The organism is Kitasatospora sp. NPDC058492 (assembly GCF_042720685.1).
Taxonomy (GTDB): Bacteria; Actinomycetota; Actinomycetes; order Streptomycetales; family Streptomycetaceae; genus Kitasatospora.
The window spans coordinates 1-55,390 of record NZ_JBHXMU010000003.1 but is presented as its reverse complement, the minus strand read 5'-3'; the positions used below and the strand labels follow the sequence as shown (position 1 = coordinate 55,390).

50 protein-coding genes and 1 tRNA gene (1 of these 51 cut by a window edge) are annotated in these 55,390 nt (G+C 72.6%); 25 read left to right on the top strand and 26 right to left on the bottom strand.

Features of this window, described 5'->3' with window-relative positions:
- The 6 genes from ACFWPI_RS02965 to ACFWPI_RS02940 form a co-directional block, all read left to right on the top strand.
- A protein-coding gene (locus ACFWPI_RS02965) for a GPP34 family phosphoprotein (protein WP_380374973.1) crosses the window boundary here: on the top strand, positions 1 to 215 show its end. The gene continues 430 nt to the left of window position 1, outside the view; only the last 215 of its 645 coding nucleotides appear in the window; its start codon lies off the left edge, out of view; the stop codon is at positions 213 to 215.
- A gap of 233 nt (positions 216 to 448) precedes the next feature.
- On the top strand, positions 449 to 1,351 hold the full coding sequence (locus ACFWPI_RS02960; RefSeq protein WP_380374971.1) for an ABC transporter ATP-binding protein: 903 nt from the start codon (positions 449 to 451) through the stop codon (positions 1,349 to 1,351).
- 45 nt (positions 1,352 to 1,396) lie between these two features.
- Complete coding sequence (locus ACFWPI_RS02955; RefSeq protein ID WP_063347468.1) at positions 1,397 to 2,146, top strand: ABC transporter permease; 750 nt, start codon at positions 1,397 to 1,399, stop codon at positions 2,144 to 2,146.
- On the top strand, positions 2,143 to 3,426 hold the full coding sequence (locus ACFWPI_RS02950) for a sensor histidine kinase (RefSeq protein ID WP_380374982.1): 1,284 nt from the start codon (positions 2,143 to 2,145) through the stop codon (positions 3,424 to 3,426). The genes ACFWPI_RS02955 and ACFWPI_RS02950 overlap by 4 nt, the downstream gene beginning before the upstream one ends.
- Before the next feature lie 4 nt (positions 3,427 to 3,430).
- The gene (locus ACFWPI_RS02945; protein ID WP_208869068.1) at positions 3,431 to 4,081 is read left to right on the top strand and encodes a response regulator transcription factor; all 651 of its coding nucleotides are present in this window, start codon (positions 3,431 to 3,433) and stop codon (positions 4,079 to 4,081) included.
- Positions 4,082 to 4,105: 24 nt separating this feature from the next.
- Entirely contained in the window at positions 4,106 to 5,014 is a 909-nt protein-coding gene (locus ACFWPI_RS02940) for a 1-aminocyclopropane-1-carboxylate deaminase/D-cysteine desulfhydrase (RefSeq protein ID WP_380374969.1), read from the top strand.
- Between the two features lie 22 nt (positions 5,015 to 5,036).
- Here the strand turns inward: ACFWPI_RS02940 and ACFWPI_RS02935 are convergent, their stop codons facing one another.
- The gene (locus ACFWPI_RS02935; RefSeq protein WP_363370020.1) at positions 5,037 to 6,578 is read right to left on the bottom strand and encodes an LCP family protein; all 1,542 of its coding nucleotides are present in this window, start codon (positions 6,576 to 6,578) and stop codon (positions 5,037 to 5,039) included.
- Between the two features lie 138 nt (positions 6,579 to 6,716).
- On the bottom strand, positions 6,717 to 7,181 hold the full coding sequence (locus ACFWPI_RS02930; RefSeq protein WP_380374967.1) for a MarR family winged helix-turn-helix transcriptional regulator: 465 nt from the start codon (positions 7,179 to 7,181) through the stop codon (positions 6,717 to 6,719).
- A gap of 105 nt (positions 7,182 to 7,286) precedes the next feature.
- Here ACFWPI_RS02930 and ACFWPI_RS02925 point away from each other — a divergent pair, with 105 nt between their 5' ends.
- Both ACFWPI_RS02925 and ACFWPI_RS02920 read left to right on the top strand, forming a co-directional pair.
- Positions 7,287 to 8,312, top strand: coding sequence for an NADP-dependent oxidoreductase (locus ACFWPI_RS02925; RefSeq protein WP_380374965.1), 1,026 nt, complete (start codon positions 7,287 to 7,289; stop codon positions 8,310 to 8,312).
- Positions 8,313 to 8,663: 351 nt separating this feature from the next.
- A complete protein-coding gene (locus tag ACFWPI_RS02920) occupies positions 8,664 to 9,158 on the top strand; it encodes a DUF3145 domain-containing protein (protein ID WP_063347462.1) in 495 nt (164 codons plus the stop codon).
- Positions 9,159 to 9,264: 106 nt separating this feature from the next.
- Here ACFWPI_RS02920 and fabF read toward each other — a convergent pair whose 3' ends face one another.
- From fabF to ACFWPI_RS02895, 5 genes are all read right to left on the bottom strand, one after another.
- A complete protein-coding gene (fabF, locus tag ACFWPI_RS02915; RefSeq protein ID WP_063347461.1) occupies positions 9,265 to 10,530 on the bottom strand; it encodes a beta-ketoacyl-ACP synthase II in 1,266 nt (421 codons plus the stop codon).
- A gap of 180 nt (positions 10,531 to 10,710) precedes the next feature.
- Entirely contained in the window at positions 10,711 to 10,959 is a 249-nt protein-coding gene (locus ACFWPI_RS02910) for an acyl carrier protein (RefSeq protein WP_063347460.1), read from the bottom strand.
- An 82-nt stretch (positions 10,960 to 11,041) separates the two neighbouring features.
- Positions 11,042 to 12,073, bottom strand: a complete 1,032-nt coding sequence (locus ACFWPI_RS02905) for a beta-ketoacyl-ACP synthase III (protein WP_350878134.1) — start codon at positions 12,071 to 12,073, stop codon at positions 11,042 to 11,044.
- Positions 12,070 to 13,020, bottom strand: a complete 951-nt coding sequence (locus ACFWPI_RS02900; protein ID WP_063347458.1) for an ACP S-malonyltransferase — start codon at positions 13,018 to 13,020, stop codon at positions 12,070 to 12,072. The genes ACFWPI_RS02905 and ACFWPI_RS02900 overlap by 4 nt, the downstream gene beginning before the upstream one ends.
- 90 nt (positions 13,021 to 13,110) lie before the next feature.
- A complete protein-coding gene (locus ACFWPI_RS02895; RefSeq protein ID WP_063347457.1) occupies positions 13,111 to 14,286 on the bottom strand; it encodes a CdaR family transcriptional regulator in 1,176 nt (391 codons plus the stop codon).
- 228 nt (positions 14,287 to 14,514) lie between these two features.
- Between ACFWPI_RS02895 and ACFWPI_RS02890 the strand changes: the two genes are divergently transcribed.
- A complete protein-coding gene (locus tag ACFWPI_RS02890; protein WP_380374961.1) occupies positions 14,515 to 15,291 on the top strand; it encodes a pirin family protein in 777 nt (258 codons plus the stop codon).
- 27 nt (positions 15,292 to 15,318) lie between these two features.
- On the opposite strand, the gene ACFWPI_RS02885 is transcribed toward ACFWPI_RS02890, so the two are convergent.
- Positions 15,319 to 16,152, bottom strand: a complete 834-nt coding sequence (locus tag ACFWPI_RS02885) for a serine hydrolase domain-containing protein (RefSeq protein ID WP_363370030.1) — start codon at positions 16,150 to 16,152, stop codon at positions 15,319 to 15,321.
- Between the two features lie 122 nt (positions 16,153 to 16,274).
- On the opposite strand from ACFWPI_RS02885, the gene ACFWPI_RS02880 reads away from it, so the two are divergent.
- Both ACFWPI_RS02880 and ACFWPI_RS02875 read left to right on the top strand, forming a co-directional pair.
- Complete coding sequence (locus ACFWPI_RS02880; protein ID WP_380374958.1) at positions 16,275 to 16,751, top strand: MerR family transcriptional regulator; 477 nt, start codon at positions 16,275 to 16,277, stop codon at positions 16,749 to 16,751.
- A gap of 100 nt (positions 16,752 to 16,851) precedes the next feature.
- The gene (locus ACFWPI_RS02875; protein ID WP_380374956.1) at positions 16,852 to 17,865 is read left to right on the top strand and encodes an aldo/keto reductase; all 1,014 of its coding nucleotides are present in this window, start codon (positions 16,852 to 16,854) and stop codon (positions 17,863 to 17,865) included.
- A gap of 52 nt (positions 17,866 to 17,917) precedes the next feature.
- Here the strand turns inward: ACFWPI_RS02875 and ACFWPI_RS02870 are convergent, their stop codons facing one another.
- A complete protein-coding gene (locus ACFWPI_RS02870) occupies positions 17,918 to 18,496 on the bottom strand; it encodes a TIGR03086 family metal-binding protein (RefSeq protein WP_363370036.1) in 579 nt (192 codons plus the stop codon).
- A 101-nt stretch (positions 18,497 to 18,597) separates the two neighbouring features.
- On the opposite strand from ACFWPI_RS02870, the gene ACFWPI_RS02865 reads away from it, so the two are divergent.
- Positions 18,598 to 19,581 (top strand): helix-turn-helix transcriptional regulator, encoded by a 984-nt coding sequence (locus tag ACFWPI_RS02865; RefSeq protein WP_380374953.1) that lies wholly within the window; start codon positions 18,598 to 18,600, stop codon positions 19,579 to 19,581.
- Between the two features lie 20 nt (positions 19,582 to 19,601).
- Here ACFWPI_RS02865 and ACFWPI_RS02860 read toward each other — a convergent pair whose 3' ends face one another.
- The 9 genes from ACFWPI_RS02860 to ACFWPI_RS02820 all read right to left on the bottom strand — a co-directional run bounded on the left by ACFWPI_RS02860 (position 19,602) and on the right by ACFWPI_RS02820 (position 31,440).
- Positions 19,602 to 20,810 carry an alpha/beta hydrolase gene (locus tag ACFWPI_RS02860; protein ID WP_380374951.1) on the bottom strand — a complete coding sequence of 403 codons (1,209 nt, stop codon included), beginning with the start codon at positions 20,808 to 20,810 and terminating at the stop codon, positions 19,602 to 19,604.
- A gap of 159 nt (positions 20,811 to 20,969) precedes the next feature.
- Complete coding sequence (locus tag ACFWPI_RS02855) at positions 20,970 to 21,317, bottom strand: MmcQ/YjbR family DNA-binding protein (RefSeq protein ID WP_063347451.1); 348 nt, start codon at positions 21,315 to 21,317, stop codon at positions 20,970 to 20,972.
- A 96-nt stretch (positions 21,318 to 21,413) separates the two neighbouring features.
- The gene (locus tag ACFWPI_RS02850) at positions 21,414 to 23,771 is read right to left on the bottom strand and encodes a Dyp-type peroxidase (protein WP_380374949.1); all 2,358 of its coding nucleotides are present in this window, start codon (positions 23,769 to 23,771) and stop codon (positions 21,414 to 21,416) included.
- Positions 23,772 to 23,808: 37 nt separating this feature from the next.
- Entirely contained in the window at positions 23,809 to 25,740 is a 1,932-nt protein-coding gene (locus ACFWPI_RS02845; protein ID WP_380374947.1) for a galactose oxidase-like domain-containing protein, read from the bottom strand.
- A gap of 253 nt (positions 25,741 to 25,993) precedes the next feature.
- Entirely contained in the window at positions 25,994 to 27,223 is a 1,230-nt protein-coding gene (locus ACFWPI_RS02840; RefSeq protein ID WP_063347448.1) for an acyltransferase, read from the bottom strand.
- 25 nt (positions 27,224 to 27,248) lie between these two features.
- On the bottom strand, positions 27,249 to 28,376 hold the full coding sequence (locus ACFWPI_RS02835; RefSeq protein WP_380374945.1) for an alpha/beta hydrolase: 1,128 nt from the start codon (positions 28,374 to 28,376) through the stop codon (positions 27,249 to 27,251).
- A gap of 195 nt (positions 28,377 to 28,571) precedes the next feature.
- Positions 28,572 to 29,246 (bottom strand): response regulator transcription factor, encoded by a 675-nt coding sequence (locus ACFWPI_RS02830; RefSeq protein WP_063347446.1) that lies wholly within the window; start codon positions 29,244 to 29,246, stop codon positions 28,572 to 28,574.
- On the bottom strand, positions 29,243 to 30,547 hold the full coding sequence (locus ACFWPI_RS02825) for a sensor histidine kinase (RefSeq protein ID WP_380374943.1): 1,305 nt from the start codon (positions 30,545 to 30,547) through the stop codon (positions 29,243 to 29,245). The genes ACFWPI_RS02830 and ACFWPI_RS02825 overlap by 4 nt, the downstream gene beginning before the upstream one ends.
- Before the next feature lie 203 nt (positions 30,548 to 30,750).
- Positions 30,751 to 31,440 carry a TetR family transcriptional regulator gene (locus tag ACFWPI_RS02820; RefSeq protein ID WP_063347444.1) on the bottom strand — a complete coding sequence of 230 codons (690 nt, stop codon included), beginning with the start codon at positions 31,438 to 31,440 and terminating at the stop codon, positions 30,751 to 30,753.
- 215 nt (positions 31,441 to 31,655) lie between these two features.
- Here ACFWPI_RS02820 and ACFWPI_RS02815 point away from each other — a divergent pair, with 215 nt between their 5' ends.
- Positions 31,656 to 33,260: an MFS transporter gene (locus tag ACFWPI_RS02815; protein WP_063347443.1), complete on the top strand. Its 1,605-nt coding sequence runs from the start codon at positions 31,656 to 31,658 to the stop codon at positions 33,258 to 33,260.
- 208 nt (positions 33,261 to 33,468) lie between these two features.
- Here ACFWPI_RS02815 and aceE read toward each other — a convergent pair whose 3' ends face one another.
- Positions 33,469 to 36,219, bottom strand: a complete 2,751-nt coding sequence (aceE, locus tag ACFWPI_RS02810; RefSeq protein WP_380374941.1) for a pyruvate dehydrogenase (acetyl-transferring), homodimeric type — start codon at positions 36,217 to 36,219, stop codon at positions 33,469 to 33,471.
- Between the two features lie 517 nt (positions 36,220 to 36,736).
- On the opposite strand from aceE, the gene ACFWPI_RS02805 reads away from it, so the two are divergent.
- The 5 genes from ACFWPI_RS02805 to ACFWPI_RS02785 all read left to right on the top strand — a co-directional run bounded on the left by ACFWPI_RS02805 (position 36,737) and on the right by ACFWPI_RS02785 (position 40,828).
- Complete coding sequence (locus ACFWPI_RS02805) at positions 36,737 to 37,177, top strand: DUF3052 domain-containing protein (protein ID WP_063347441.1); 441 nt, start codon at positions 36,737 to 36,739, stop codon at positions 37,175 to 37,177.
- 291 nt (positions 37,178 to 37,468) lie between these two features.
- The gene (locus tag ACFWPI_RS02800) at positions 37,469 to 37,927 is read left to right on the top strand and encodes a peroxiredoxin (protein WP_063351080.1); all 459 of its coding nucleotides are present in this window, start codon (positions 37,469 to 37,471) and stop codon (positions 37,925 to 37,927) included.
- A 208-nt stretch (positions 37,928 to 38,135) separates the two neighbouring features.
- Positions 38,136 to 38,711, top strand: a complete 576-nt coding sequence (locus tag ACFWPI_RS02795; RefSeq protein ID WP_380374940.1) for a TerD family protein — start codon at positions 38,136 to 38,138, stop codon at positions 38,709 to 38,711.
- Positions 38,712 to 38,988: 277 nt separating this feature from the next.
- Positions 38,989 to 39,567 (top strand): TerD family protein, encoded by a 579-nt coding sequence (locus tag ACFWPI_RS02790; RefSeq protein ID WP_063347439.1) that lies wholly within the window; start codon positions 38,989 to 38,991, stop codon positions 39,565 to 39,567.
- A gap of 157 nt (positions 39,568 to 39,724) precedes the next feature.
- Entirely contained in the window at positions 39,725 to 40,828 is a 1,104-nt protein-coding gene (locus ACFWPI_RS02785; RefSeq protein WP_380374939.1) for a DUF475 domain-containing protein, read from the top strand.
- Between the two features lie 70 nt (positions 40,829 to 40,898).
- Here the strand turns inward: ACFWPI_RS02785 and ACFWPI_RS02780 are convergent, their stop codons facing one another.
- Positions 40,899 to 42,068 carry a DUF2637 domain-containing protein gene (locus ACFWPI_RS02780; protein ID WP_380374937.1) on the bottom strand — a complete coding sequence of 390 codons (1,170 nt, stop codon included), beginning with the start codon at positions 42,066 to 42,068 and terminating at the stop codon, positions 40,899 to 40,901.
- A gap of 373 nt (positions 42,069 to 42,441) precedes the next feature.
- Between ACFWPI_RS02780 and ACFWPI_RS02775 the strand changes: the two genes are divergently transcribed.
- The gene (locus tag ACFWPI_RS02775) at positions 42,442 to 43,188 is read left to right on the top strand and encodes a hypothetical protein (RefSeq protein WP_063347436.1); all 747 of its coding nucleotides are present in this window, start codon (positions 42,442 to 42,444) and stop codon (positions 43,186 to 43,188) included.
- A 99-nt stretch (positions 43,189 to 43,287) separates the two neighbouring features.
- Here the strand turns inward: ACFWPI_RS02775 and ACFWPI_RS02770 are convergent, their stop codons facing one another.
- Entirely contained in the window at positions 43,288 to 44,481 is a 1,194-nt protein-coding gene (locus tag ACFWPI_RS02770; RefSeq protein WP_380374936.1) for a TerD family protein, read from the bottom strand.
- A 373-nt stretch (positions 44,482 to 44,854) separates the two neighbouring features.
- On the opposite strand from ACFWPI_RS02770, the gene ACFWPI_RS02765 reads away from it, so the two are divergent.
- The 3 genes from ACFWPI_RS02765 (at position 44,855) to ACFWPI_RS02755 (ending at position 49,526) form a co-directional block, all read left to right on the top strand.
- Positions 44,855 to 46,051 carry an HpcH/HpaI aldolase/citrate lyase family protein gene (locus ACFWPI_RS02765; protein WP_380374934.1) on the top strand — a complete coding sequence of 399 codons (1,197 nt, stop codon included), beginning with the start codon at positions 44,855 to 44,857 and terminating at the stop codon, positions 46,049 to 46,051.
- Positions 46,052 to 46,182: 131 nt separating this feature from the next.
- Positions 46,183 to 48,633, top strand: coding sequence for a phosphoribosyltransferase (locus ACFWPI_RS02760; RefSeq protein ID WP_380374932.1), 2,451 nt, complete (start codon positions 46,183 to 46,185; stop codon positions 48,631 to 48,633).
- Positions 48,633 to 49,526 carry an HAD family hydrolase gene (locus tag ACFWPI_RS02755; RefSeq protein WP_380374930.1) on the top strand — a complete coding sequence of 298 codons (894 nt, stop codon included), beginning with the start codon at positions 48,633 to 48,635 and terminating at the stop codon, positions 49,524 to 49,526. Before ACFWPI_RS02760 ends, ACFWPI_RS02755 begins: the two co-directional genes overlap by 1 nt.
- A 16-nt stretch (positions 49,527 to 49,542) precedes the next feature.
- Here the strand turns inward: ACFWPI_RS02755 and ACFWPI_RS02750 are convergent, their stop codons facing one another.
- Positions 49,543 to 49,773: a zinc ribbon domain-containing protein gene (locus ACFWPI_RS02750; protein ID WP_063347431.1), complete on the bottom strand. Its 231-nt coding sequence runs from the start codon at positions 49,771 to 49,773 to the stop codon at positions 49,543 to 49,545.
- Between the two features lie 120 nt (positions 49,774 to 49,893).
- The gene (locus tag ACFWPI_RS02745) at positions 49,894 to 51,255 is read right to left on the bottom strand and encodes a hypothetical protein (protein WP_380374981.1); all 1,362 of its coding nucleotides are present in this window, start codon (positions 51,253 to 51,255) and stop codon (positions 49,894 to 49,896) included.
- Between the two features lie 168 nt (positions 51,256 to 51,423).
- On the opposite strand from ACFWPI_RS02745, the gene ACFWPI_RS02740 reads away from it, so the two are divergent.
- Positions 51,424 to 51,495: transfer RNA gene (locus ACFWPI_RS02740), tRNA-Val, on the top strand.
- A gap of 79 nt (positions 51,496 to 51,574) precedes the next feature.
- Here ACFWPI_RS02740 and ACFWPI_RS02735 read toward each other — a convergent pair.
- The 3 genes from ACFWPI_RS02735 to ACFWPI_RS02725 all read right to left on the bottom strand — a co-directional run bounded on the left by ACFWPI_RS02735 (position 51,575) and on the right by ACFWPI_RS02725 (position 54,295).
- Positions 51,575 to 52,690, bottom strand: a complete 1,116-nt coding sequence (locus tag ACFWPI_RS02735) for a tyrosine-type recombinase/integrase (RefSeq protein ID WP_380374928.1) — start codon at positions 52,688 to 52,690, stop codon at positions 51,575 to 51,577.
- Positions 52,691 to 53,011: 321 nt separating this feature from the next.
- Entirely contained in the window at positions 53,012 to 53,164 is a 153-nt protein-coding gene (locus tag ACFWPI_RS02730) for a hypothetical protein (protein WP_380374927.1), read from the bottom strand.
- Positions 53,165 to 53,677: 513 nt separating this feature from the next.
- Positions 53,678 to 54,295, bottom strand: coding sequence for a helix-turn-helix domain-containing protein (locus ACFWPI_RS02725; protein ID WP_380374925.1), 618 nt, complete (start codon positions 54,293 to 54,295; stop codon positions 53,678 to 53,680).
- Positions 54,296 to 54,562: 267 nt separating this feature from the next.
- On the opposite strand from ACFWPI_RS02725, the gene ACFWPI_RS02720 reads away from it, so the two are divergent.
- Together ACFWPI_RS02720 and ACFWPI_RS02715 are read left to right on the top strand one after the other, a co-directional pair.
- Positions 54,563 to 54,757: a helix-turn-helix transcriptional regulator gene (locus ACFWPI_RS02720; RefSeq protein ID WP_380374923.1), complete on the top strand. Its 195-nt coding sequence runs from the start codon at positions 54,563 to 54,565 to the stop codon at positions 54,755 to 54,757.
- A gap of 369 nt (positions 54,758 to 55,126) precedes the next feature.
- Positions 55,127 to 55,348 (top strand): hypothetical protein, encoded by a 222-nt coding sequence (locus ACFWPI_RS02715; protein ID WP_380374922.1) that lies wholly within the window; start codon positions 55,127 to 55,129, stop codon positions 55,346 to 55,348.
- Positions 55,349 to 55,390: the final 42 nt, after the last annotated feature.

The following is a 55,390-nucleotide window of genomic DNA, read 5'->3' as shown; positions in this document are numbered from 1 at the left end:
GTTCGGCGCTGAAGGCGCCGCTCAGCCGGGTCGACCCGGCGGACGCCGCGCTGGTCGCGCTGGTCGACGCTGCCCGGCTCGGAGCCGTCCTGACGTGGCGCCAGAGCCGCGAGTTCCGCACCCGGATCGACAAGCTGGCCCCCGCCGCGGGCCCCGTCCCGCGCGCCCTGCGCCGGGCCATCAGCACCCGCAACTCCGATGTCGCGTTGGTCTGACCCACCCGGTGTGATCCGCAAGACAGGCCCGGTCGCCGACACGGCGGCCGGGCTTCCCGCGTTCCGGGCCCGCGCCCGTGCCCCATCCACCGATCGGTTGATCCGCCGTCCACCGCGCCCGCCCGCAGCTCTGACCGTCCGGTCGATCCGCGGCCGGGGCCCCGCGCGGGAAGCTCGTTGCAGGCCGGAGGAACCGGCCGGACCAGCGGGGACGAGCGGGAGGGAGCGGCGCGATGGCCGTGATCGAGGTGGCGGGGCTGCGCAAGGCCTACGGGCGGCGCCAGGTGCTGGAGGAGGTCTCCTTCGGCGTGGAGCGCGGCGAGGTGTTCGGCCTGCTGGGGCCGAACGGCGCGGGCAAGACGACCGCCGTGGAGTGCTGCGAGGGCCTGCGCCGGGCCGACGCGGGGACGGTCCGCGTCCTCGGCCTGGACCCGGTGAAGGACGCCCACCGGCTGCGGCCGAGGATCGGCATCCAGCTCCAGCAGGCCCAGTTGCAGGGCGCACTGCGGGTCGGCGAGGCGCTGGAACTGTACGCCGCGCTCTACCCGAACCCCCGGGACTGGCGCGAGCTGCTGGACGAGTGGGGGCTCGCCGACCAGCGCCGGACCCCGTTCGACAAGCTCTCCGGCGGCCAGCGCCAGCGGCTGTTCATCGCCCTCGCCCTGATCGGCAACCCCGAGGTGGCCTTCCTGGACGAGCTGACCACCGCGCTCGACCCGCAGGGCCGCCGCGACACCTGGGAGCTGATCCGGCGGATCCGCGACGAGGGCGTGACGGTGGTCCTGGTCTCGCACTTCATGGACGAGGTCGAGGCGCTCTGCGACCGGGCCGCCGTCCTCGACGGCGGACGGATCGTCGCCACCGGCACCCCCGCGGAGCTGATCGCCCGCTCCGGCACCGGCGGCACGCTCGGCTTCCGCCCCACCGGGCCGCTGGACACCGCCCGGCTGGCGGCCCTGCCGGGGGTCACCGGGGTCGAGGAGCGGGAGGGCCGGGTCGAGGTATCCGGCGTCGGGGACTTCGCCGACGAGGTCACCGGCCTGCTCGCCCGCGAGGGGATCGTCGTCACCGGGCTGCGGATCCGCGAGCACAGCCTGGACGACGCCTACCTCGCCCTGACCCGCCACGACGCCTGACCCGCCATCACCGCGCCCATCACCACGCCCGAGGGGACCACCACCGTGAACCACACCGCCCACGCCGTCCGCCGCCTGGCCGTCGCCGAGGCCCGCCTGTTCCTCCGCGATCCGCTGACCGCCTTCTTCGGCCTCGCCTTCCCCGTCGTGCTGTTCCTCGTCCTCGGCTCCGTCCCGGCCCTGCGCAAGACCTCGCCCGACATGCACGGCATGAGCACCATCCAGCTGTACGCGCCGATCCTGGCCGTCTTCACCCTGCTGCTGCTCGGCCTCAACGGCCTGCCCTCGCTGCTCGCCGCCTACCGCGAACGCGGCGTGCTGCGCCGGATGTCGGCCAGCCCCGTCCGCCCGGCGCTGCTGTTCGGCGCGCTGCTGCCGCTGTACCTGGGCGTCGCCGTCGTCTCGGTGCTGCTGGTGGTGGCGGCCGGGCCCCTGCTCGGGGTGTCGCTGCCGCGCCGGCCGCTGGGGTTCCTGCTGGCCTTCCTGCTGGCTGCCGCCGCGCTGCTGTCGATCGGCCTGCTGCTCGCCGCGGTCGTCCCGTCCGCCAAGGCCGGCAACGCGGTCGGCGCGCTGGCCTTCTTCCCGATGATGTTCTTCTCCGGGATCTGGCTGCCGCGCGAGTTCTCGCCGGCCCTGCTCAACCGGATCGGGGACTTCACCCCCAGCGGCGCCGCCGTCCAGACCTTGCAGGACGCCTGGTCCGGGCACTTCCCGCACGCCGTGGGCCTGCTCACACTCGCGGCGTACGCGGTGCTCGCGGGGGCCGCGGCTGCCAGGCTGTTCCGGTGGGAATGATCATGCGGCCGTCGGCCGACGAGAACGCGCTCGGCGACTGGCAGGACCGGCTGGACCGGCTGATCGGCCCGCTCTGCTACGTCGCCCTGCTGATCGCCACCGCCCTGGCCCTGCTGATCCCCGTCCCGAACGCGCGTCCCGCCGCCGCCGTCCTCCCGGCGGCGGCCGCCGCGTTCCTGTGGCTGGTCCTGCGCTCGGTGCTCGACCGCAGGCCGGGCCCGGACGGCCGCGCCCGGTACGCCGGCGCCCACTTCGCCGTCCTGCTGGCGCTGATCACCGTCCTGGTGCTGGACAACCCGATCTTCGGCTTCTTCGCCTTCACCGGCTACCTGCACGCCGCCCAGTACCTGCGGGGCCGGGCCCGGATGGCGGGTGCGGCCGTGGGCACCGTCCCCACCTCGCTCTCCCAGGTCGGCGGAGTCCTGCCCGACAGCCCGGCGAAGGTCGGCGGACTGCTGGCCGTCGTCGCCTTCAACCTGATGGTGGTCGGGCTGATGTTCGCGCTCAGCGAGGCGGCCGACCGGCTGAGCGCCCGCCGCAAGGCCGCCAACGCCGAACTCGCCGAGGCCAACCGGCTGCTCACCGAGACGCTCGCCGAGAACGCCGGACTGCACGCCCAACTCCTCGTCCAGGCCCGGGAGGCCGGGGCCGCGGACGAGCGCCGCCGGCTCGCCCGGGAGATCCACGACACCGTCGCCCAGGGCCTGGCCGGGATCGTCACCCAGCTCCAGGCCGCCGACCAGACCCGCGCCCAGGACGCCGCGGCCGCCGAGCGGCACCAGGCGAACGCGGCGGCCCTCGCCCGGGAGAGCCTGACCCAGGCCCGCCGGGCCGTCCACGCGCTGCGCCCGATCGAACTGGAGCGGGCCGCGCTGCCGGAGGCGCTGGCGGAGCTGGTCGAGCAGTGGCGGGAGCGCAACGACGCGGCCGCCGGGCTGACCGTCACCGGCGAGGCCCGCCCGCTGCACCCCGAGGTCGAGGTGACCCTGCTGCGGATCGCCCAGGAGTCGCTGGCCAACGCCGCCAAGTACGCGCGGGCCTCCCGGGTCGGCGTCACCCTCTCGTACATGCCCGGCCTGGTCACCCTGGACGTCCGGGACGACGGCGTCGGCTTCGACCCGGCCGCCGAGCCCGCCTCCCGGGCCGCCGGCGGCGGCTACGGTCTGGACGTGATGCGCCGCCGCGTGCAGCGCCTGGCCGGGCGGCTCGACCTGGAGACCGCACCGGGCGCCGGCACGACCGTGTCCGCGACCCTGCCGGCGATCAGCATGGAGGAGTAGCACCGTGAGCGACGCGACGACGATCAGACTGCTGTTGGTGGACGACCACCCGGTGGTGCGGGACGGGCTGCGCGGGATGTTCACCGCCGCCCCCGGATTCGAGGTGGTCGGCGAGGCCGGGGACGGCGCCGAGGCGCTGGTCCTGGTCGCCGCGCTGCGCCCGGACGTGGTGCTGATGGACCTGCGGATGCCGCGGATGGACGGCGTCACCGCGATCCGCGAGATGGCCGAACGAGGCCTGCCCGGGCGGGTCCTGGTGCTCACCACCTACGACACCGACGCCGACGTGCTGCCCGCCGTCCGGGCCGGCGCCACCGGCTACCTGCTCAAGGACGCCGCCCGGGAGGAGCTGTTCCACGCCGTCCGGGAGGCCGCCCGCGGCGCCTCGGTGATCGCGCCGACCGTCGCCGCCAAGCTGCTCGGCCAGGTCCGCGCGCCCGTGCGGGAGCCGCTCAGCCCGCGCGAGCTGGAGGTGCTGGAACTGGTCGCGTCCGGGGCCACCAACCGGGAGGCCGCCGCCCGGCTGTTCATCAGCGAGGCCACCGTGAAGACCCATCTGATCCACGTCTACGCCAAGCTCGACGTCAAGGACCGCGCCTCCGCCGTCGCCGCCGCCTACAACCTGGGGCTGCTCACCCCGACCGGCCGGCCGTAAGACCGACCGGTCTAAGCTGGCCGGATGCTCGAACCCGCCCTGCTGCCGACCCCGCTGGTGGACTGCACCGACGAGGTGTTCGCGCGGGCCGGGGTGGAGCTGCGGCTCAAACGGGACGACCTGCTGCACCCGAGCGTCCCGGGCAACAAGTGGCGCAAGCTCGCGCCCAACCTGGCGGCCGCCGTCGCCCAGGGCCACACCCGGCTGCTGACCTTCGGCGGGGCGTACTCCACCCACCTGCGGGCGGTCGCGGCGGCCGCCGCGGCGCTCGGCCTGGAGAGCGTCGGGCTGGTCCGCGGCGAGGAACTGGCCGACCGGCCGCGCAACTGGTCGCTGCGGGCGGCCGAACGGGCCGGGATGCGGCTGGAGTTCCTGACCCGCGCCGAGTACCGGGAGGCCACCGGCCGCGCCGCCGCCGGCACCACGGCCGGTCCGCAGGGGCGCTGGGGCCCCTGCCTGGTGCTCCCGGAGGGCGGCTCCAACGCGCTGGCCGTGACCGGCGCGGCGGCGATCCCGGCCGAACTGCCCGACCTGGGCGGGCACGACGTGGTCTGCTGCCCGGTCGGCACCGGCGGCACCCTGGCGGGCATCGCGGCCGGCCTGCCGCCGGGCGCGCGGGCGCTTGGCGTGGCCGTGCTGCGCGGCGGCGAGGGCTACCTGGAGGGCGAGGTCACCCGGCTCCACCGGGCCGCCTACGGCCGGGAGTTCGACAACTGGCGGATCGACCACGCGCACCACGGCGGCGGCTACGGCAAGGTCCCGGCCGAACTGGCCGCCTTCGCCGAGCGGTTCGAAGCCCGCCACGGCATCCCGCTGGAACGCCGCTACGTGGCCAAGCTGCTGGCCGCGCTGACCGGCCTGGCCGCCGCCGGAGCCTTCCCCCGCGGCACCCGGCTCACCGCCGTCGTCACCGGCCTGCCCGACCCGGAGTAGACCCGGATCGGGCCGGAACGGCTCATCCGAAGGTCAGGTCGGCGCACGGGTCGGTGTCGGCGCCGCGGGTGTTCTCCGCTATGCCGGTGGGCACCCCGCTGGGCACGCCGCTCGGGTCGGCGGTGGCGGGGGCGGAGGACTTGGCGCCGGGGCCGCTGCCGACCGCGTCCAGCTTGGTGGCGGGGCTGGGCCGGTAGTCGCGGCCCAGGGTGACGGTGATGCCCTCGGAGCCCGGCTCCTCGACCGCGCGCGCCCCCGGGAAGAGCGCGGCCACCTGGTCGGCGGCGGCCTTCAGGGCCGGGTCGTAGCTGATCTCGGTCTGCATCCGTCCGCCGGCGGGCTTGCCGAGCGTGACGTTCTGGAAGCCCCGGGCCCGCAGCGCCTCCCCGCCGGAGGTGGACAGGCCGGGGGTGCCGACGCCGTTGACCACGAGTACGGGGGCCGCGGCCTGTTCGGGCGTGAGCGGTGCGGACGGGCCGGCCGAGGCTCCCGGGGTCGCGCCGTCGGGGCCGGGGGCGGTGGGGGAGGGCGCCGGGGTGTCGGTGCCGGAGGTGCTCTGGCCGTCCAGGGTGCGGTCCTCGCGCAGCAGCCGCCACAGCGTGTTGGCGTCCGGCTGGACGAGCTGGACGCGCTCGCCGGCGAAGCGCCAGGGCGCGGTCACGAAGGTGATGTCGGACAGCTTGATGTCCTGGAGCGAGCGGGCGAAGTCCACCAGCTTCATCGCGGTGCCCAGCCCCTCGTCCACGGTGAGCGAGCGGGTGGCCGCGTCGGCGAGCGGGAGCAGCGTGGGCAGGGAGAAGCCCTGGCCCTGCACCTTCTTGATCATCGAGGAGACGAAGGCCTGCTGGCGCTTCATCCGCCCGATGTCGGAGTTGTCGCCGAAGCCGTAGCGGGCCCGCAGGTAGTCCACGGCGGGCTGGCCGGAGAGCTTCTGCATGCCCTTGCGGAGGTGTATGCCGTGCGAGTCGACGTTGTTGGGGACGCAGACGTCCACGCCGTTGATGGCGTCGGCCATCGCGGCGGCGCCCTTGAAGTCGACCACGATGGTGTGGTCGATCCGCAGGCCGGTGAGCGTCTCGACGGTGTTCTGCGTGCAGGCCGGGTTGCCCTTGGGGAACTCGCCGATGGTGAAGGCCGAGTTGAACATCTGGTTGTTCCGGGGCGTGGTCCAGGTGCCGCTCGGCAGCTTGCAGGACGGGATGGTGACCAGGGTGTCCCGGGGTATGGAGACGCCGACGGCGTGCTTGTGGTCGGCGTAGACGTGCACCAGCATCGCGGTGTCGGAGTGGCCGACGCCCTCGTCGCCGCCGCCGATCGCGCTGTTGCCGTCGTCGCGGGTGTCCGAGCCGAGCACCAGGATGTTCACCGGCAGTTGGGCGCCGGGGGTGACCGGGGCGGGCGCGGGCGGGCGCTCGGTGGCGACGCCGCCCGGGTCGAAGGTGGTGATGTTGTTGTCCAGCCGGTGGTAGAACCAGGCCCCGGCGCCCACGACGGACAGCACCAGGACGGCGGCCAGGCCGATGGCTGTCCGCAGGTAGCGGCGCCTGCGCGTGCTGCTGCCCATCCTCCGTGTCCCCCCGTCTTTCCGTCTCTCGTGTTCGATGTTCGAACATTAGACGTTTCGACGGGCTGTTCGGTTACCTCTGCCGGCGGCCCGGATTTCGCTCCGGGGCTGTGATGCTGATCACGCCCCGGATGCCGGTCACGCTCCGGGGCCGGCGGCGCCGGTGAGCATCCGGCGGAGCAGGTCGCGCAGGACGGCCCGCTCGTCGTGGCCGAGGGCGGCCAGCGGCTCGCGGGCGAAGTTCAGCGATTCGCGCAGTTCCTCGGAGGCGGTGGCGCCGGTGCCGGTGGCGGCGACCAGCTTGACCCGGCGGTCCTGCCGGTCGGCCTCCCGGGTGACGAAGCCGCGGGCTTCGAGCCGGTCGACGATGCCGGTGATGTTGGACGGCTCGCAGCTGAGCGTCTGGGCGATCTGGCGCATCGGCATGGGGCCGCGGCGCAGCAGGGCGAGCACCTTGGCCTGGGCGCCGGTGAGCGAGCGGGCGGCGGCGGCCTCCTCGTACTCGCGATGGAACAGCGCGACCAGGTTGGCCATCAGATCGACGACCTCGCGGGTGATCTCGTCGGACTGCGGCGTGGCGGCCCGGGTCGACTGGGTGTCCATGTCCGAGAGTCTACCTGAAAAGTTGACAACATGAACCTTTCATGCCCATCGTTACTTCAGTAGCTCAACCTTTCATGCATCGGAACCACCTAAGGAGCGCCTCCCATGGCAGAGCAGGCCGCACCCGCGACCGCCCGTGAATGGCACCTCGCCGCCCGACCCCAGGGCTGGCCGGTGCCGACCGACTTCGCCCTGGTCGAGGCCCCGGTCCGGACCCCGGGCCTGGGCGAGATCCTGGTCCGCAACGCCTTCCTCTCGGTGGACCCGTACATGCGGGGCCGGATGAACGACGTGAAGTCCTACGCCCCGCCGTTCCGGCTCGGCGAGGCCATGGAGGGCGGCGCGGTCGGCTACGTGGTCGCCTCCGGGGCCGAGGGCTTCGCCCCGGGTGACGCCGTGCTGCACGGCCTCGGCTGGCGCGAGTACGCCACCCTGGACGCCCGCCACGCAGTCAAGGTCGACCCGGCCGCCGCCCCGCTCTCCGCCTACCTCGGCGTGCTCGGCATGCCCGGCCTGACCGCCTACGCCGGGCTGCTCGCCGTCGGCGGCCTCAAGAAGGGCGACAAGGTCTTCGTCTCCGGCGCGGCCGGCGCGGTCGGCAGCATGGTCGGCCAGATCGCCAAGCTCAAGGGCGCCTCGCTGGTGGTCGGTTCGGCCGGCTCGGCGGAGAAGGTCGCCAAGCTGGTGGACGTCTACGGCTACGACGCCGCCTTCAACTACAAGGACGCCCCGGTCCACGAGCAGCTGGCGCAGGCCGCCCCCGACGGCATCGACCTCTACTTCGACAACGTCGGCGGGGACCACCTGGAGGCCGCGATCGGCGCGCTCACCGTGCACGGCCGCGCCGTGCTCTGCGGCGCGATCGCCCAGTACAACGACACCACCGCCCCCGCCGCCCCGCGCAACCTGGCGCTCGCGATCGGCAAGCGGCTGCGCCTGGAGGGCATGCTGGTCAGCGACCACGCGGCGCTGCAGTCGCAGTTCGTCGCCGACGTGGCCGGCTGGCTGACGTCCGGCGAACTGCGCCACGAGGAGACCGTGGTGGACGGCTTCGAGCGCACCGCGGACGCCTTCCTCGACCTGCTGCGCGGCGTCAACACCGGCAAGATGGTGGTCCGCCTGGACGGCTGACCCTCAGTCAGCTCGCTGACCGCCCCGCCGCCCCCACCGGGCGCGCGGGGCGGTTTGCGTACGGGCGCAGGGGAATCGGTCGCACTACCGCATTCCGGCCGGATCCGAAAGTGCGTCATCCACGGTGCGGGGCGGCGCGGTACGGTGGGTCCCGCCTGGCGATGGGGCCGTTCGGGGGAGAGATCCGGCCGAGGGGTAGACCTCGTTGAGGATTCGACTAGCATTGAGCGAAAGCCTGTCCGTTTTGCTCAATTTAGTAGCTTAATGTCGGCTAGCGTGGGTAACTGTGGATCAACTGCAGGCACGAGGCAGCTGGGGAAGGCGACCCTCGTCCACAGCCTGGAGGTCCCGGTGACGACACGTGGAGTTCTCTACATCCACTCCGCGCCCCGCGCGCTGTGCCCGCATGTCGAGTGGGCCGTCGCGGGGGTGCTGGGTGTACGGGTGAGCCTGGACTGGATCCGCCAGCCGGCCTCGCCCGGACACTGGCGTGCCGAGCTTTCCTGGCAAGGGGAGCCCGGTACGGCCTCGAAGGTCGCCTCCGCACTGCGCGGTTGGCAGCTGATGCGGTACGAGGTCACCAGTGAGCCCTGCGCCACGGCGGAGGGGGAGCGGTACAGCAGCACGCCCTCGCTCGGCATCTTCCACGCCGTCACGGGCATCCACGGCGACATCCTGATCCCCGAGGACCGGCTGCGCGCCGTCCTGCTGCGGGCCCGCAGCGAGGGGGCCGACCTGGAGGCCGAGATCTCCCGGCTGCTGGGCAAGCCCTGGGACGACGAACTGGAGCCGTTCCGCTACGCGGGCGAGGGGGCACCGGTGCGCTGGCTGCACCAGGTGGTCTGAGCCGGCGGGCGCACGACGCACGAGAGGGGCCGGCGAGCGCCGGCCCCTCTCGGTGCGTTCGGACCAGGTGCGTACCGAGTCGGTGCGTACCGGGTCGGTGTGCGGACTAGCGGGAGCGGAAGGCCAGCACCACGTTGTGGCCGCCGAAGCCGAACGAGTTGTTCAGCGCCGCGATCCGGCCCTCGGGCAGCGGGCGGGCCTCGCCGCGCACGATGTCCGCGTCCACGTCGTCGTCCAGCTCGTCGACGTTGATGGTCGGCGGGGCGATCCGGTGGTACAGGGCCAGCACGGTGGCGACGGTCTCGATGCCGCCGGCGCCGCCCAGCAGGTGGCCGGTCATCGACTTGGTGGCCGAGATGGCGATGTGGTCGAGGTCGTCGCCGAGCTCCTTGCGCAGCGCCTTCAGCTCGGCGGTGTCACCCTGCGGGGTCGAGGTGGCGTGCGCGTTGACGTGCACGATCTCGGCCTTGTCCAGGGTGTTGCGGTCGAACAGGTCGGCCAGCGCGCGGGCCACGCCGGCGCCGGTCGGCTCGGGCTGGGCGATGTGGTGGGCGTCCGAGGACAGGCCCTGGCCCACGGCCTCGCAGTAGATCCGGGCGCCGCGCGCCTCGGCGTGCTCGACCGACTCCAGCACGACCACGCCGGCGCCCTCGCCCAGCACGAAGCCGTCCCGGCCCTTGTCGTACGGGCGGGAGGCGCCCTCGGGGTCGTCGTTGTTCTTGGACATCGCCATCATGTTGGCGAACGCGGCGATCGGCAGCGGGTGGATCGCCGCCTCGGTGCCGCCGGCCACCACGACGTCGGCGCGGCCGGTGCGGATCATCTCGATCGCGTAGCCGATCGCCTCGGCGCCGGAGGCGCAGGCGGAGACGGGGGTGTGCACACCCGCGCGGGCGCCGACCTCCAGACCGACGTTGGCCGCCGGGGAGTTGGGCATCAGCATCGGGACGGTGTGCGGGGAGACCTTGCGGGCGCCCTTCTCCTTCAGCACGTCGTACTGGTCGAGCAGGGTGGTCACGCCGCCGATGCCGGAGGCGATGACGGTGCCGAGGCGCTCGGGGGCGAGCTTGGAGGAGTCGTCGGTGGCCGGCGTCTCGTAGCCGGCGTCGGCCCAGGCCTCACGGGCGGCGATCAGCGCGAACTGGGCCGAGCGGTCCAGCTTGCGGGCCAGCGGCCGGGGGAGGATCTCGCCCGGCTCGACGGCCGTGCGGGCGGCGATCTTGACGGGCAGCTCGGCGGCCCACTCCTCGGTCAGGGCCGCCACTCCGGAGCGTCCTGCGACCAGGTTCTCCCAGGTGGTGGCGGCGTCGCCGCCCAGCGGCGTGAAGGCGCCGATACCCGTGACGACCACGGTACGGTTTTCAGCGGTCACTGGTTCTTCTTCTCTCACGATCGTGGGGTCGGCGGCGAGCCGAGGAAGGGCCCGGCCGGGCGCCCGGTGGGGCGTCCCGGCCGGCGGGTCGGCCAGGCTCGGGGGAGCCGGGCCGACGAGTCAGCCGTCCGAGGCGTCGAGAACGCCGGACGTGCTGGAGGGATCGAACGGGTCGATCGCTCAGGCGGCGGCGTTGGTGAGGATGTAGTTCACCGCGTCGCCGACGGTCTTCAGGTTCTTGACCTCGTCGTCCGGGATCTTGACGTCGAAGCGCTCCTCGGCGGCCACGACGACCTCGACCATGGACAGCGAGTCGACGTCCAGGTCGTCCGTGAAGGACTTCTCGAGCTCGACGTCCTCGGTCGGGATACCGGCGATCTCGTTGACGATCTCGGCGAGACCTTCCAGAACCTCGTCCTTGGTAGCCATACTGGCTGCTCCTCTTCGGTGTTGAACGCGTCCGACCGGCGGCCGGACACAGGCTTTGCGGAATGAGTGGGGCGAAACGCGCCTAGGGGAGCGTAACGACTGCCGCGGCGTACACGAGACCCGCCCCGAAGCCGATGATCAGTGCGAGGTCGCCGCTGCGGGCCTCGCCGCTCTCCAGCATGCGCTCCATCGCCAGCGGGATGGAGGCCGCCGAAGTGTTGCCGGTCTCGGCGATGTCGCGGGCGACCGGCACCGAGTCGGGCAGCTTGAGCGCCTTGATCATGGCGTCGGTGATGCGCATGTTGGCCTGGTGCGGGATGAACGCGCCGAGCTGGTCGGCGGTGACCCCGGCGGCGTCCAGCGCCTGCTGGGCCACCTTGGCCATCTCCCACACCGCCCAGCGGAAGACCGGCTGGCCGTCCATCCGCAGGGCCGGCCACTTGGCCTCCTCGCCCACGCCGTTGACGGCGTCGGGCTTGGCGAAGGCGGTGTCCCAGGCCTGGGTCTGCGAGATGACGTCGGACTGCGAACCGTCCGAGCCCCAGATCAGCTTGCCGATACCGGGCGTGTCGGACGGGCCGACGATCGCGGCGCCGGCGCCGTCGCCGAAGATGAACGCGGTCGAGCGGTCCGACTGGTCGGTCAGGTCGCTCAGCCGCTCGACGCCGATCACCAGCACGTACTCGGCGCTGCCGCCGCGGATCATGCCGTCGGCCAGGCCCAGGCCGTAGCCGAAGCCCGCGCAGGCGGCCGAGATGTCGAAGGCCGGGGCGGTGCCGCAGCCGAGCCGCTCGGCGATCTCGGTGGCGATCGCCGGGGTCTGCTTGAGGTGCGAGACGGTCGCGACGATCACGCCGCCGATCTGGTCCGGGGTGATCCCGGCCTGGGCGATGGCCTTGCCGGAGGCCTGCACCGACATCTCGGCGACGCTCTCCTCCGGGCCGGCCCAGCGGCGCTCGGCGATCCCGCTGCGGGTGCGGATCCACTCGTCCGAGGAGTCGATCCACTCCAGCACCTCGGCGTTGGGGATCACCCGGACCGGGCGGTAGCCGCCCACGCCGAGGATGCGCGCGTACTGCGCGCCCTCGGACGGGCGGATCTGCGGCTTCGTCATGCCTGGGTCTCCTGATCCTGACCGCCGTGCTCCGCGACGAGTGCGCGGGCCTTGTCCAGGTCGGCGGGGGTCTTGAGGGCAAGCGTCGCCACACCCTTGAGGTTGCGCTTGACCAGTCCGGTGAGAGTGCCCGCGGGGGACAGCTCGATGACGGCGGTCGCACCCAGCTGCCCGAGGGTCTCCATGCAGAGGTCCCAGCGGACCGGGTTGGAGACCTGCGACACCAGGCGGGTGAGCACCTCGGCGCCGGAGGCCACGACCTCGCCGTCCTTGTTGGAGACGTAGCGGACCTGCGGGTCGGCCACGGTCAGCGTCGGGGCCAGCGCGGCCAGCCGCTCGACACCCGGGGCCATGTGCTCGGTGTGGAAGGCGCCGGCCACCTTCAGGGCGACCAGCTTGGCACCGGCCGGCGGGTCCGCCTTCAGCGTCTCCAGCTGGGCCAGCGTGCCGGCGGCGACGATCTGGCCGCCGCCGTTGTTGTTGGCCGCGGTCAGGCCGTGCTCGGCCAGCTTCGCCGCGACGACCTCCGGGTCGCCGCCGAGCACGGCGATCATGCCGGTCTCGGTGACGGCGGCGGCCGCGGCCATCGCCCGGCCGCGCTCACGGACGAAGGTCAGCGCGTCGTGCGCGCTCAGCACCCCGGCGCCGGCGGCGGCGGTGATCTCGCCGACGCTGTGGCCGGCCACGGCGCCGACCAGCTTGCGGGCGACGTCCTCGTCCGGGAACAGCTCACGGGCGGTCATCAGACCGGCCGCGACCAGCAGCGGCTGGGCGACGGCGGTGTCCTTGATCTCCTCTGCGGAGGCCTCGGTCCCGGCGTGCACCAGGTCGAGCCCGGCGACCTCCGACCAGCCGCGGAGGCGGTCGGCGACACCGTCCAGCTCCAGCCAGGGGCTGAGGAAACCGGGGGACTGGGCACCCTGTCCAGGGGCGACGATTACGAGCACGGTTCAACCCTCTCTCGCCAGGCGCCCAGGGGCGGGTAGGCGACGGTAACGAAGAAAACCATCCGGGATTGTAAGGTCCCTACAGGCGGTTCAGCTCGGCTCCCCGGCCGCGGTGAGTCGGCCGAGGGCGAGTGCGATCCGCAGCGTGAACGCCGAACGCACGTCGGACGGGGCGTACCCCGTGACGTCGGTCACACGTCGTAGCCGGTAGCGCACCGTATTGGGGTGGACGAAGAGCATCCGGGCGGCGCCCTCCAGCGAAGAGGCCTGCTCCAGGTAGACGCTCAGCGTTTCCAGCAGCGCCGAGCCGGCTTCGTCCAGCGGTGTGTAGATCTCCTCCACCAGCTGGCGGCGGGCGGCCTGGTCGCCGGCCAGCGCGCGCTCGGGCAGCAGGTCGTCGGCCAGCACCGGGCGGGGCGCGTCCGGCCAGGCGGCGCAGGCACGCAGGCCGGCCGCGGCGGCGTGCGCCGAGCGGGTCGCCGAGAGCAGGTCCGGCACGGTCGGGCCGACCACCACCGGGCCCGGCGCGAACTGGCCGATCAGCGCCCGGGCCGCGTGCACCGGCTCCTTGTCGCCGCCGACCACGACCACCAGGCGCTTGCCCAGCACCCCGGTCAGCACGTGCAGCTTGGCGTACCGGGCGGCCCGGCGGATCGCCTCGACCACCAGCTCGCTGTCGCCGTCCGGGGCGCTGCCCATCACCACCCGGACCTGGCTGGGCTGGCCCCAGCCGAGCGCCGCGGCCCGCGACAGCACGCCCTCGTCCGCGTCGCCGGACAGCAGCGAGTTGACCACCAGCGCCTCCAGCCGGGCGTCCCAGGCGCCGCGCGCCTCGGCCGCCTGGGCGTACACCTGGGCGGTCGCGAAGGCGATCTCCCGGGCGTAGACCAGCACCGACTCGCGCATGTCCGCCTCGTCGCCGGGGGCGGCCACCTCCTCGATGGCCTCCTCCATCACCTCGATCGTGGTGCGGATCAGCTCGACGGTCTGGCGCAGGGTGATCGCCCTGGTCAGCTCGCGCGGGGCGGTGCCGAAGACGTCCGTGGAGATCGCCTGGGCGGCGTCCGGGTGGCGGTACCACTCGGTGAAGGCGGCGATGCCGGCCTGGGCGACCAGGCCGATCCAGGAACGGTGCTCCGGCGGCATCCGCCGGTACCAGCCGAGCTGGTCGTCCATCCGGGAGATCGCGGCGGTGGCCAGCTTGCCCGAGGACTTCTCCAGCCGCTTGAGCGTCGCGGCCCGGCGCTCGGCCCGCTCGGCGGCCATTCTGCGCTCCTGCGCGGTCAGGCGGGGCGCCGCCCGGCCGGGGCGGTCGCGGCCGGCCCTGGGGGCCGGGCTCTTCCCGGTCGGCTCGGCCGTGGGACTGGGTTCGCTCTTGGAGTTCGCGGAAGCGGCTGGCACAAGGACAAGACTGCCTCACGTGGGTGACTGCTCGTGCACACCCCCCGGTGCAGCGGCACGGTGGTGCCGGTCACACCCACTACCGTGGGGCCCGTGACAGACGACGCCGCCCGCCCCCGCGCCGACCTGCGCCGCACCGCCGAGCGCTACCTCTCCACCCCGGCCGAGGGCGTCGAGACCCGACACGCGTTCTCCTTCTCCGGCCACTACGACCCGAAGAACACGCACTTCGGCGCGCTGCTCGCGTGCAACGAGGAACTCCTCGCCCCCGGCGCCGGGTACGAGGAGCACAAGCACCGGGACACCGAGATCCTCACCTGGGTGCTGGAGGGCGCGCTGGCGCACCGGGACTCCCAGGGGCACGGCGGGGTGGTCCGCCCGGGGATGGTCCAGCACCTCGGCGCGGGCTCCGGCGTCACCCACACCGAGCGCAACGTCGGCGGGGCCGCCGGCCCGGTCCGCTTCGTCCAGATGTGGCTCCAGCCGGACGTGTTCGACGCGCCCCCGGCGTACGGGCTGCGCAAGGTGGAACCGGCCGACGGCGGGTTGACGCTGCTCGCCTCCGGGCTGGAGCGCGACGCCGGGACGGACACCCTGCGGCTGCGCCGCGGCGACGCCGCGCTCTGGCTGGCGACGGCGGGGCCGTGGCAGCCGCTGCCCGCACTGCCCGAGGCCGCCTGGCGGTACGCGCACCTGACCGCCGGCTCGCTCGGCTACCGGACGATCCCGGGGCCCAAGGGCGGCGGCCGCTCGATGGCCCCGGGCGACAGCGTGCGGATCACCGGCGACGCCTTCGCCGACCCGACGGCCGGCGAGACCGGCGCCGAACTCCTGCTCTGGGAGATGCACTCGCCGGTCTCGTACGGCTAGGTCCTGGCCTTTCAGCCTTTCAGTCGTTCAGCTGTTCAGTTCGGCCAGGACCGCGTCCGAGCAGGCCGGCCAGACCTCGGCGGCCCACGGGCCGAAGTCCCGGTCGGTGAGCGCGACGCAGGCCACGCCGGCCTCCGGGTCGACCCACAAGAAGGTGCCGGACTGGCCGAAGTGGCCGAAGGTGGCGGGCGAGTTGGCGGTGCCCGTCCAGTGCGGGGCCTTGCCGTCGCGGATCTCGAAGCCGAGACCCCAGTCGTTCGGCCGGCGGTGGCCGTAGCCGGGCAGCACGCCGCTGGTGCCCGGGAAGGCGACCTCGCGGGTGGCCTGCCGGACGGTGGACGGGTCCAGCAGCTTCGGGGACTGGAGCTCTGCGGCGAACCGGACCAGGTCCGCGACGGTGGACAGGCCGCCGGCGCCGGCCGGGGACTTGTGCGCGGTGTTCAGCAGGGTGTCGTGCATGCCCAGCGGCTCGAACACCGCCTCGGCGGCGTACCGGGAGAACTCGATCCCGGCGGCGTCGGACAGCGCCCGCGCCAGCGCGTCGAAGCCCGCGTTGGAGTACAGCCGGCGGTTGCCGGGCTCGGCGAACACCCGGTTCTCGTCGAAGCCGAGGCCGGAGGTGTGCGCGAGCAGGTGGCGGACGGTCGAGCCGGCCGGCCCGGCCGGGTCGTCCAGCTCGAAGACGCCCTCCTCGACCGCGACCAGCACCGCGTACGAGGTGAGCAGCTTGGTCACCGACGCCAGCGGGAACAGGTGCTGCTGCGGCCCGTACGTGCCCAGCACCGCGCCGTCCGCCCCCCGGACCACCGCCGCCGCGGCGTGGGGCACCGGCCAGTTCTCGATCATCCGCAAGCTCTCCATGCGCCCGACTCTAACGAAGGCCCGAAAACGGGTGGCGGGAGCACCCGGGTGCGAGGCTTGCTTGGAGTGCACTCCAACTCGATAGCGTCGTCGTCACCGCTCACCACAGGGGGTAACCGATCATGGCCACGCTCGCACCCGGCCAGCTCGACCTGCGGACCTGCGCCGACGTGTACCAGCGCCCGGTCGGCGATCCGGACCGGACCCCGCGGCACACCATCAGCGAGGTCGCCGTGGCCAGCGGGCTCACCGCGCACACCCTGCGCTGGTACGAGCGGATCGGTCTGCTCGACCCGGTCGACCGCTCCGCCAGCGGCCAGCGCCGCTACTGCGACGCCGACCTGCACCGGCTGGCCTTCCTGGGCCGGCTGCGGCTGACCGGCATGCCGATCGCCGACATGCTCCGCTACGTGGAGCTGGCCCGCGAGGGTGAGCGGACCTACGAGGCGCGGCGCCAACTGCTGGTCGACCAGCGCGAGGAGGTCCGCCAACGGGTCGCCGACCTCCAGGCCACCCTCGCCGTCCTCGACTACAAGATCGACCTGTACTCCGGCCGGATCGCCGCGTCCGACGAACCGGCCGTCCGCCGCCACGAGTAGCCGCCATCAGCACGCCGCACGTGGAGTACGCCGCACGTGGAGTACGCCGCAGCGGAGTACGCCGCACGCATGCGCCGCACGCAGAGGAAGAAGCAGAGCGATGACCGTTCCCGTCCTCCCCACCGCCCGACTCGGCACCGACGGCCCGTTCGTGGGCGTCCAGGGCCTCGGCTGCATGGGCATGAGCGACTTCTACGGCCCGACCGACCGGCCCGAGGCGCTCGCCACCCTGGACGCCGCCCTGGAAGCCGGCGTCACCCTGTTCGACACCGCCGACGCCTACGGCTTCGGCCGCAACGAGGAGCTGATCGGCCCCTTCGTCCGCGCCAACCGCGACCGGGTGGTGCTCGCCACCAAGTTCGCCGTGGAGCGCAAGGAGGACGACCCGAGTCACCGCGGCATCCGCAACGACCCGGCGTACATCCGGGCCGCCGTCGACGCCTCGCTGCGCCGCCTCGGCGTGGACGAGATCGACCTCTACTACATGCACCGCCGCGACCCGGCCGTGCCGCTGGCCGACTCGGTCGGCACCATGGCCGAGCTGGTCCGGGCCGGCAAGGTGCGCCGACTGGGGCTGTCCGAGGTGACGGGCGCCGAACTGCGCGAGGCGTACGCGATCCACCCGATCGCCGCGCTGCAGTCCGAGTGGTCGGTGTTCGCCCGGGACGTCGAGCGCACGGCGGTGCCGGCCGCGGCCGAACTGGGCGTCGCCTTCGTGCCGTACTCACCGCTCGGCCGGGGCTTCCTGACCGGGGCGTTCCAGGCCGCCGAGCAGCTCGCGGCGGACGACGTCCGGCGCACCCAGCCGCGCTTCACCGGCGCCAACGCGGCGGCCAACGCCGAACTCCTGGCGCCGCTGCGGGAGATCGCGACGGCCCGCGGGGTGACCCTCGCGCAGGTCGCGCTGGCCTGGGTGCACCAGCGGGCCGAGGTGCACGGGCTGACCGTCGTGCCGATCCCCGGCACCCGCAAGCGCAGCCGGCTCGCCGAGAACACCGCGGCCGCCACGCTGCGGCTCACCGCCGAGGAACTGGCCCGGCTGGAGCCGGTGGCGGGCGAGGTGGCCGGGGACCGCTACCCGGACATGCGCTTCACCCAGGTCGGCCGGGAGTAGCGGCGGTGGGGGAGCGGCCGCCCGGGCCGCTCCCCCCGTCCCGGGCGCCTGCTCAGACCTCCCGGCCGAGCCAGGCGGCCAGCCGGGTGTGCACGTCGGCGTCCGGGGCGACCGGCCGCACCTCGCCGAACGGGACCGCCCCGCCGCGGTGCTCGGCCGACAGGACGGCCTGGGCGACGGCCAGCGCGGCGTGCGCCAGGGCGTCGTCCAGCGGCTGCCGGGAGCCGAGCGCCCGGGAGATGTCCCAGGTGTGCGCGACCGTCTCCATCAGGTAGCCGCCGACCGCGATCCGGCCGGGCACCACGCCCCAGGGCGCGTGGGCCGGGCGGTCCAGCGCGGCGTCGTCCGCCCAGGCCGCGACGGCCCGGGCGCGGGCCCGGTCCAGCGCGCCCGGCCAGGCGTCGTCCGCCAGGTCCCCGGTGGCGGCGACGACGTCCTCGGCCCGGCCGCCCTCGCCCAGGTAGGCGAACCGGTGGATGCCGCCGACCACGTGGCTCAGCAGCTCCCGCAGCGTGAACGCGCTGCACGGGGTGGGCCGGTCGAGGGCGTCCGGGGTGATCTCGGCGAACAGCTTCTCCAACTGGCCGAGGGCGAGCAGGTACTGCGGGCGGGCGTCCTGGACGGAGTTCACGTGGAATCAGCTCCCTGGGGTGGTGCGGGCTTTCGGGCTCGAACGGCAATCTCCCAGTAAAACCTGACAACCGCCGTCAGGATTGCTGGGATTCTGCTGCCATGAAGGCCGACCGCCTGCTCTCCATCCTGCTCCTGCTCCAGACCCGCGGCCGGGTGCCCGCCACCGAACTGGCCGGGCGCCTGGAGGTGTCCGTCCGCACCATCTACCGCGACGTGGAGTCGCTCTCCGCCGCCGGCGTGCCGGTGTTCACCGAACGCGGCCGGCACGGCGGCATCAGCCTGCTGCCCGGCTACCGCACCGACGTCACCGGACTGACCGCGGACGAGGCCCGGGCGCTGTTCGTGCTCTCCGCCCAGGGCGCGCACAGCGACCTCGGGCTGGACGGCGCGCTCGGCTCGGCGCTGCGCAAGGTGATGGCCGCGCTGCCGGCCCCGCACCGCCCGGCCGCCGAGCGGATCACCGAGCGGATCCTGGTCGACCCGGCCCGCTGGCTGCAGAGCGGCCCGGCGGCCGGCGCCGCGGCCGGCCCCGAACTGGGCGAGCTGCAGTACGCGGTGTTCGCCGACCGGCGGCTGCGGCTGAGCTACCGGCACAGCGGCACGCCGGCGCCGGTGGAGTACACCGTGGACCCGTACGGGCTGGTGAGCAAGGCCGCGGTCTGGTACCTGGTGGCCGATCTGCACGGCGAGCCCCGGCTGTTCCGGGCCGACCGGGTGCTGGCCGCCGAGACCACCGACGAGGCGGTGCGCCGCCGCGCCGGGGTGGGGCTCGGGGACGCCTGGGCGGTGCTGCGCGAGCAGGTGGAGCGGCTGCCGAAGGAGCTGCCGGTCCGGGTGCGGGTGCGGCGCGGGCGGCTGGACATGTTCGTCCGCATCCACGGCGGCCGGGTCACCGCGCCGCCGCCGGAGGCGGGCGCCGGGCCGGCCGAGGAGTGGGTCGAGGTGGCGATGGTCTTCCCGGCGCCGGCGGCCGTCCGTGCGCTGCTCGCCTTCGGCGCGGACGTCGAGGTGCTGGCCCCGCCCGCGGCCCGCCGCGAGCTGGCCCGGGCGGCGGCGGACGCCCTGCGGCTGTACCAGGAGTAGGGCCAGCGGTAGGTCGGGCTCTAGGAGTTCGGGGCGGGCCGGACGACGTCCTGGTAGTGGCCGAGCGAGATCGCCGCGAAGTTGTGCAGGCTGTCGGTGCCCTCGGTGAAGTAGCCGTTGTGGCCGGCCGCGCGGGCCGAGGAGATCTGCTCGGCGCCGAAGCCGCCGGCGGTCGGGTCGGCGCCGTGGCCGAGGCCGCCGACCTCCAGGTACGGGACGTTGCCGATCCAGTCGGTGGGGTTGCGGGTGGCCCAGACGTGCACACCGGTGCCCAGCTCGCTGGTGCTCTGCACGCCCATGCCGGGGCTGCCGAACACCATCAGGTCGGTGATCCCGGAGGTGTCGGAGGGCGAGGCGGCCGCGCGTGGGATCTCGGGGGCGGCGTTGCCGCAGACCACGGAGCCGTACGAGTGGCAGAGCAGGGCCGGGGGCGCGTCCGGCCGGGTGGTCTCCTTGAGCCCGGCGAGCAGCCGCTGCAGCCGGGGCGCGCCGACGTCGGCGAGCCGGGAGGTGACGGCGTCCGGGCCGAGGCCGGACGGGGTGACGTAGCCGGTCCAGGCGATCACCGCGGTGCGGGTGTTCGGCGCCTGCCGCTGCTCCTCGGTGTGCAGGGCGCGGGCCATGCCGGCCGGGGAGCGCAGCGGTTCGGGGGCCTGGTCGAAGTGGCCGAGGTCGGCGTCCGAGCCGGGGACGACGACGGAGATCCGCTCGGCGTCGGCGAGGTCGCCCCACACCTCGGTGATCAGGCCGCGGCCGCGCGGGTCGAAGGCGAGGATCTGCCGGTCGGGGCCGAGCAGGTGCTCGACGTCGTTGGCGCGGGAGACGGCCAGCTCGCGGGTGTCGGCGTCGAGCTTGTGGTCGGCGGCGCGGGCCCGGGCGCTGTCGCGTTCGGCGGCCAGCGCGATCTTGTTGGCGCGGTAGCGCAGGTCCAGCGGGGCGCCGTCGAAGTTGCCGACGACCAGCGGGTAGTCCCGGATCAGCCGGTCCAGCTCGGTGGGGGCGAGCGAGGCGAAGAACGCGGCGGCGGCGGCCGGGGTGGTGGTGGCCGGGTCGGGCAGGGTGCGGTCGAAGCTGTGGTCCTGGACCCAGGCGGCGCTGCCGGCCGGGGGTGTGGAGATCGCCAGCTGCTCGGTGGAGGCGGCCGCCTGGGCCGCCGCGGCGCCGGCGAGCACGGCACAGCCCGCGAACGCCCCGATCAGTACCCGCTTCCAGCGCCGACGGTTGCGCACCGCACCAACTCCCTTAGGGCCCGTCACCGTTTCTCGGGCGGTGCCCGGAGGTGCGATGAGACTGCCTGCTTCCCTGCGCAAGCGTAGGGTGCCCGGAGAGGTGACGCGCCCGCCCAAACTGTGGGATGGCTCACATGAACCGGCGGTGTCGTTTCAGCGTCACAGAGTGGCCCGCACGTCGAATTCGCGCACCATCCGCTTGGGCGCCGTGCGCCGCCAGGCCTCGACGACGAGGTCGCGCAGCTCCTCCGGATCGACCAGGTCCAGCTGGACGCTCACCCAGCCGTGCCGCCCGACGTACGGCGCGCTGGAGAACACCTCGGGTTCGGCGGCGAGCAGTTCGGCCTGGTCCTCGGGGGAGGCCTTGACGGTGACGGAACGGCCCCCGGGCGCGCCCATCGCGAAGATCCGGCCGCGGATCCGCAGGGTCTCGATGTCCCAGGTCGGCTCCTGTGCGGCCTCCGGTAGGGCGAGCGCCATCGCGCGGAACTCCTCGAACGTCACCATGCCCGCAGCGTAGGGCAGGGGACCGACAGCGCGCCCCCCGGTGCACGCGGGGCGCACCGGGGGGCGGGTGGGGGCGGGTGGCCCGGGCCGGGCGGTTCAGAGCAGCGAGGACCAGGCGTCGCAGGAGCGGTCGCCGGAGACCAGCCGGTCCGGGTGGCCGCTGCCGTCGGCGATCGAGATCCGGCGGTAGCTCTGGCCGGAGAAGCACCAGAACTCGCTCCGGCCGCCGACCCGCTGGCAGTCCGGGACGGGCAGGAAGCAGTCCACCCGGCTCAGGCCGTTCAGCGAGCCCCACTGGGAGAGTTCGCGGTCGGTGCGCTCGCACACGTCGGTGTGCGCGGCGCCGTCGGCCACCGAGATCAGCCGGTAGCGCTGGCGGCCGCCGGTGGTGTGGAACGCCCAGTACCAGCTCTTGCCGCCGACCCGCTGCTGGTCGGGGACGGGCAGGAAGCAGTCCATCCGGTCGACGCCGCCCAGCGAGTTCCAGGCGCCGAGGTCGCGGTCCTGGCGCTCCACGGCGCTGGTCGTGGAGCCGCCGCCGCAGGTGATCGAGACGGCCCGGTACTGCTGGCGGCCGGCGGTGCTGTGGAACACCCAGTACCAGCTCTTGCCGTCCGGGTTCTGGAGGTCGGGCATCGGCAGGACGCAGTCGACCCGCCCGACGCCCTGCAGACACGTCCAGGCCGTCAGCCCGGTGTCGCCGTCGACCACGCGGTCGGTGTGGGCGGAGCCGTCGGCCACCGAGATCCGGCGGCACCGGTCGGCGTGGAACACCCAGTACTGGCTCTGGCCGCCCCTGCGCTGCTGGTCCGGGACGGCGAGGAACTCGTCGCAGGGGTACGCCTTGCCGGAGGCGGCCTGGCCGCCGCCGCCCTGCTGGGTCTGCCCGGTGGTCTGGTTTGTCGTTTGCCCGGTGGGCTGCCCGGTGGTCTGGCCGGACCCGCCGGTGAGCCGCCCGTCGCAGAGCGCCTTCAGGGTGCTGACGGACGGCATGAAGGCGTACACCGATCCGGTGGTCCGGACGAACTGCTGGAAGCTCAGCAGGGTGTGCTTGACCGTGCCGTCCGGATCCCGGCTCTCGAAGTCGACGTCCGGGGCCTCCTGGGTGACCGGGTCCTTGCCGGGCACCGGGTTGCGCTTGGGCGGGAAGTCCGGCTGGTCCATCCAGTCGGCCTGGATGAACTCGAACTGCCGGGCGATGTCCGCCTGGTAGCAGATGAACAGCAGGCCGCGCGGGTCGTCGGGGCCGCCCGGGCCCTCCGAGGCCGGGTCGAACGGCGAGCCGTACGGGGTGCCGCGGCGCATGATCCGACGGCCGTCGAGGGCGTTCGGGTCGAACGGCGGGTGGCTCGGGTCCTCCTGGAGGGCGGCGCGCGGGCTGGTCTTGCGCAGGTGCGACCAGAGCGGCGTGACCAGGCCCTCCAGGTCGTCCCGGAAGTCGAAGTCGTTGTCGTTGGAGGAGGTCGGGTCGTTCGGGGTGTCCCGGTCCTGGTGCTTGCAGACCGGGGCGCCGGAGCGCCAGCGGCCGACCATCCGGGCGGCCAGCCACTCGGTGGTGGCGTTGTCCGGGACGGCCTTGGCGAGTCGCAGCTCCTGGAGCTTGACCGAGACCTGCGACCACCAGCCGGGGACGTCCTGGGCGAGCCGGCGGACCACCTGGAAGGAGCCGTTGCGCGTCCAGTCCGGGTACTGGTCCTTGGGGAAGCTGAACGGGTCGTTGTCCTCGCCGCAGATGAACTCGCCGGCCGGGATGATCCGGGTGCCCCGGTGGCCCTCGACCTCGTCCGGGTTGTTCGGGTCCGGCCGGTCGAAGAAGCGCACGCCGGGCTCGCTGATGCCGTCCTTGAAGCCGAAGTGCTCCTTGCCGCGGCGGCTGCCCAGCAGGGTCTGGGCGTTCTGCTGGTAGGCGATCAGGACCCGGGCCTCGGCGGCCGCGATGCGCTGGGCCTCGATGGCCGCCTGGAGGTCCTTCTCGCTGTCCGCGGAGATCTTCAGCAGCGCGTGGACCGGCTGGTTCCTGCCGTTGCCGAACAGCCAGTTCTCCGGGGAGTTGTCGCCGCTGTCGCCGAGTGCGCCGGCCCGCTGCGCCGAGCCCTCCTTGAACGCCTCCAGGCCGCTGCCGATCGGCGGGGCCTGCGCGAACGGGTCGGTGGCGGAGAGCATCCGCATGCCCTCGTAGGTGAAGCTGACGCCCAGCCAGGTGGCGGTCAGCGACTTGGGGTCGTCGCCGCCGGAGGCGCTCCTGGCCTCGCTGAACGCCTCGTTGAACGTGGCGACCTGGCGGGTGGTGGCGATCTGCGGGACCAGCCGGCGCAGCCAGTCGCGGGCGCGCGCCGCGTCCTCGAACTTGAGGAACAGGACGCTGACGTTGTCCTTCCGGAAGCCGGCCAGGATGTCGCCCTGGATCTCGTCGCTCTGGCGCAGCCGCAGGTCGGTGGCCGTGGGGGTGCTCATGGGTGGGTCTTTCCTTCGCTGGGGGGCGGTTCGGGGATCAGGCCGAGGAGCTGAGCTGGACCCACTGCGCGACGCTGGGCACGCCCTGGTCGTTGAGCAGGAAGAGCATGTACCAGCCGGGCGGCGCGGCCTTGGCGTCCGGCGGGGCCTGGAACTCCAGCCGGTTGCCGGCCCGGCTGGTGAGCCGCAGCTCGATGTGGCGCTGGCTGGTGTTGACCGAGTGGGTCGACGTGGTCGGCGCCAGCAGGACGGCCTTGGCGGCGAGCCCCGGGGTGGTGCTGGTGACGGTGAACTTCTTGTCGTAGCCGACCGGGGTGGTCGGCGCCCGGTCCAGCTGGGGCCGGCTGCCCTGGTTCAGGTAGGCGGGCTCGTAGATCTCGATGGTGCCGTTCATGGTGACGGGCCCCGTCGTGCCGGGGATGCCGCTCACCGTGCCGTTGACGTCCGGGTTGTTGGCGAGCTGCTGGAGCTCGTCGCCGGTCACCATCACGCGCCCGTCGGGCAGGACCACGGCGTTGGAGTGGTAGCCGCGCGGGAGCCGCTGGACCGGGCCGAGCTTCCAGTTGCCCTGGTCGTCGCGCAGTTCGACCTGGCGGTACTTGAGGTCGGCGTTGGGGTTGTACGGGCCGTTGCCGTAGTCGCGGATGTCGTACGCGCCGTTGACGGTCATCAGCCGGCCGTTGGGCAGCAGGAGGGTGTCGTCCTGGGTGCGGCCGAAGGCGCGGGACTTCTCGGCGGTCCAACTGCCGTTGGAGAAGCGCAGGGTGCTCGGGTTGTCGCGGTCGCCGCCGAGGATCAGGGCGGAGTCCGGGCCGTTGACGCCGCCGGGCAGCATGACCGCGGAGCCGTAGTTGCGCGGGCGGCCGTCCGGGCGGGCGGTGAGGTCGCTGCGGGACTCGGCGACCGGGTCGAACCTCCACTGCTCGGTGGGCTGGCGGCCGAAGCCGTAGACGTTGCCGTCGTTGAGCGAGAACAGGTGCGGGTAGTCCGTGGTGAACGGGGCGTCGGCCTTGAAGCGCTCCACCGGGGTGTTCTTCGGGGTGTCGTTCTTGCCCTGGGGGACGGGGAAGCCCTTGGCGGGGAAGCGCTCGACCACCGGCGTCGGGGTGCCGTGGCCGAGTTCGGACTGGCCGGACATGATCAGCTGCCGGCCGTCGGCGCCGGTCACCACCGAGGGGTACCAGCGGCCGACCGACATGTCGGGGTTGCGGGTCCAGGTCTCGGTCCACGGGTCGAAGATCAGCGACAGCTTGGCGCCGGTGCCGCCGTTGCCGCCGAGGTTCCCGCCGAAGACGCCGAGCATGCCGTTGGGCAGGAAGGAGTGGCCGGAGCAGAAGAACGGCACCGGGCGGGGCTCGTTGAGGCCGTCCGGCATGTCGGAGACCGGCGGGGTGACCTGTTTGAAGGCGTCCTTGCCGGTGCCCTTGGCCGGGTCCCAGAGGAAGGCCCGGCCGGCGTTCTCCTTGCCGGTGGTCTGGGTGGGGGCGGGTTCCTTCTCCGGGTTGGACTCGATCCGCTCGAAGGAGAACAGCAGCACCTTGCCGGTCGGCAGCAGCGCGACGTGGTCGCCGAAGTCGGGGGAGGAGAAGTACTCCTTGAACGTGCCGAACACCGCCGGGTCGAAGCCGGCGTTGGTGCTGGCCTGGGAGGCCGTCAGCGCGTTGTACCGGTTGGTGCGGGTGGTCTGCGGGTAGTCGCCGATGCCGCGGATGGCGGCGCGGGCCCGGGCGTGCTCCTCGGCGTGCTCGGGGCCGAGCGCGGCGACCTCGTCGGCCCGCATCTCGGCCATCACCCGGGGGGAGGCGATGTGCGGGGTGAGGTCGTTCTGGCCGGGGGTGGCCGGCCCGCCGTGGGCGGTGGCCGGGCCGACGGCGGCGAGCAGGGTGCCGATGGTCACCGCGCAGACCACGGCGGTGGCCGACAGCCGGCGGCGGGCCCGGCGCCGTGGCTGCGGTGCGGACGGGGACATGGATCTCCTCGGGGAGGGGGTGGGCGGGGAGGGTGGCGAATGCGGACGGAGGGGCCGCGGGCGGGCGCGGTCCAGCGATGGTCGCCGACCGTCACAGGAGATCACAGTGCGTGGTGGTTCGCATGCGGATGCATCCCGCTGCGGACCCCTGTGACGGGCGGCCCCGGAGTGGCCGTGGATCGGTCCCGGAACGGCCGAAGGGGCGCGGACCGATCGGTCCGCGCCCCTCCGGTGCCTCACTCTCCGGCGCAGGTCACACCATGCCCAGCGCGTACGCGGCGAACAGCGCCGCACCCGCCGCGGCCAGCGCCTTCCCGGCCCGGGAGAAGGCCGTCCACGGCCCGTCGAACCGCCGGGTGAACCACCCGATCGCCACCAGCACGGCCCCGAACAGCGGAAGCAGCGCCACCCGGGCGGCCACCCAGCCGATCGAGTCCGGCGCGGTGGTCAGCCCCGGCACGGCGCCCAGGCCGGCCGCGCCGGGCACCGCCACCGCGAGCATCGCGCTCTGGTGCCAGCAGAAGATCGTCATCGCCGAGAGGTTGACCGCCACCACCGGCAGCCACAGCAGCGGACGGCGGGTCAGCAGCCGGCCCAGCCGATCCCGCAGCAGGACCGCGGCGCCGCACTGCGTCGCCGCCAGGGCCAGCACCAGCAGGGACGGCGGGTGCGAGTTGGTCCGCTCCATCCCGGGCACCCCGACCATGCTGGCCGGGTAGTGGAACGCCAGCAGCAGCGTGGCGAACAGCGCGCCGCCGCCGACCAGCAGCACCCGGGCCACCGGGCGGCCGAGCCGGCCCTGCGCCCACAGCACGCCCAGCTGGTAGCCGAACAGCCAGCCCGGCAGGATGTTCAACAGCCCGACCCAGGACGGCACCGCCTCCGCCCACGGCCCGTACCGCAGCAGGTCGACGGCGGCGACGGCGGCCACCAGGACGCCCGCCGACCAGCCGCCCAGCCGGCGCCCGGCCGCCACGCACAGCGGAGTGAGCGCGGTCAGCCCCAGGTAGACCGCGATGTACCAGAGCGGCTGCACCACCAGCGTCGCGCCGGTCCGCACGGTGTCCCCGGGGACGCCGAGCGCGGGCAGCAGCGCGATCAGCAGCGCCCAGACGGCCGTCACCCCCAGCACCGGGCGCAGCAGCCGCACCGACCGGCCGCGCAGCCAGCCCAGGTACGTCACGCCCTTGGCCCGGGCCCGCTCCAGCGACTGGACCGAGGAGTGGCCGCCGACCAGGAAGAACACCCCGAGCATCTGGAGCACCCAGCTGATCGGGGCGAGGCCGCCGAGCGAGGAGAGCGGGCTCGCGTTGTGCAGGGCGCCGTCGGCGGAGAGCGTGAAGCCGCCGAGCAGCCAGTGCCCGACCGGCACGGCAAGCAGGGCGAGGGCGCGCAGCCCGTCCAGGGCGCGGTCGCGGGTCTCGGGGGTGCGGGCGTCGACCTGGTGGGCGGCGCGGCGCAGGGCGGTCAGCGGGTGGGCCATGGCGGTGCTCCTTTCGGTGAGGCGGTCAGCGGTCGAGGCCGAGGGCGATGGCGGCGAAGGCGGTGAGCGAGGCGGTGCCGGGGGCGAAGTAGCCGGCGTGGCCCTCGGATCCGGTGGCGGGCAGCGGGCGGGCGCCGAAGCCGGGGGCGGTCGGGTCGGCGCCGTGGCCGAGGCCGAGCACCGAGACGTAGGGGACCCGGCCGATCCAGTCGGAGTCGTTGCGGGCGGTGGCCCAGAGCGGGACGCGCGGGTCGAGGGCGGCGGCCGAGCCGACGCCCATCCCGGGCGAGCCGAGGACGACCACGCCGGAGGCCTGGTCGGGCCCGGGGCGGGCCAGCCCGCAGACCACCGAGCCGTAGCTGTGGCAGAACACCGTGGCCGGGGCCTGCGGGCGGGTGGTGACGGCGAGTCCGTCGAGCAGCCGGGTGAGCCGCGCGGCCCCGGCCCGGGCCAGGTCCTCGGTGGCGGCGCCCAGGCCGATCCCGACCGGGGTGGTGTAGCCGGTCCAGGCGATCACGGCGCTCTGCCGGTCGGTGGCCCGGTAGAGCGAGCGGGCCATGCCGGCGGGGGTGCCGTACGAGCCGGGGGAGCGGTCGAAGTTCTCCAGGTCGTTGTCCGAGCCGGGGACGACGACGGCGGTGCGGCGGGCGGTGGCGAGGTCGCCGAAGACCTCGGCGACCTCGCCGCGATCGCGCGGGTCGAAGACGAGGATCCGGCGGTCGCCGTCCAGCAGGGTGCGGTAGCGCTCGGCGCGGGTGCGGGCCTGCTCGTGGTCCTGCGGGGTGAGCGCCGGGTCGGTGGCCCGGGCGAGTTCGCGGCCGAGCTCCGCGGTGAGGGCCAGCGTGTTGGCCCGGTACCGGAGTTGGACCGGGGCGCCGTCCAGGTTGCCGACCACCAGCGGGTGCCGGACGGCCAGCGCGTTCTGCTGGGTGGGCGTCAACTCGGCGAAGAACGCGGCGACTTCGGCCGGGGTGGCGGTGGCCGGGTCGGGCGGGTGGAGGCCGAGCGCGGTGTCGGCCACCCAGGCGGCGCTGCCCGGCGGCGGGCCGGTGACGGCCTGTTGGGCGTCCGTGGAGAAGCCGCCGAGACCGAGCACCGCGGCCAGCATCACCGTACTGGCCGCGATGGCTCTCTTGACCCGAAACTTCCCCATGTCCGGCCCCTCCCTGATCCGTTCGACTTCGACGGAAAGGAAGGTAGAAATGCGACGGCCCCGCGGACGTCACACCGCGGGGCCAACTCCCGGGTGCTACCGGGGTACTACTCGGGGTATCGCTCGGGGTACCACGGGGGGTGTCTCCGGACCGGAGCCGTCGGGCTGGAGCCGCCGAGGGTCACCGGACCGGCGTCACTGGCCGGGCGTCACGAGGCCGGACTCGTAGGCGAGGACGACGGCCTGGGCGCGGTCGCGCAGGTCGAGCTTGGCGAGGATGCGCCCGATGTGGGTCTTGACGGTCTGCTCGGCCAGGACCAGCCGGCCGGCTATCTCCTGGTTGGACAGGCCGCGGGCGATCAGCTCCAGCACCTCGGTCTCACGCGGGGTGAGGCCGTTGAGCCGCAGTTTGGGGTCGCGCCGCCGGGCCGGCCGGTTGCGGGCGAAGTCCTCGATCAGCCGGCGGGTCACCGAGGGGGCGAGCAGCGCCTCGCCGGCCGAGACCACCCGGACCGCGGAGATCAGGTCGGCCGGCGGGGCGTCCTTGAGCAGGAAGCCGCTGGCCCCGGCGCGCAGCGCCTCGTACACGTAGTCGTCCACGTCGAAGGTGGTCAGCATCATCACCTTGGGCCGGTGCGCGCCGGGGACGGCGGGGTCGAGCAGTCGGCGGGCGGCCTCCAGGCCGTCCATGACGGGCATGCGGACGTCCATCAGCACCAGGTCCGGGTGGGTGCGGCCGCTCACCTCCAGGGCCTGCGCGCCGTCGGCCGCGTCCCCCACCACGTCGATGTCGCTCTGGGCGTTGAGCAGGGCGGCGAAGCCGGCCCGCACCATGGCCTGGTCGTCGACGATGATCACGCGGATGGTCATGCGGGCTTCTCCCGGGGGGTTTCGAGGGGCAGGACGGCGGCGACCTTGTAGCCGCCGTCCGGCATCGGGCCGGTCTCCAGCCTGCCACCGACCAGCCGGGCGCGTTCCCGCATTCCGATCAGCCCCTGTCCGGTGCCCTCCATGGAGGCCTCCAGCGACTCGGTGTGCTGGGGCGGGGGCGTGTTCACCACGGTCAGCAGCAGGGTGGCGCCCTCGTCGACCAGGGATATCCGGGCCCGCGAGCCGGGCGCGTGGCGCACCACGTTGGCCAGCGCCTCCTGCACGATCCGGTACGCGGACAGGGCGACCGCCTTCGGCACCGCCTCGGCCAGCCCCGGATCCACCGTCAGTTCGGCCGGGACCCCGGCCCGTCCCACCGTCTCGATCAGCTGCGGCAGTTGCTCGATCCCGGGCTGCGGCACCTTCTCGGCGGCGGACTCCTCGCTGCGCAGCACGCCGAGCAGTCGGCGCATCTCGGTCAGCGACTCGCGGGCGGTGCCGGCGATGGCGGTGAACTCCTCGGTGGCCGCGGCCGGTACGCCGGTGATCCGGTACGGCGCGCTGGCCGCCTGCACGGCGATCACCGACATGTGGTGGGCGACCACGTCGTGCAGTTCCCTCGCGATCCGGGCGCGCTCCTCCAGCAGGGTGCGCCGCTCGCGTTCGGCCTCGCTGATGTGCTCCTGTTCGGCGAGCAGCCGGCGGGCCTCGGTGCGGTCCTGGACGGCCCAGCCGAGCAGCAGGGCGGCGCCGCCGAGGGCGACCAGCAGCATGGTGGTGCCGTCGTCGGCGTGCGGGAAGCCGAGCGTGGTGGTGAGGAGGGTGAGCAGGATCGTGGCGATCCAGACCGCGATCAGGGTGGCCCGGCTCTCCCGCAGCGCGAGCGCGATCAGCAGGAAGACGTACGCCAGGATCATCGGCGCCGTCCACGGCCAGGTGCCGCCGAGCTGGTGGTGCCGGGCGGTGATGGAGGCCGTGGTGACGAGGGTGGCCGCGCTGATCCACCAGGCGGCCAGCGGCCGGGTGATGGCGAGCAGCAGCGGCGCGGTCTGGGCGATGGTGAGCGCGCCGGCGATGGGCACGGCGACGCCGTAGAAGTCGACCAGGGCGACGATCCCGGTGGGGATCAGCGAGGCCTGCATGATCAGCGCGACGACGTACGGCAGTCGGCGCAGCCAGGCCCGGGGCGAGTCCCCGAGCAGCGGGGTGGACCCGCCGGTCGGGGTGGTGAGGTGGTGCCGGAGCGAGCGGAGCAGCCGGAGGGCCTGCGCGCGGACTTCGGTCGTGGTGATCGTCTTCATCGCGGGCCAGCCTAAGAGGGTGCCGACCGCCCGTCGTCGCACTGGGGTCGAACATCGGAGTGCTACCGGAGTAGGGGGTGCTACCCGGGTACTACTGCTCCCGGCACGGTTCCGGGGCCGGGAGCGGTGCCCGCGGTACTACTGCGGGCCGGTACTACTGCGGGCCGGTATTGCTGCGGGCCGGTACTACCGCGTGGCCGGTGCTACTGCGGGCCGGTGCGCCAGTGGCCGGCCAGGGCCGGGCCGAGCTGGTCGAAGTGGCGCTCGATGACGGCGACCATGCCCTCGGGCCCGGCGGGCTCCTGGTCGGGGGTCCAGGACAGGTGGGCGGCGCGCAGCACGCTGCCGAAGACGGCGGCGAGCACGGTGGGCCGCAGGTCCTCGGCCGGGTCGAGGCCCTCGCGTTCGGCGATTACCCGGACGACCACCCGTTCCTGCTCGGTGACCCGGCGCAGGTGGGTGGCGAGCAGGGTGGGGGTCTCCTCGATCATCCGCATCAGTTCGAGGGCGGTGGTGATCGAGCGGGGGCCGCTGCGGTGTTCGGCGCCGAGTTCGCGCCAGGACTGGACGATCGCGGCGCGCAGGGCCTGGAGCGGGGACTCGTGGGCCGGGCGGCGGCACAGGCACTCGATGAAGTAGTCCTCGGCGTCGGCCATCACGGCGAGCGCGACCTCGTCCTTGTTGGCGAAGTAGCGGAAGAAGGTGCGCTGGGAGACCTCGACGGCGGAGGCGATCTCGTCGACGGTGGTGCGGGCGAAGCCCTGGCCGAGGAAGAGCACGTGGGCGGCCTGGACGAGGGCGTCCCTGGTCTGCTGCTTCTTGCGCTCGCGCAGCCCTGGCAGCCGTTCGGGGGTGCCCGGGGCGGCGGTGGGGGTGGGGGTGCGAGCGGCCATGGCGGGGCCTTCCGAGCGCGTGCGGGCGGGGTGAGGAGCACAACCTTAGCGCTCTGACAAATGTCAGCCAGAGCCAGAAGTCAGTGTTTGCCGAATGTCAGTGGCTGACATAATCTGCCGGAAGTGGCGCTCGCCGACCGGGCACTCGTGGGGACGGGTGGGTCGCGGCGCCACGCCCACGTTCCGTTCTCTGCCACGCCCCCGGAGGGCCCCAGATGAGCCAGTCCGTCGTCAAGAACGCCAAGGCGGACGTCCCGCCGCAGCGCACGCCACCGGGCGGGGGAGGGCTCAAGGGGCACCCCTGGCTGACCCTGCTGACCGTCGCGGTCGGCGTGATGATGGTCGCCCTGGACGGCACGATCGTCGCCATCGCCAACCCCGTCATCCAGGCGGACCTGAAGGCCGCGCCCTCCGAGATCCAGTGGGTGACCAGCGGCTACCTGCTGGCCCTGGCGGTCTTCCTGATCACGGCCGGCAAGATCGGCGACCGGTTCGGCCACAAGAACACCTTCCTGGTCGGCGCCGTCGGCTTCGCCGCCACCTCGGCCGCGATCGGCTTCGCCGGCAACATCCAGACCGTGATCGCCTTCCGGGTGCTCCAGGGCCTGTTCGGCGCGCTGCTCCAGCCGGCCGCGCTCGGCCTGCTGCGCGGCGCCTTCCCGGCCGAGAAGCTCAACATGGCGATCGGCATCTGGGGCGGTGTGATCGGCGCCTCCACCGCGGCCGGCCCGATCGTCGGCGGCCTGCTGGTCGAGCACGTCAACTGGGAGTCGGTCTTCTTCATCAACATCCCGGTCGGCCTGATCGCGCTCGGCCTCGGCCTGTGGATCCTCAAGGACGTACGGGCCGAGAAGGCCGCCAAGTCCTTCGACCTGCCCGGGATCGCGCTGCTCTCGGTGGCGATGTTCGCGCTGGTCTTCGGCATCATCAAGGCCCCCGAGTGGGGCTGGGGCGACGCCCGCACGCTGCTGTTCCTGGGCGGCGCGGTGGTCCTGATGGTGCTCTTCGCGTTCTGGCAGGCCCGGGCGAAGGAGCCGCTGATCCCGCTCAGCCTGTTCCGTTCGGTGCCGCTGTCGGCGGGCACCCTGCTGATGGTGCTGATGGCCTTCGCGTTCTTCGGCGCGATCTTCTTCGTGACCTTCTACCTGCAGAACGTGCACGGGATGTCGCCGGTGTCCGCCGGCGTCCACCTGCTGCCGATGACCGGCATGATGATCATCGGTTCGCCGGTGGCGGGCATCGCGATCGGCAAGCTCGGCCCGCGGATCCCGATCGTGGCCGGCATGCTGATCACCACCACCGCGATGTTCGGCATGTCCACCCTGGACGCGGGCTCCGGCACCGGCGTGATGTCGCTCTGGTTCGTCCTGATGGGCCTCGGCATCAGCCCGGTCATGGTCGGCGCCACCGAGGTGATCGTCGGCAACGCCCCGCTGGAGCTGTCCGGTGTGGCCGGCGGCCTCCAGCAGGCCGCGATGCAGGTCGGCGGCAGCCTCGGCACCGCGGTGCTCGGCGCGCTGATGGCGGCCAAGGTCGGGGACGTGCTGCCCGGCAACTGGGCCAAGGCCGGCCTGCCGCCGGTCCAGGGCGCCGAGGCCGAGGGCCTCAAGCAGGCCGCGCAGCTCGGCATCGCCCCGCCGGCCCCGGCCGGCACCCCGCAGCAGGCGGTGGACGCGATGGCCGGTGCCGTGCACGACTCCTTCGTCAGCGGCATGTCGCTCGCCTTCGCGGTCGCCGCCGTGGTGGCCTTCGGCGCCGCCGTGCTCGGCCTGCTCACCCGCCGCGGCACCGTCGACGCGGGCCCGGCCGTCCACATCTGATCCCGCGCGGCCAACGACCAACGACCAGCGGCCAACGACCAGCGGCCAACGACCGACGACCAACGGCCCCGGACTCGACCGAGTCCGGGGCCGCTGCGTGCCGTCATCCGCCGCCGCGGGCGGGTGGGACTGCCCGGGTGCACCCGGGTACGCCGAAGGGCCGGACCTCCGTGCTCGGAGGCCCGGCCCTTCATGGTCTAGCGGGTGATCAGGCGTCGCCGCCGGCGGCGCCCGGGTCGGCCGCGGCCACGTCGAGCAGCTGGTAGCGGTCGATCGCGTCCTTCAGCGCGCTGCGGTCGACCTTGCCCTGCTTGGCGAGCTCGGTGAGCACCGCCAGGACGACCGACTGCGCGTCGATGTGGAAGAAGCGACGGGCCGCACCGCGGGTGTCGGCGAAGCCGAACCCGTCGGCGCCGAGCGACTGGTACTGACCGGGCACCCAGCGGGAGATCTGGTCCGGCACCGCGCGCATCCAGTCGGACACGGCGACGACCGGGCCCTCGGCACCCTGGAGCTTCTGGGTGACGTACGGCACGCGCTGCTGCTCCTCGGGGTGCAGCAGGTTGAACTCCTCGGCCTCCACCGCGTCGCGGCGCAGCTCGTTCCAGGAGGTCGCGGACCAGACGTCGGCCTTGACGTTCCATTCCTCGGCGAGGATGCGCTGGGCCTCCAGGGCCCACGGCACGGCCACGCCGGAGGCGAGGATCTGGGCCGGGATCTGGCCGGCGGTGCCCGGCGCGTACTTGTGCAGACCCTTGAGGATGCCCTCGACGTCCACGTTCTCGGGCTCGGCCGGCATCTTGATCGGCTCGTTGTAGACGGTCATGTAGTAGAACACGTCCTCGCCGTGCGGGTGCTCGGCACTGGTGCCGTACATCCGCCGCAGACCGTCCTGGACGATGTGCGCGATCTCGAAGCCGTACGCCGGGTCGTACGCGACGACGCCGGGGTTGGTCGAGGCCAGCAGCTGCGAGTGGCCGTCGGCGTGCTGGAGGCCCTCGCCGGTCAGCGTGGTGCGGCCGGCGGTGGCGCCGATCACGAAGCCGCGGGCCAGCTGGTCGGCCATCTGCCAGAACTGGTCGCCGGTGCGCTGGAACCCGAACATCGAGTAGAAGACGTACACCGGGATCAGCGGCTCGCCGTGGGTGGCGTAGGAGGAGCCGGCGGCGATCAGCGAGGCGGTGCAGCCGGCCTCGGAGATGCCGTCGTGCAGCATCTGGCCGGTCGGCGACTCCTTGTAGGCCAGCAGCAGGTCGCGGTCGACCGACTCGTAGGTCTGGCCGAGCGGGTTGTAGATCTTCGCCGACGGGAAGAGCGAGTCCATGCCGAAGGTGCGGTACTCGTCGGGCGCGATCGGCACGAAGCGGTTGCCGATGCCCTTGTCCCGCATGAGGTCCTTGAGCACCCGGACGAACGCCATGGTGGTGGCGATGGTCTGGTTGCCGGAGCCCTTCTTGACCGCCTTGTACGCGTCGTCGCCGGGCAGTTCCAGCTGACGCGGGCGCACCTTGCGGGTCGGCACGTAGCCGCCCAGCTCGCTGCGGCGGTCGTGCATGTACTGGATCTCTTCCGAGTCGCGGCCCGGGTGGTAGTAGGGCGGGTAGCCCTCGTCGAGCTGCTTGTCGGTGATCGGCAGGTGCAGCCGGTCGCGGAAGCGCTTCAGGTCCTCGACCGTCAGCTTCTTCATCTGGTGGGTGGCGTTGCGGCCCTCGAAGTTGGGGCCGAGCGTCCAGCCCTTGACCGTCTGGGCGAGGATGACCGTCGGCTGGCCCTGGTGCTCGCGGGCCGCCTTGAACGCCGCGTAGATCTTCTTGTGGTCGTGGCCGCCGCGACCCAGGTGCTGGACCTGCTGGTCGGTCATGCTCTCGACCATCTTGCGCAGGCGCAGGTCGCTGCCGAAGAAGTGCTCGCGGATGTACTGGCCGGTCTCGGTGGCGTAGGTCTGGAACTGGCCGTCCACCGTGGTGTTCAGCTTGTTGACCAGGACGCCGTCGCGGTCCTGCGCGAGCAGCGGGTCCCAGCTGCGGTCCCAGACCAGCTTGATCACGTTCCAGCCGGCGCCCCGGAACTGGGACTCCAGCTCCTGGATGATCTTGCCGTTGCCGCGGACCGGGCCGTCCAGGCGCTGCAGGTTGCAGTTGACCACGAAGGTCAGGTTGTCGAGGCCCTCGCGCGAGGCCAGCGACAGCTGGCCCAGCGACTCCGGCTCGTCCATCTCGCCGTCGCCGAGGAAGGCGTAGACCTGCGAGTCGGAGGTGTCCTTGATCCCGCGGTGCTCCAGGTAGCGGTTCATCCGGGCCTGGTAGATCGCGCCGAGCGGGCCGAGGCCCATGGACACGGTCGGGAACTCCCAGAAGTCCGGCATCAGCCGCGGGTGCGGGTAGCTGGAGAGGCCGTACGGGGCCTTCGACTTCTCCTGGCGGAACGCGTCGAGCTGCCGCTCGGACAGTCGGTCCAGCAGGAACGCGCGGGCGTAGATGCCGGGGGAGGCGTGGCCCTGGAAGAAGATCTGGTCGCCGGACTCGCCCTCGGCGTCCTTGCCGCGGAAGAAGTAGTTGAAGCCGACGTCGTACAGCGACGCGGAGGAGGCGAAGGTGGCGATGTGCCCGCCCACGCCGATGCCCGGGCGCTGCGCCCGGGAGACCATCACGGCCGCGTTCCAGCGGGTCGCGTTGAGGATCTTGCGCTCGATCTCCTCGTTGCCGGGGAAGAACGGCTCGTCCTTGGTCGCGATGGTGTTGACGTAGTCCGTGCTGCGCATCTCGGGCACGGCGACACGCTTCTCGCGGGCGCGCTCGATCAGGCGGAGCATCAGGTAGCGGGCGCGCTCGCGCCCCCGCTCGTCGATGGCCGCGTCAAGCGACTCCAGCCATTCCGCGGTCTCCTCGGGATCGAAGTCCGGGACCTGACTCGGAAGGCCGCCAATGATGATCGGGTTGCGATCGGATCCGGAAGCCACGCTGTTCCTTCACTGTCGGTCGAAACTGAGGTGTGTCGCGCCGCCTCCATCGTGCTACCGCGCTCGGAGATCCGTCATCTCTACCGATCGGTAACCGTTCCGCCTGGTGGGCGGGACGGTCTGGCGGTGCGCGGTCCGGGCGACTTCGCCCGCCCCGCACACCCCCGGGTGCTACGTACAGAGGTGGTCCGACCTGGTGTCCCGTCCGCCCGATGGCGGGCGGCCGGGGTGAGGGCCAACAGGAGACTCTACGCCCGCGCACGCGCGGACCCGAATGCCGTTCGTATCTCGGGCATCCGTACGCCCTGTGGGCCGGGACCACCCGAAGCATCCTTGTCTCATGCAGAGAAGGGCAAATCGGTGTGATTCCCGACACATCGAACGGGGTGTCCCCGCTGTGGCACGTCAACCTTTGGGGGGGATCGGGGGTCGGGTACTTGCGCGAACCGCCGCGCCCGTGTGGACTACGGCCACAGCCTCGGCATGGATGCCGGGCCGAATACTGGAGGTTATTCCCGTGAGCGCGACCGCGGACCCCGCGGACAAGTCCAACCCGGCGACCCGTCTCGGCTTCGAAGAAGGCCAGATCATCCAGGAGCTGGGGTACGACGACGACACTGACCAGGATCTCCGCGAAGGCATCGAGGAGCTCACCGGGACGGATCTCGTCGACGAGGACTACGACGACGTCGCCGACGCCGTTCTGCTGTGGCACCGCGACGACGACGGGGACCTCACCGACTCCCTCGTCGATGCCTTGGAGTACCTGGCCGAGGGCGGTCTGATCTGGCTGCTGACGCCCAAGACCGGGCGTGACGGCCACGTCGAGGCGTCCGACATCGCGGACGCGGCCCGCACCGCCGGTCTCTCCCAGACCAGCTCGATCGCGGTCGCCAAGGACTGGGCGGCCACCCGGCTCGCCACCAAGTCCACGGCCAAGCCGGGCGGCAAGCGCTGAGCGGGCTCTGAGGCCCCGCACCGGGCCCCGCTGGAGGATCCCTCCAGCGGGGCCCGATCGTTTTCCGGGGTCCGGAACCGGGGGCGGCGCCCGCCCGTGTCATCACGGAGCGTGTTCACCCGGGGTCGCGTCGGCCTCGGAGCCGGCCCGGAAACGCGTTCGCCCAGGGCGAAAGCGGTGAAGCGTGCGGGTGCCGCCCTCATCCATTCGGCGGAACGTGCCCGAACGGATGCGAGGATGGCGCTGGCCGCGCCGCCCGCGCGGCACGGTCGCGTCAGAAAGGTCACGTCCATGGCCATCGAGGTCGGCACCGAGGCTCCGGACTTCGAGCTCAACAACCAGCACGGCGAAGCGGTCCGCCTCTCCGACTTCCGGGGCGAGCGGAACGTCGTCCTGGTCTTCTACCCGTTCTCCTTCACCGGCGTCTGCACCGGCGAGCTCGGCGCCATCCAGCGGGAGCTGGCGCAGCTGCAGAACGACCGGGTCCAGGTGCTCGGCGTCTCCTGCGACTCGCAGTTCACCCAGCGCGTCTTCGCCGACCGCGAGGGCCTGGAGTTCCCGCTGCTGGCCGACTTCTGGCCGCACGGCGAGGTCGCCCGCGCCTACGGCGTCCTCGACGAGCGGAAGGGCTGCCCCGTGCGCGGCACCTTCGTGATCGACACGGCGGGCACGGTGCGCTGGAGCGTCGTCAACGACCTCCCGGACGCCCGGGACGAGCAGGAGTACCTGAAGGCCCTCGGCGCCCTCTGAGGCCCCGCGTGGAGGCCCGTGGCGGTGGCCGCGGGCCCCGTCCCGCGAACTTCGAACAGCCGCGCCGGGCCCGTTCGCACGTCCGGACGGGAACCGCGCACTACGCTCGGTCCGTTGGTCGGGTGGGGCACGTGAGCCGCTCGCCGGCCGGCGCCTCGAACCGCACCACGGGGGCACCAGGGCGTGCCTCCCGATTCTTGGAGGACAAGTGGGTGTCAGCCTGAGCAAGGGCGGCAATGTCTCGCTCACCAAGGAGGCCCCGGGGCTTTCGGCCGTGGTCGTCGGCCTGGGCTGGGACGTCCGGACCACCACCGGGACGGACTTCGACCTGGACGCCAGCGCGCTGCTCTGCAACGAGCAGGGCAAGGTCGCCTCGGACGGGAACTTCGTCTTCTTCAACAACCTGAAGAGCGCGGACGGCTCCGTCGAGCACACCGGTGACAACCGCACCGGCGAGGGCGAGGGCGACGACGAGGCGATCAAGGTCAGTCTGGTCGGCGTCCCGGCGGACGTGCAGAAGATCGTCTTCCCGGTGTCGATCTACGACGCCGAGAACCGCGGGCAGAACTTCGGCCAGGTGCGCAACGCGTTCATCCGCGTGGTGAACCAGGCCGACAACACGGAGCTGGCCCGCTACGACCTCTCCGAGGACGCCTCCACCGAGACCGCGATGGTCTTCGGCGAGCTGTACCGCAACGGCGCCGAGTGGAAGTTCCGGGCCATCGGCCAGGGCTACGCCTCCGGCCTGCGCGGCATCGCCCAGGACTTCGGCGTCAACGTCTGACCGGACGACACCGGGCGACACCGGGCGACACGACACGGGACGACACCGGGCGACACGGGACGGCGCCGGACGGCGGCCGGTCGCCCGGCGCGGGAGCCTTGTACGGGGCGGCCCCGGACCTTCAGAGGTCCGGGGCCGCCCCGGCTTCGTGCCGGCTCCGTGCGCTGCGAGGATGTGAGTTCAGGAAGTTCAGCCGGCCAAACGGGGCCGGCCCGGGCCGTGGGGGACTACACCTTGTAGGCGCGCCCCGGGAGAAGGCAAGGGAGGAAGAACAGTCATGGTGGTCACGCTCGCCAAGGGCGGGAACGTCTCGCTCACCAAGGCCGCGCCGAACCTGACGCAGGTCCAGATCGGCCTCGGCTGGTCCGCCCGTTCGACCACGGGCGCACCGTTCGACCTCGATGCGAGCGCCCTGATCTGTGGTGGCGGCCGGGTGCTCGGTGACGAGTACTTCGTCTTCTACAACAACCTCAAGAGCCCCGAGGGCTCGGTCGAGCACACCGGTGACAACCTCACCGGCGGCGAGGACGACGGCGACGACGAGGTGGTCCTGGTCAACCTGGACCTGGTGCCGGCGCAGGCGGACAAGGTGGTCTTCGCGGTGTCGATCTACGACGCCGAGGCGCGGCTGCAGAACTTCGGGCAGGTCCGCAACGCCTACATCCGGGTCGCCAACTCCCTCGACGGCCAGGAGATCGCCCGTTACGACCTGTCCGAGGACGCGTCCAGCGAGACCGCGATGATCTTCGGCGAGCTGTACCGCTATGCGGGCGAGTGGAAGTTCCGCGCGGTGGGCCAGGGCTACGCCTCCGGCCTGCGCGGCATCGCCCTCGACTTCGGCGTAAACGTACAGTAAGGGCGAAAAGGCGAAAATAAGAACAATCGCACCCAACCTACGATCATGAGAACAGAGGGCAGTGCGGGGGTGACCTGACCGGGCCCGGCCCGGTCAGGGCGTCTCGGGACGAGGCCGCCCCCGGCACGGCCCGAAACCCGAAAGGTAACCAAGTCCCGTGTTCCTCCGCACTTTCGGCTGGTCGTTCGCGATCACCGTCCTAGGCCTGATCGCGGCCGGACTGCTCTGGGGGGCCCAAGGATTCGGCATCGTGCTGATCCTCTCCATCCTGGAGATCTCCCTGTCGTTCGACAACGCGGTGGTCAACGCCACGGTGTTGAAGCGGATGAACCCGTACTGGCAGAAGATCTTCCTGACCGTCGGCGTGCTCATCGCCGTCTTCGGCATGCGGCTGGTCTTCCCGCTGCTGGTGGTCGGCCTCACCGCGAAGCTCAACCCCGCGACGGTCATCGACCTCGCGCTGCACTCCGACAAGACGCACGACGGCCTGACCTACGGCCAGTACCTGGAGGCGGCCAACCCCGCCATCGCGGCCTTCGGCGGCGTCTTCCTGCTCATGATCTTCCTCGACTTCGTGTTCGACGACGAGAAGGAGCACAACTGGCTGGGCTGGATCGAGCGCCCGCTGGAGAAGGTCGGCAAGCTGGACGCCTTCTCCAGCGTCGTCGCGCTGGTCGTGCTGGTGCTGGCCTCCAACTTCTTCGCCGGGGAGCACGCTGAAACCGTTCTGCTCGCCGGTGTCCTCGGCCTGATCACCTATCTCGTGGTCGGCGGCCTCTCCTCGATCTTCGAATCGGGTCTGGAGGAGGACGCCGAGCGCGAGGAGGCGGCCGAGAAGTCCGGCAAGTCGATCCTCCAGGTCGGCGGCAAGGCCGCGTTCTTCCTCTTCCTCTACCTGGAGGTCCTGGACGCCTCGTTCTCCTTCGACGGCGTGGTCGGCGCGTTCGCCGTCTCCAGCGACATCTTCCAGATCACCCTGGGCCTGGGCATCGGCGCGATGTACATCCGCTCGCTGACCGTCTTCCTGGTCCGCAAGGGCACCCTGGACGACTACGTCTACCTGGAGCACGGCGCGCACTACGCGATCGGCGCGCTCTCGGTGATCCTGCTGGTCGGGATCAAGTACCACATCCCGGAGATCGTCACCGGCCTGATCGGCGTCGCCTTCATCGGGCTGGCGCTCGGCTCGTCGATCCTGCGCAACCGGCGCGAGGGCGCGCAGGACGAACCGGAACTGGTGGGTACGAGTACCGGCGAGTAGCCCGCCGGGTACGCGAAACGGCCGCCTCCGGGAATCCGGGGGCGGCCGTTTCGCGTCGCGGTGCGCCCGCTCAGCCGAGCTGCTGCTCGATCGCGCGCAGCTTGCGCTCCAGCGAGTCCAGCTTGGGCATCGACAGGGTGTCGTCGTCGGCCGTCAGGTCGATGGCCGAGCTGCGGTAGGACGAGCCCGAGGCCGATCCGGCGGACGAGGAGGAGGAGTAGGACGACGAGTAGGACGAGGACGAGGAGGACGCCGACGAGGACGGCGCGTACGACGAGCCGACGGCGGCACGCGGGCGGCGGCCGGCGTCCAGCGCGGCCGGCTCCAGCGGGCCCGAGGCGGCCTGGTACGAGGAGGCGGTGTCCGACTCGGCGGCTAGGGCAGGCTCCGTAGCGGTCTGGCCGTCGCCGGCAGCCGTGAGCGCGGGCACCTGGCGGCCGCCGCGGGCCCGGGCGAGCATGCCGCCCTGGCGGGAGATGGCCTTCAGCTCGGCCCGCTCGCGGCGGTCGGCCGTGCGGGCCCGCACCTTGGCGTCCAGCTTGGCCTGGCGCTCCTCGCGCACCTCCTCGACCGCCTCGTCCAGGCTGCGGACGTTCTCCAGCAGCATCAGCGACCAGGCCGCGTAGGTCTCGCGCGGGGCGCGCAGCCAGCGGACGATCCGGATCTGCGGCAGCGGGCGCGGCACGAGCCCCTGCTCGCGCAGCGCGGCCTTGCGGGTCTGCTTCAGCGCGCGGTCGAACAGGATCGCCGCCGAGATCGACATGCCGGAGAAGAACTGCGGGGCGCCGTCGTGCGTCACGCCGCGCGGCGCGTGCACCCAGTTGAACCAGGCCGAGGCGATCGCGAACACCCAGACCAGCAGGCGGGAGCCGAGCGCGGCGTCACCGTGGCTGGCCTCACGCACGGCGAGCACCGAGCAGAACATCGCGGCGCCGTCGAGGCCGAACGGGACGAGGTACTCCCAGCCGCCGGACAGCCCCAGGTTCTCCTTGCCGAAGCCCACCAGGCCGTGGAAGGACAGCGCGGCCGCGACACCGGCGCAGCAGAACAGCAGCGTGTAGGAGGAGATGCCGTAGATCATCTCCTTGCGCCGCCGACGCTCCTCGCTGCGCTCCCAGGAGTCGCCGGCCTCTTCCTTCTTCGTGTTCTTGAAACGCAGCGTCGCCAGCAGGACGGCGACGAACAGCAGGGCTGCGCCGCCGACGACGGTCCAGACCAGCTGTATGGAGGTCAGGTTCATTGCGGGTCGGGCCTCGGGTTTCCGCAGGGGACGGGTTCACAGAGCGACACAGGCGGTCAGCTCCCGGTACTCGGGGAGCGCCTGACGATTCGTTCGTCGCCGCACGGCGTACCCGCCGCACCCGCGCAGGGGCGGACGGGACACCTGTGCGGCTAGACGATATCGCGTCCGAAGGGGCGGCATGTTACGGGAGGGGGGCTTCCTCCCGCCAATCGACCCGCCGACCGCTCCACTCGTCGACCCGGCGGTGAGCGCCGGGGGGCCCGACGGGGTAGGGGAGGGGGAGGTTTGGGTATCCGAGGGCCGGGCTGATGCCCGATCATGGAGCGGCGGACCGTCAGATCGCCTGACGGGAGCAGGGGGAGAGGGCGGGATGGTCTCGATCTGGGAGTACCTGCGCGGGGAGCGGAACTACACCTTCGACAACCCGGGCGGTCAGCACAAGGTCATACTCACCAAGTCGACCCCGCAGCACGCGATCACCGGGGCCGCGGCCACCACCGGCTACCTCTACGTCAACCTGCACTGGACCACCCGCTCCGGGGCCGTCCGGCCCAGTGCCCGGGAACGCGCCAAGCGCCTCTTCAGCCCCCGTATCCTGCGCCCGCTGGAGCCGGACTCGGTGCAGAACGAGCAGGTCAACGTCGACCTCGACCTGGCGTGCATGTACGAACTGTCCGACGGGAGCAGCGGCGTGGTGCAGCCGCTCGGCGGCTACTTCGGCGACCTCCGGCAACCGCCGTACATCAAGCTCAGCGGCGACGACCAGTACGGGGCGCCGTCCGGCGAGACGATGTACGTCAACCTGGAGAAGAAGGACAAGTTCAAACGGCTGCTGATCTTCGTCTACATCTACGACGGCACGCCGGCCTTCGAGCAGTCCCACGCGGTGGTGACGATCGTGCCGCAGACCGGGCCGCGGATCGAGATCAAGCTGGACGAACGGGCCCGGGCGGCGCGCTCGTGCGCGGTGGTGCTGATCGAGAACGCGGGGGACAACCAGCTGACGGTGCGCCGTGAGGTGCGGTACGTCAACGGGTTCCAGGCGGACATCGACCGGCTGTACGGGTTCGGGCTGCAGTGGCAGCGCGGGTACAAGAGCCAGGGCGGCTCCGACTAGACCCTGTCCGGCCTGGGCCCTGTCCGGCCCGGCCCTGTTCGGTCCGGCCCTGTTCGGTCCGGTCGGAGCCGGGCGGCGGTCATGCTCTGGGCAGACCGATCAGCGGGGCTGGAACTGCGGGCCCTGCGGCGGCAGGGCGAACTCCTCGCCGGTGGGCGGCTGGGCCGGTGCCTGGGCCGGTGCCTGGGCCGGTGGTTGCGCGGGGGCCTGGGCCGGCGGCTGCTGGCCGGTGCCGGCGTGCGGGTAGCCGTAGCTGCCGGGGTGCTGCTGCGGGGCGGGCTGCTGCTGGTGCGGGTAGCCGTAGCCGGCGCCCTGCTGCTGCGGGTACGGCTGGGGGGTCGGCTGCGGGTACCCGTAGCCGGTACCGGGCTGCTGCTGCGGATAGCCGTAGCCGGTGCCGGGCGGCTGCTGGGGCTGCGGCTGGTGCGGGTAGCCGTACCCGGTGCCGGGCTGGTGGGCCGGGGGTGCGGGCGGGGCCGGCGCAGTGGCCGGGGGAACGGCGGGCGGCGCGGTCGGCGGTGGCGGCACCGCGCCGGTGGCGGCCGCGGCGGGCTGCTGCTGGGGCCGGCCCTGGGGGGTGGCCGACGGCTGCGGGACGGCCGGGGCCAGGGTGAAGGTGCCGGGCTCGGGCGGGGCGGTCGGGCGCGGGGCGGGCAGCGGGGTGCTGCGGGGGTCGACGGCGGCGGTGGGGGTGACGGTGGGGGTGGCCGTCGAGGCCGCCGCCGGGGCCGCGTCGGCCTCCGCCTCGTCGTCGACGGTGATGCCGAAGTCGGTGGCCAGGCCGATCAGGCCGGAGGTGTAGCCCTGGCCGATCGCCCGGAACTTCCAGGCGCCGGAGCGCCGGTACAGCTCGCCCGCGACCAGGGCGGTGACGTTCTCGCCGTCGGAGATCGCGAACTCGGCGAGTGCGGGCGCGACGTCCCCGGCCGTGGCGTCGAAGAGCAGCAGGCGCAGCCCGGGCACCGTGCGGAAGGAGCCGCCCTCGGAGGAGCCGGCCAGCACCACCCGGTCGACGTCGGCGGGCAGCTTGGCGAGTTCGACCTCGATCGTGTCGATGATCTCGGCGCCGCCGGAGGTCTGCTGCTTGGGCAGGTGGCGCACCAGGCCGGAGGGGTGCCGCGGCTGGTTGTAGAAGACGAAGTCGGCATCCGAACGGACCTTGCCGGTGGCGCCGAGCAGCAGCGCGGACGCGTCCACGTCCGGCGCACCGGGCGTGGCGCTCCAGCGCAGCACGGCGCGGACCGCCGCAGCCGGCAGTGCGATGTTGGCGCCCTTGGCCATCACGTGCGTCATAGCCGACCATCCTGCCCGTTCGCCACCCCTTCGGACAACGTGACCGGGACCGTCGGAACCAGGTCGGACTTTGCCAAGACTTGCGCTTGCCGGGGGTTTGCCGGTGCTCGACCGGTGATCGGTGATCTGGACGGCGATGTTCCGGGAGTTCAGTGCCGAGGAACCGGGGACGGCCGGAATCCGTCCGTACGATGGGCGGTCCAAGGGCCCGCCGGGGTCGGGCGGAGGGGGGCCCGCCGGCGTCCGTCCGGGAACCATGGAGCCCCGTGGACCGGTTAACCATGGTGTCGCACCGCTGGATCGCGGTGTCGTCCCGCGCCGCCGAATGCCCCGGCAACGGACCGGCGGCCGTCAAACCTCTGAGGAGAGCACCTTGCGCCATTTCGGCCACCTCGCCGACGACGTACGCGGTCGCCTCTTCCTCGAACCGCCCCGGCCGTTCACCGCGCGGAGCGAGGCCGCGGTGCTGGCCACCGCCCTCGGCGGCACCCTCTACAGCCCCGCCACCCGGCCCGCGCTGGCCGCCGACATCCGCAAACAGGCTGCTCGGGGCGTGGTGTCGATGGTGCTCTGCCTGGAGGACGCGATCGCCGACCACGAGGTGGACGCGGGGGAGCGGAACCTGATCGAGCAGTTGAATGACCTGGTCAGGGATTTCACCGACTGCACACAAAGCCACCCCCTGCTCTTCATCAGAGTTCGAGCCGCCTCCCAGATCCTCGACCTGGCCGAGCGGCTCGGGCCGGCCGTCGAGCTGCTGAACGGGTTCGTCCTGCCGAAGTTCACCACGGAGACCGGCGGCGCGTACCTGGCCGCCCTGGCCGCCGCCGAGGCCGCCACCGGGCGCCGGCTGTTCGCCATGCCCGTCCTGGAGTCGCCCGAACTCGCCCACCTGGAGACCAGGCGCCAGCAGCTCTTCGGCATCGCCGACCTGCTCGCCGGACACCGGGAGCGGGTGCTCGCCGTCCGCCTCGGCGTGACCGACCTCTGCTCCGCGTACGGCCTGCGCCGCTCGCCCGACCTCACCGCGTACGACGTCGCCCTGGTCTCGGCGGTGATCGGCGACGTGGTCAACGTGCTCGGCCGGGCGGACGGCACCGGGTACACCGTCACCGGTCCGGTCTGGGAGTACTTCCCGGTCCAGGAGCGGATGTTCAAGCCGCAGCTGCGCCGCACGCCGTTCGCCGAGGCCCCCGGGACGGCCCGGGCCTCCGGCGAGGAGGTCCGCCGGCGGATCATCGAGCACGACCTGGACGGGCTGATCCGGGAGGTCGAGCTCGACCGGGCCAACGGCCTGCTCGGCAAGACCTGCATCCACCCCAGCCACGTCCCCGCCGTGCACGCCCTCTCCGTGGTCACGCACGAGGAGTACTGCGACGCCCGGGACATCCTCCGGCAGGAGCAGGACGGCGGCGGGGTCCTGCGCTCGGCGTACACCAACAAGATGAACGAGGCCCGGCCGCACCGGGCCTGGGCGGAGCGGGTGCTGCTGCGGGCGGAGGTGTTCGGGGTGGCCCGGGAGGACGTGAGCTTCGCGGAGCTGCTCGCGGCCTGCCTGTGCGGGGAGTGAGGGGGCTGAGGGGGCTGTCCGCAGCCGGCCTGAACGGCCCGACCGATCCGACCTATCCGACTGATCCGAAGACCGCACCACCGCACCATGCGAAGACCGCACCACCGCACCATGCGAAGGCAGGACCAGCAGTGACAGCACAGCAGACGTGGACCGGCCGTTGGGTCGCCGACCGGGCCGGCATCGCCCTGACCGGATCGGACCGCCTCCCCGAACTCGTGGGCCTGGCCCTGCGTTCCCAGAACCCGAAGCGCGCCCACCTGCTGGTCTCCACCGTGCTCGGCAAGCACGTCCCGCAGCGGCCCGCGGTCGTCCACGGTGCCGGGCTCGAACTCGGCCGGCAGGTCCGCGAGTTGCTGGGCGACGAGGCCGCCGCGCGGGCCGTCGTCCTCGGCTACGCGGAGACGGCCACCGGCCTCGGCCACAGCGTCGCCGACGGCCTCGACGCCCCGTACCTGCACTCCACCCGCCGCCCGGTGCCCGGGGTGCCCCCGCTCGGCGGCTTCGAGGAGGAGCACTCGCACGCCACCTCGCACCTGCTGCTCCCCGCCGATCCCGAACTCCTCGCCGGTGGCGGCCCGTTGGTGCTGGTCGACGACGAGTTCTCGACCGGCCGCACGGTCCTCAACACCATCCGTGAACTGCACGCCCGCCACCCCCGCGACCACTACGTCGTCGTCGCCCTGGTCGACCTGCGCTCCACCGCCGACCGCCGCCGGCTCGCCGACACCGCCGCCGAACTCGGCGCCCGGCTCGACCTGGTGGCCACCGCCAGCGGCGCCGTCCAGCTGCCCGCCGACGTCCTGGACCGCGCCGAGCGGCTGATAGCCGAGGCCGCCCCCGCCCCCGCCGCACCCCCGGGAACGCCCGCACCGCTCGCCCGGGTCGACCTGGACTGGCCCGCCGGGCTCCCCGACGGCGGCCGGCACGGGTTCACCGCCCGCGACCGCGCCCGACTGGACGCCGCCCTGCCCCGCCTGGCCGGACAGCTGGCCGACGCACTGCCCGCCACGGCGCGGCGCGTGCTGGTCCTCGGCTTCGAGGAGCTGATGTACGCCCCGCTGCGGCTGGCCGGCGCACTCGCCGACCGGCTGGGCGGCGACCGCGTCCGCTACTCCACCACCACCCGCTCGCCCGTCCTCGCCGTGGACGACCCCGGCTACGCCATCCGCACCCGCCTCGCCTTCCCCGCCCACGACGACCCGCAGGACGACGCGTCGCGCGAGCGCTACGCCTACAACGTCGCCCCCGGCAGCGACCCGGCCCGCCGCTTCGACGCGGTCGTGCTGGTGGTCGACGACGTCGCCGACACCCCCGCCCTGTGCGAGGGCGAGCGCGCCCTGCTCGGCCAGCTGCGGCAGGTCACCGACCAGGTGGTGCTCGCGGTGCTGCCCTCCCACCGGCCGGTCCGGCTGCCGTCCCGCATGCCGGCCGGGCTGCCGTCCCCGTTGTACGGCCCGGCGTTCTCCTCCTACCGGCCCGACGAGGTGGCCTGGCTGCTCAAGGACCTCTCCGGCGTCCCGCTCGAAGCCCCCACCGAGGAGCGCGAGGAGGCCGTCCAGAACGGCGGCGCGCACTACGCCGAGTCGCTGCCGGTCGAGTACCAGCCCAGCCCCGAGTACCAGGAGCTGTTCCACCAGGCGCTGCGCGCCTCCGCCCGCCGCATCGCGCTCGCCGCCGGCACCGTCGCCGAGACCCTGCTGCGCGAGCGCGGCCCCGGCCTGGTGCTCGCCTCGCTGGCCCGGGCCGGCACGCCCGTCGGCATCCTGATCCGCCGCTGGCTCGCCCACGTCCACGGCCTCGACACCCCGCACTACGCCGTCTCCATCGTCCGCGGCCGCGGCATCGACCCGGTCGCCCTGCGCTACCTGGCCACCCACCACCGCGCCGGCGACGTCGTGTTCGTCGACGGCTGGACCGGCAAGGGCGCGATCACCCGCGAACTCGCCGAGGCCCTGGCCGGCACCGGCTTCGACCCGGACCTCGCCGTCCTCGCCGACCCCGGCCGCTGCGCGCGCACCTACGGCACCCGGGACGACTTCCTGATCCCCTCCGCCTGCCTCAACTCCACCGTCTCCGGCCTGGTCTCGCGCACCGTGCTGCGGCCCGGCCTGATCGGCCCGGACGACTTCCACGGCGCCAAGCACTACGCCGAACTGGCCGGCGCGGACGTCTCCGCCGCCTTCCTCGACACCGTTGCCGACCACTTCGACGCCGTCCGCCCGGAGGCCGTCGCCGCCGCCGACCGGCTGTCCACCGCCCCGGACCGCACGCCCGACTGGGCCGGCTGGGCCGCCGTCGAACGGATCAGCACCGAGTACGGCATCGACAGCGTCAACCTGGTCAAGCCCGGCGTCGGCGAGACCACCCGGGTGCTGCTGCGCCGCGTCCCCTGGCGGGTCCTCGCCCGGCGCGGCGCCGGCGCCGACCTCGACCACGTCCGGCTGCTCGCCGCCCAGCGCGGCGTCGAGGTCGAGGAGGTGGACGGCCTGCCGTACTCCTGCGTCGGCCTCATCCACCCCCGCTACAGTCGGGGAGCGACCGGGGCCTCCGGTAGGACCGTTGTGGTGAAGGAGTCCTGATGAACGCCGATGTCCTCGTCGCCAGCGACCTCGACCGGACGCTCGTCTACTCCAACCGGGCCCTCGCCCTGGACGTCCCCGACCGGCTCGCGCCCCGGCTGCTCTCCGTCGAGGTGCACGACGGCAAGGCGCTCTCGTTCATGACCGAACAGGCCGCCGCGCTGCTCGTCGAACTCGTCCGGCAGGCCTGGTTCGTCCCCGCCACCACCCGCACCCTCGCCCAGTACGAGCGGATCAACCTGCCCGGCCCGACGCCCGGTTGGGTCCCCGCGTACGCGATCTGCGGCAACGGCGGGCACCTGCTCGTCGACGGCGTGCCCGACCAGGACTGGCGCACCGAGATCACCGCGCGGCTCGCCTCCGGTGCGGCCCCGCTGGAGGAGGTCGTCCGGCAGCTCGCCCTGAGCGCCGACCCGGAGTGGACGCACAAGCGCCGCGTCGCCGACGGGCTGTTCGCCTACCTCGTCGTCGAGCGCGCCGCACTGCCCGGCGGCTGGCTCGACGAGCTGACCGGCTGGTGCGCCGGACGCGGCTGGACGGTCTCGCTCCAGGGCCGCAAGGTCTACGCCGTCCCCGCACCGCTCAGCAAGAGCGCCGCCCTCGCCGAAGCCGTCCGGCGCACCGGCGCGTCCACCGTGCTCGCGGCCGGCGACTCACTGCTCGACGCCGACCTGCTGCTCGCCGCCGACGCCGCCTGGCGGCCCGGGCACGGCGAACTCGCCGACGGCGGCTGGACCGCCCCCGGCGTCACCGCCCTCGACGAGGTGGGGGTGGCGGCGGGGGAGGAGATCGTCCGACGCTTCCTCGCTCGGGTGGCCGCCGCGTCCGGCGTGGCCGCCGCGTCCGGCGTGCCCGTCGTGCCCGTCGTGCCCGGCGCGCCCGTCGCCTCCTGAGCGGAAGCGGTAGCGGTCAGCCGCAGCAGCCGCCGCCGCAACAGCCCCCTCCGCCACCACCGTTGCCGGAGGGGGCCTGGCGCGGGGCGCCGCCCGAAGCGGAGCCGGTGACGGCGACGGCGGACAGCAGCTTCACGGTGTCCTCGTGGCCCTGCGGGCAGACGGCGGGGGCGCCGGCCTGCGCCATCGGGCGGCGGAGTTCGAAGGTGGCGCCGCAGGATCGGCAGCGGAAGTCGTAGCGTGGCATACCGGCAGGGTACCCAGGCGGAGCCCTGCCGACGTCCTGTCGGTGCCCTGCCAGCGCCCTGTTGGCGTCCTGCTGGTGGGCTCTACCGGTGGGCGCTGCCCGTTTCCTGCCCGGCCGGTGCTACCGGTGCCCGCCCAGATCGCCGCGGATCAGCCCGATCACCTGCGCCGCCGTCTCCCGCACGCCCGCCAGCTCGGTCAAGAAATGCCAGTAGTCGGGGTGCCGGCCGGCCGCCTCCAAGGTGGCCACGGCCCGGTCCAGCCGCGCCACCGCCTCGTCCAGCGGGGCGGCGTGCCGCGGGTCCGGCGCGCTGCGGCCCGTCATCGCCAGCCGCTGCGCGTCGCGCAGGGCGAACCGGGCCCGCTCCACCTCCCGGTGGGGGTCGTGCTGCACCTCGTTCAGTTGCCGCAGCCGCTCGTTCACCGCGACCACCGACCCGTCCGCGGTGTCCAGCAGCGCGCGCACCGTACCGATCGCGCCCGTCGCGTCCGCCCAGCGCTGCTCGTCCCGGGCCCGGGCGGCCTCGGCGAGCTTGCGCTCCGCCGCCCGCCCGGTCTCCGCGACCTGCTCCGACACCCGCTGGAGGTCCTGCCAGCAGGCCGAGCTGAACCGGCGGCGCAGTTCGCTCAGCGCCGGCTCGACCGTCTCCGCCTTGGTCTCCAGCGCCTGGATCCGGGTCCGCAGGCTCGCCACCCGCCGGTCGATCTCCCGTGCCCGCTCCGGCAGTTGACCGGCGTCGGCCGCGATCGCCTCGGCGCGCTGCCGGACGTCGTCCGCGCGCCGCAGCGTCGGCGCCACCCCGTGCCGGGCCGGCCCCTCGTTCAGCAGCCCGAGCTCCGGCGCCAGTTCGGCCAGCCGGGCCGCCAGGTCGTCCGCCCGCAGCCCGGCACCGCGCACCGCGTCCAGCGCGTTGCTCGCCTGGAGCAGCGCGCGCTTCGCCTGCTCCACCGCCGGGGTGACCCGCATCAGCTGCTGCTCGGCGCGCTGGAGGGCCGGCTGCAGCCGCTGGAGGAAGTCGTTCAGCTCCGCCCGGGCCGAGCCGAGCTGCCCCTTCACGTCCTCCAGCTGACGCCGGGCCCGCGCCGCGGTGCCGGCGTCCAGCGCCTCGTCGTCCAGGTTGTACGCGTCCAGCGCGCCCAGGTAGTTCACGGTGACCTGGTCCACCCGGCCGGTGATCCCCGCCAGGTCCGCCAGCGCCCGGCGGGCCGTCGCCTCGTCCTCGGCCGCCCGGACGGTCTCCACCGCCAACTGCACCTCGCGCTGCGTCGAGTCCAGCTCGTAGAACGCCTCCTGCGCGGCGTCCCGGGCCGCCTTGGCGTCCGCCCGCACACCCTCCCCGCCGCGCCGGCCCCACCAGCCGCCCGTCCCGGCCGAGGCCAACCCCAGCGCACCCAGCGCACCCGCCAGCACCACCGGCACCACCAGTGCGTCGGCCAGCGCACTCCCCGCCCGACGCCACCCCCGCCCGCTCCCGCCGGCCACCGTCACTGCGCGCTCCCTGCTCCGACCCGCTGATCCACCCCCATTCTTCCCGATCACCCCACCCCACCGGCACCCCCACCCGTCCCACTCCCCGACCACCCGCACCACAGCACCCCCCGGGACCAGGTACCCTAGGCAGTCGTCGTGCCCCCACCGGGCCGCGACAGGGGGCGCGTAGCTCAGTGGTAGAGCGCTGCTCTTACAAAGCAGATGTCGGCGGTTCGAAACCGTCCGCGCCCACAGCGAACATGCAGGTCAGAGGGCCGTGGTGGCAGCTCGAAAGAGCCGACACCACGGCCCGAAACACATTTAGAACACATCACGCCGCAGCGGCGTCGGCAGCTGCCTCCAAGGCAGCGACTTCGGCGGCGAGCTTGGCCGCCTTCTTCTGTGCCTTCTCGGCCTTCTTCTTCGCCAGCTTGAGCACCTTCGACCGCTGGCTGTCGAGCCGGTCTGACACCTCATCCAGACGGTCCGGCCAGAGGTGACCGTACGTGTCCAGCGTCAGGGTCGCGGTCTTGTGGCCCAGCATGGTCTGGACCACCTTGACGTCGGCGCCGCTGGCGATTGCCAGGGAAGCCGCAGTGTGCCGCAGTTTGTGAAGCGTGATGCCGAGGTCTGCCAGGCCAGCGCTCTCCAGAGCCTTCTTGAACCGCCGACGTGTGAAGTTGCCGACGATCAGCTTTCCGCCCTCGGGGGCTGTGAAGAGAAGGTCGTCTGGATCGCGGCCGGCCATCAGCAATTCGAGTTCCTTGAGAAGGAACGCGGGCACTGGAACCGAGCGGCGCTCATGGTTCTTCGGAGTGTCGAGGTATAGGCCGCCTTTGTCTCGACTCCACGTCTCGGCGATCCGAACGCGTCGGGTGGCAAGGTTTACGCGACTGATCTTGATTGCCGTGGCTTCGCCCCAGCGGACTCCGGTATAGGCAAGAAATAGGATCAGCGTCCGATACTCGCCGCAAGCGTCAGCGAGGTTTTCCACCTGCACGTTGTCCAGGTAAACGTGCTCCGGCGGGACGTAGCGAGGGAGAGGGATTCCGATTGCCGGGTTATAGGCAATCCGGCGCGCACGCACTGCATAGTCCAGTACTCCCTTAAGGACGACGTGGATCTTCCGAATGGTGCTCGCGGAGAGGGGTTTTCCGTTGGATACGGAGTCCGCGAGGATGTCGCTGAGCCACTTGGCGATGCCGTCGAACTGGATGCGAGCAACCGGAGTTGATCCCCATTTGGGGATCACGTATGTGTCGAGCGCGATGCGGTACCTGGCGCGTGTCGAACGCTTCACATTGAGCTTGGCCGTGAACCACTCTTCCGCAATCTCTGCGAACTTCGTGCGGCCCGCAGATGGGTCTCGGTAGGTTCCGTTGCCGAGCTTTTCCTCCAGCTCGGTCCGAGTGGCTTCGGCATCGACCTTTCGCCGGACGGTCTTCATGCGAGCCTGGCCGTCCGGGTCATACCATCGCACGCGGAACCTGCCGGGAGCAGTGCGTCCGCTGGACTTTGCCTTCGCTACCGCCGCCTTGAAGTCGGCATGGTTAATTCGGTCTTCTATCCAAACGCGGGACATAAATCACCTGGATCTGCCTTGCAGTGTTCATGGTCATATCCATTCCTTCTTTCTGCCCGTTCGAATGCGCGGCTTCTGCCGCATTTCGGGTTGCATGGTTTATCGGTGATCCGCACGTGGCGCAGATGGCGACGACGACGTGGCGCGGAACGGAGGAGGCCGGAGGCCAGGGGACTTGGCCGGAGATCAGGCCGGTCGGGGGAGCGGCCAGATGCCGAGTGCGGGGTTGCTGGGCAGGTGCCTGTTGTGGACGCCGAGTTCCAGGGCGCGCTTGAGCGCTGCGAGGATGCCGTTGATCGTGGTGACGCTCAGCTGGCCTTCGGCGTGCAGATCTGCCATCAGGCGCTCGATGTCCGCTCGGGTGATCGCGATGGCGAGCCTGCGCCCCAGGCGAGGCAGTACACGTGCAGGTCGAGCGGCCCGCGGTTCGGGAACCTCGGCGCCCCTGGCCGGGTGGATTGCACCGGCAGGGACGACCAGTGATCGACCAGACGGTTGAGCGTCACCGGCGCCCGGCCGTGGGCGATATCGGCCCGCACAGCTGCGGCGAGGTGCGGGGTCGGCAAGCTCAGGCTGTGGGAAGTGCCCGACTCGTCGCGCCAGCGGACGCGGTAGCGGGCCGGAGGGGTGCGGCCGGCCGCGCGAGCGCGTTCGACGGCCAGCAGGTAGTCCGCGTGCTTACCGCGGTCCTCGATCCGAGCGTGGAGCATGGTCTTCTGCCAATCGTTGATATATGCATGTCATAAGATCGCCTCTTTTTCTGCCCGTACGGGTGCGGGACCGGTCGGTCGCGCAATCGGGTTCGCTGAACTGGCGTCGCGGCGGTGCCGAACGCCGGGTGCCGTGGCTGCCCTACTTCGAGTCGGAGTCGCCGGGCTTGAGCAGGGCGGCGAGTTCTTCCGGGCTTGAGCCCGACTGAACCGCAGCGTTGATCTTCTCCAGGGTCGCTGCCATCTCCGAGTTGAAGGCCGCGGTCATCGCGGCGGCCCGGTCCTGGAGCACCGAGCTGGTGAGGTCGGCGAGGGTCCGCTGACTGTCTCCAGTCGGCCTCCGCTGGATGGCCGTCGAGTAGAACTGCCGGGAGTCGCTCTGAGGCAGAGCCTTCTGCCCGCTGAACCACTCCATCAGCAACTCGCCGTCACTGACCGCCAGTTCGGGAGTCAGCAGGAGCTTCGTGCCCGGTACGGCCTCGTCCGGCAGGCCAAGCAGGTGGATCGGCGAGATGTCCAACGCCACTGCGAGGGCCACGACTTCGTCGATCGAAAGCTCGCGCCGTCGAACGCCGTTCGTGTCGCGCCGACCCGTCTCGATGTTGGCCAGGACGGGGGCCGTCAGCTTGGTCGCGCCGGCATCGTGGCAGGCGGCTGCTAGTTGCTTCACCGTCCACCCACGTCGATTTCGGGCCTCCTTCACCCGAAGCGCTACCGCGTCGCTCACCGACAGGGTCGGCGGGGCCGAGTCGCTCGACATCTGGCCTCCTTGCTTGTCGTATCGGCAACTCTACTCATCGCCTCTCGATTGTGCAATCGACAACCCGTAGGCCCGTCGGCGTGCGTCGATTCGACAAGCAGTCCTCTCGCGGGGCGACTGGGGCCAGGTGGGTGGTGCTAAAATTGTCGAAATGACAAGTTAATGTGTCGCATTGACAATCATGCCCGTGTTGTTCGATGCTCATCTCGGTTGTCCAAACGACAAGCAGGATTGTCGAAATGACAAGTGGACGAGATGTGAGTGCTCATGAGTACGGACAGGTTGTGGACCTTGCAGGAGCTCGCGGAGTTCCTGGGTGTGCCGACGCAGTCGATCTACCAGATGAACTGGAAGGGCACCGGACCGCGGAGCTACAAGGTGGGGCGCCACAGGCGGTACGACCCGCGGGACGTGCGGCAGTGGTTGGAAACCCGCTCTTCCGACACGGGGGGCGGGCGATGAAGCGACAGCTCGGCACGACTCGCCGCCCATGGTGGTCCGCGGACGACGCGGCGGTCTACCTCGGCATCACGAGCGCGGACCTGCGGGAACTGGGTGGTGCGGGCACCGGCCCCAAGTACACCGAGACCCCTGATGGCCTTCGGCGCTACCGGCCGTCCGACGTCAGGCTCTGGGGCTCGGCGGGCTTGGTGCGCGACAGTCGCGGATGGAACGGGGCAGCACGGTGACGCGACGACGGCGGGCCAGTGCCCCCGCTCGCCGACCGACCGGCGAAGACGGATGTCCGCTTCCGCCCCGCCCGCCGTGACCGGAGCCGCTCGTCCCGACAGAACGGCGCCGAAACCGCTACCACCACCGCAGGAGTTCACCATGCACAGCTTCACCCACGACCGCTACTCCGAGCAGCCTCCCACCACCTGGATAGGTCGGCACTGGATGGCGACCACCAAGGACGGCTCCGGCCAGTACCTGCGTGGACTGATCCTCGACGTCCGCCCCGGAGGCGTTCACGTCCAGTGGCCGCCCTCGGACGGCCAGGACGAACGCGCCGGGTGGACCGCCACCGACAGGGGGACGCTGGCCAGAGAGTGAAGACAGGCAGAAGGCCGGGGGCCTCACCAGGAACGGTGAGGC

Bases quoted from the DNA above. Each gene is read 5' to 3' on its own strand.
- ACFWPI_RS02770 (WP_380374936.1), bottom strand. From the start codon at position 44,481: ATGACGCACGTGATGGCCAAGGGCGCCAACATCGCACTGCCGGCTGCG.
- ACFWPI_RS02950 (WP_380374982.1), top strand. From the start codon at position 2,143: ATGATCATGCGGCCGTCGGCCGACGAGAACGCGCTCGGCGACTGGCAG.
- ACFWPI_RS02730 (WP_380374927.1), bottom strand. From the start codon at position 53,164: ATGGCAGATCTGCACGCCGAAGGCCAGCTGAGCGTCACCACGATCAAC.
- ACFWPI_RS02935 (WP_363370020.1), bottom strand. From the start codon at position 6,578: ATGGGCAGCAGCACGCGCAGGCGCCGCTACCTGCGGACAGCCATCGGC.
- ACFWPI_RS02790 (WP_063347439.1), top strand. From the start codon at position 38,989: ATGGTGGTCACGCTCGCCAAGGGCGGGAACGTCTCGCTCACCAAGGCC.
- ACFWPI_RS02855 (WP_063347451.1), bottom strand. From the start codon at position 21,317: ATGGTGACGTTCGAGGAGTTCCGCGCGATGGCGCTCGCCCTACCGGAG.
- ACFWPI_RS02880 (WP_380374958.1), top strand. From the start codon at position 16,275: ATGGCCACGCTCGCACCCGGCCAGCTCGACCTGCGGACCTGCGCCGAC.
- ACFWPI_RS02735 (WP_380374928.1), bottom strand. From the start codon at position 52,690: ATGAAGACCGTCCGGCGAAAGGTCGATGCCGAAGCCACTCGGACCGAG.
- ACFWPI_RS02930 (WP_380374967.1), bottom strand. From the start codon at position 7,181: ATGGACACCCAGTCGACCCGGGCCGCCACGCCGCAGTCCGACGAGATC.
- ACFWPI_RS02755 (WP_380374930.1), top strand. From the start codon at position 48,633: ATGAACGCCGATGTCCTCGTCGCCAGCGACCTCGACCGGACGCTCGTC.
- ACFWPI_RS02820 (WP_063347444.1), bottom strand. From the start codon at position 31,440: ATGGCCGCTCGCACCCCCACCCCCACCGCCGCCCCGGGCACCCCCGAA.
- ACFWPI_RS02885 (WP_363370030.1), bottom strand. From the start codon at position 16,152: ATGGAGAGCTTGCGGATGATCGAGAACTGGCCGGTGCCCCACGCCGCG.
- ACFWPI_RS02830 (WP_063347446.1), bottom strand. From the start codon at position 29,246: ATGACCATCCGCGTGATCATCGTCGACGACCAGGCCATGGTGCGGGCC.
- ACFWPI_RS02815 (WP_063347443.1), top strand. From the start codon at position 31,656: ATGAGCCAGTCCGTCGTCAAGAACGCCAAGGCGGACGTCCCGCCGCAG.
- ACFWPI_RS02775 (WP_063347436.1), top strand. From the start codon at position 42,442: ATGGTCTCGATCTGGGAGTACCTGCGCGGGGAGCGGAACTACACCTTC.
- ACFWPI_RS02750 (WP_063347431.1), bottom strand. From the start codon at position 49,773: ATGCCACGCTACGACTTCCGCTGCCGATCCTGCGGCGCCACCTTCGAA.
- ACFWPI_RS02910 (WP_063347460.1), bottom strand. From the start codon at position 10,959: ATGGCTACCAAGGACGAGGTTCTGGAAGGTCTCGCCGAGATCGTCAAC.
- ACFWPI_RS02895 (WP_063347457.1), bottom strand. From the start codon at position 14,286: ATGGCCGCCGAGCGGGCCGAGCGCCGGGCCGCGACGCTCAAGCGGCTG.
- ACFWPI_RS02845 (WP_380374947.1), bottom strand. From the start codon at position 25,740: ATGTCCCCGTCCGCACCGCAGCCACGGCGCCGGGCCCGCCGCCGGCTG.
- ACFWPI_RS02800 (WP_063351080.1), top strand. From the start codon at position 37,469: ATGGCCATCGAGGTCGGCACCGAGGCTCCGGACTTCGAGCTCAACAAC.
- ACFWPI_RS02940 (WP_380374969.1), top strand. From the start codon at position 4,106: ATGCTCGAACCCGCCCTGCTGCCGACCCCGCTGGTGGACTGCACCGAC.
- ACFWPI_RS02840 (WP_063347448.1), bottom strand. From the start codon at position 27,223: ATGGCCCACCCGCTGACCGCCCTGCGCCGCGCCGCCCACCAGGTCGAC.
- ACFWPI_RS02905 (WP_350878134.1), bottom strand. From the start codon at position 12,073: ATGACGAAGCCGCAGATCCGCCCGTCCGAGGGCGCGCAGTACGCGCGC.
- ACFWPI_RS02925 (WP_380374965.1), top strand. From the start codon at position 7,287: ATGGCAGAGCAGGCCGCACCCGCGACCGCCCGTGAATGGCACCTCGCC.
- ACFWPI_RS02875 (WP_380374956.1), top strand. From the start codon at position 16,852: ATGACCGTTCCCGTCCTCCCCACCGCCCGACTCGGCACCGACGGCCCG.
- ACFWPI_RS02725 (WP_380374925.1), bottom strand. From the start codon at position 54,295: ATGTCGAGCGACTCGGCCCCGCCGACCCTGTCGGTGAGCGACGCGGTA.
- ACFWPI_RS02715 (WP_380374922.1), top strand. From the start codon at position 55,127: ATGCACAGCTTCACCCACGACCGCTACTCCGAGCAGCCTCCCACCACC.
- ACFWPI_RS02865 (WP_380374953.1), top strand. From the start codon at position 18,598: ATGAAGGCCGACCGCCTGCTCTCCATCCTGCTCCTGCTCCAGACCCGC.
- ACFWPI_RS02780 (WP_380374937.1), bottom strand. From the start codon at position 42,068: ATGAACCTGACCTCCATACAGCTGGTCTGGACCGTCGTCGGCGGCGCA.
- ACFWPI_RS02825 (WP_380374943.1), bottom strand. From the start codon at position 30,547: ATGAAGACGATCACCACGACCGAAGTCCGCGCGCAGGCCCTCCGGCTG.
- ACFWPI_RS02835 (WP_380374945.1), bottom strand. From the start codon at position 28,376: ATGGGGAAGTTTCGGGTCAAGAGAGCCATCGCGGCCAGTACGGTGATG.
- ACFWPI_RS02850 (WP_380374949.1), bottom strand. From the start codon at position 23,771: ATGAGCACCCCCACGGCCACCGACCTGCGGCTGCGCCAGAGCGACGAG.
- ACFWPI_RS02720 (WP_380374923.1), top strand. From the start codon at position 54,563: ATGAGTACGGACAGGTTGTGGACCTTGCAGGAGCTCGCGGAGTTCCTG.
- ACFWPI_RS02960 (WP_380374971.1), top strand. From the start codon at position 449: ATGGCCGTGATCGAGGTGGCGGGGCTGCGCAAGGCCTACGGGCGGCGC.